Consider the following 57,671-nt stretch of genomic DNA (forward strand, 5'->3'; position numbering starts at 1 on the left):
TTATAGAGTTAATAATGTTTTTAATCTCCTTTTCACTTTTATCTTGATCCGATTTTGAAAAATTTGGACCCCAGTACTCTTTTCCATTCAACCATTCTGCGTTACCTGTAATATACTTATTAGGACATATCATGCATTGATCTTCTCTATCCTTATATCCTTTCTCATGCTTTTGACATTCACTTTGATTTAAAACATGTGCAAAATACTCAATCTCTCCTTCACTGCAACTTTCGTCAATTTTTTTATAGGTGATCGTACCATTATCGTTTTCACACATTTTACTCCCAATGACACTAAAGCTTATCGAATCACCCTCTTTAAGCGCAAATGGCAGCTGCACAGAATTTTCCCCAGGTCGAATTGCAAAATCTTGATACTGCTTAGAACAAAAATTAACCTTGTCCTGCACTATATTAATTTCTGTTACTTTTGTTTTATCTGAGATATAGATACCAGAATCAACCCACTTCTGCTCTGTCGACACTACATCTAGTTTCTCGCGCAAGCCTGATAAATCTTCTGGCTTAATACAGTGATGGCACCCAGATAATAAAAAGAGTATCACAAGACTTATGCATAGCTTACCCAAGTTTTGGTTGCTCAAAAGTTCAAACATTTGTTACTCACCTGCTCTCACTTTCCACCTTTTATAGTTTCACTAGAAGAAGATCCCGATCCCTTATTATCATCTCCACCTCCTCCAATAGCCCCTCTTGCCTTATTTACAGCCGCAGCAGCAACTTGACCAGCACCTCCAGCAGCAGCTTTGGCAGCAGATAAAGCTTTATTCACCATTTGTGCAGGAGTGCTACCTGAACCAAGTGCTGCTCTGTGATTACCAGCAAGTTCAGCAGCCATGCCAGGAAGAACGTTTAAAAAGTGGTAAAAGAGGAATAATACTAAACACAATTTTAATAATTCTCCGATTAGAGAGCTGCCAAACTCCATGTATGTAAAGTCGAATAGACCAAGTATGCTGCTCTTTTTAAAGCTATAATTTTGCATCATACATGCGAGAGTAGTTTGATTTTTACCACATTCCCCATCTTGCAATTTAAACCACTGTTTTTTCTTGCTATATGAGATTTCTGCTTGTTTCTTTTCATATGACTTGTCCGGTTGTTCATTTTTATATAACTCGTCCGGTTTAAAATTTAAATTTTTAAAATAGATTTTATCACATGCTATGAACATAAAAGATAGAAATGCAAAGAGGATAACTGGGTATAAACTGTAGGTAATTAACTCTTTTAGCCAACCATCAAAATATCCTTTAGTATGTTGAAACAAAACCATAGGAATGAATAAAGGCGATAAGATGATAATTACACTAAGCGCAACTAAAGATAAGATAAATACATAGCACATCCATAAAATAACCATCATCATCAAAATGGCCATAAATATACAGACAAGAGCTACTAAGATCTGTCCACCAGCGAAAATAATACCAATCACCGAACCTGCAACTAACAAGACAGGAGCAGCGCCAAGCAAAACCGCTAAAGTTGCAACACCTCCAGTACCAATTTTGCCACCAATTCCATCTAAAGGGGCACCTAAATAAAATAAAATTCTGCAATCAAGCCTATCCCAAGGTGCAAGATAACTGTAGGATACCTTCTGCCCTGCACGATCGTATTCATAATCTTTACCTTCCTCATAATTACATATATCTTTACTCTCAGATGAAGCTTTAATCACTATTTCTGATAAGCCGTTCGAAAGTTTTGTTAATTCCCCGTAATAATGAGACATAGTGCTACCTGTCGTAAAGTAAATCACTAAAGCGAATTTAATGATCAACATGTACATTTCTTGCGGACTACGCACTCCACCAGACATAACTTTTATAGAGAACAATATCAAAGCTAAAATTAAGATAGCAGTAACAGTGTTCTTCAGTCTTTTTTGTGCTACAGACAAAAAACTACCCTTAGCATGTCCATTTTTGTCTGTAAGTAAGTTACCACTTGAATCAATACCTGCCACTAAATTATCTAACGACTCCTTAATACATTGCACTATCATAGAAGTTATAGGAATAGGAGATAATGACTTACTTCCCGCTTGATTGTAACAAGCTTCAGAGACATACGAGCTAAAACAGCTTTTATTGTCATAACCTACAAAAATTTTTCCCTCTCCTTTCTTTTCCCTTATAATAGTTTTGTAATCTTTGTCCTTATTTTTAGAATTATTAAGATCTTCCTTATATTCACCTGTACCATCTTTATTTTTGAATATCATCACAGATTTTTCACACATAGGAGCAAGTGGGTAAGGTGGCAATTCTGTGCATCCTATATCAATTCCTTGCGGCCAAGCAGTTCCAGCTGCCCTAACTTCAGCCAATTCCACACATAATCTGCCCATTTTTTTCACTGCTTTGAACGTTGATCCATGTATAGTTTCGCTCTGTCCAGATTTAAGCACTTTACATTCTAGATCGCCATCAACCTTCGGAGACCATGAACCACTTTCATATCCAGTGTCTTTCTCTCTGATATCAAAGTCTATGTATCCATCTTCCCCTCTGAAATTAAAGTCATTCGTCTTGAAAAGATTGCCAAATGTTAAAGGATTGCGATGACATACTTCTATGTATTCACTATATTGCACCCCATTTTTTGGCCAGTAGTAGTGTTCCCTATCAACATTAACAACATCCCAATCAGTAAAGTTTAAAATATCTTTCTCTGTTTGTTTTCCATCTTTTTCTGATCTTTTCTGTAACGCAGAAAAATATTCATCTTCTGTTCGATAATTTTTATCTGTATCACCACTATAACCTGTATCTTTTAGTTTAAAATTTTTATATCTCCCATCATTATCGTATGCAACTGGATGCCTAACAAAACTATGCTGACAAACAATAAGTCCCCCAACTGCCTTCCAGACTCCAACAATTGCACCTATCACTCCAACGATAACAAGAGCAGTAAATAAACCAGCAGAAGAGACAATCAAAACAATACCAGTAGATATTGCACCAATAGCAATTGCTAGCCCAGCAACTGCTGCAGATGTTTCAAACTCCTTACAGTCAGGATTAGAGGCGCGGCTAAAGCTACCAGTAGAATTAAATCTGCTAACAAATTCCGTTTTGTCAGTACCACTTACTGTATCTGCAAACACTGGATACGAGAGCAAAAAATCTATATTTAACAAAAATATCGCAACTAACAGTAATGACAGTTTAGTTTTAAACATTTTTCACCTTTTGATAAAACACAGGCAACCACATCTTTGGATCATCTCCGACTTCTTTCAGTATATCATATAACAATAGAACACTTTCCGCACGTCCAGATAACACGTTGACCACATCATCCAAATCTTTCAGATCTATTCTAGCTACTACAGCATTAACTCCCTGCTTTACTAAAAAGAATCTAGTACTTGGATCTGTGTGTTTGATCAGTATGTACTCACGTTCAGTTAACATAAAAACATCTCGATAGACACTAGTAGCTTTCAGATTTGGCAAAAAAATTTGTGTTGCTGTCTGCTGTACAAGCGTATCACTAATAGCACTTTTACTTGCATCTTCAACACTCTGAGTAGCAAAAACTACAAAAGCATTTAACTTTCTCAGCACTTTCAACCAGTCTTTTATCTTAGGTGCAAAAACTGGATTATCTATTAACGCCCATGCTTCATCAAGAACAATAATAGATGGAGTGCCATCAAGCGATATACTAATCCTATGAAACAAATAAATCAAGACCGGCCCAAGAGCAATAGGATCTTTTAGCAAGCTAGCCATTTCAAAGCCAAACACTCTTGCTTTTGAAAAATCTAGCAAATCTTCTTTATTGTCAAATATTGCAGCATGAGAGCCATCATCATGCCACATAGATATTGCTCCAGCTAGAGTATCAGGGCCCGCAAGTCCTAAAAATGGTACAAGATTTCTCAAAAATCTGTCTTCTTTTTTTAATTTAAAATTTCCCTCAATTGCATCATTAATTCTAGCAATATCTTCTGAAGTGAATTTATCGTTGTACACTAAAATTAAAGATTTTATCCATTCCATCAAAAATGTTTTATTATCAGGAGTATCGTCAAGTTGCAGAGGATTAAAATTTGTCTTAGTTCTTGGTTCTATTATAGTATAGATACCACCAAGTGCTCTTAAAAAAATTTCTGCACCGCGATCTTTATCAAAAAAGAATATTCTTGGAGAAAATTTCATTGCTTGAGCACATAAAAAATTCATTAAAACAGTTTTGCCAGCACCTGTTGGCCCAATTATCATAGTATGTCCAACATCCCTTATATGAAAGTTGAAGAAAAATGGAGTGCCAGATGTTGTATCAAAAACTGTAACAGCATCTCCCCAGTGGTTATTGAATTTTTTACCAGTAGGATAATTATGTTGAGATGCAAAACCGGCCAAATTAAGACTACTTATTGTACCTTTTCTTACTATATAATCAAAATTACCAGGAATTTGCGCCCAAAATGCTGGTTCTAGATTAACCCTCTCACGAACAGGATAAACACCACAATTAGAAAGCTCCGATTCAACCAATGATAAAGCATTGTCCAATGATTTAGGGCTTTTTTCTATACATAAGATAGTTAAATGGTGTTCACCAAACGCAATTTTACCACTCATTGCATCATCAAGCGCATGAGAAATTTCTGCTATTTGAGAAATAGCTTTATCTGCAGATTGTATCATACGATTTTGCTGTATCTGCATTTTCGCAATTGCCATTTGCCTATTTGTAAATTGAAAAGACTGCGTGATAATAAATTCATAAGGAAGTTGTAAAAAAGAATCAAGCATTCCTGCGGAAGTATTATTTCCATATTCTTTGATACTAACTATTCCAGCATATTTACTTTCATTATGAGTCACAACCTGTATCATCTTATGGCCAAAAAATAACCTATGAACTGGTAAGTATCTTGATATTTCAGTTTTTAGTGGAAAAAGCGTATTTGTAACAAAGCCACAATTTACAATTCTAGACAGAAACTCCATTATTTCACAAAACAGCCCGTTCGGAGTTTCTTTTACTCCAAGGACTTTAGGCGAATAATTCCTAAGGCTTGTTACTATACGATTTGTCGTTTCCTCTAAATCTTCATAGGTATCACGCATATCACTTTCCCAAGCATGTTTTGAAGTTACATGCCCAAATTTTTTCAGTAGATGTGATAAAAATTCTACTCCCTTTGTATCTGCCCTACGAATAATCGTAATGTATAAATCATTAATAAAAGATTGCCTAGTTGCGTGTTTTTCTCTCCATTTTAGATTTACATGGTTAGCAAAAAAATTTGGTAAACTCTGGTTTGCAAATTCATCAGAAAAAATATTTTTCTTACGCCTGATAGTATGGAAATATAAACTAAATGCTGGAGATGAAATGCTTCTTAGCATCTGATTTCTGATATTATTTTGTATCACCAAGTCTTCATCATCGGCCGTTTCAAACGCAAAGCCATTTAATTTTATAAATTTAACTAACCAATTCTGCTTTGTTATCAAGGTTGTACTATTCCAATAGCAAGAATAAGGTATAAATTCGGCAGCGTGAACCTCTCTACTTAGAATAGATTTATTCTTTGATTGAATAGCTCTAAATCTCAACATTGCATAACATCAAGTAATGTCATAAGAATTGGCTCCATGATAAAACCGATTTAAACATTTGGAACATTTTCCCAACTTTACCATAAATAACTCAATAAACAACGGTTCCTTTGCAGAAGCTATATAACCAAGTCCATGTACCCCACATAACATCAAGAAAGTTCTAAGATCATTTGTATTAATGAAAATTAGCATGCAAATCAGAACATTTAATATTGCAAACATATAACTCACACCAAAAAGCATCGCAGGTCTTGTAAGACCTTTAAATAATTGATCCGTTTGTATATTACCTGTGGACATACCCTTGATCTTCTAATTAATAGCTCTAACACTAATACTACATCATTAATTAAAAATCTATTGAAATGAATAGCACTTTAGGTAAGATAACCAATTTAACTCTAACGATGACAAACTGGCCATTTCAAGAAGCAGAAAAAATACTACAAGAATTCCCTAATAAAAAAGAGATAATATTTGAGACTGGTTATGGTCCCTCAGGTTTGCCACATATTGGTACTTTTGGGGAAGTTTTTCGTACCACAGTTATTGCAAACGCTCTAAAAAAAATAGCTCCTAGTATAAAAACCAAAATCATTACAGTTTCCGACGATATGGATGGTTTGCGAAAAATACCAGATAATGTACCAAATCAGGAAATGCTAAGAGAGAATCTTAACAAGCCATTAACCATGATACCTGACCCATTTGGCACTCATGAGAGTTATGGTCATCACATGAATTCGTTGTTGTGTAAATTTCTTGATTTGTTTGGATTTGAATACGAATTTAGGAGTGCTACAGAGTGTTATAAATCTGGCGTTTACGATGAAAAACTTTTACTCTTGCTGAAAAATTATGATAAAGTGATGGAAGTAATGCTTCCATCATTTCGGGAAGAAAGGCAGCAGACTTACAGTCCATTCTTGCCGATATGCCCAAAAACTTCCCAAGTTTTACAAGTTCCAGTAATTGAAACAAATACAGATAAAGGAACAATCACGTATGAAGACCCAAACGGGGAAAAAATAGAAGTTCCAGTGACTAAAGGAAAATGTAAACTGCAATGGAAACCTGATTGGGGAATGAGATGGGCTGCATTCGGAGTTAATTATGAAGCTCATGGAAAGGATTTGACTCCATCTGCTGTGCTTTCAAGTCAAATATGTAAAATACTTGGAGAAAAGCCACCGCTTTTGTTTTGCTATGAGTTATTTCTTGATAAAGAAGGAAAGAAGATATCAAAATCAAAAGGAAATGGTATTTCAATTGAGGAGTGGCTAACTTACGCACCCACAGAGAGTTTAGCGTTATACATCTTTCAGAGCCCTAGAAAAGCTAAACGTTTATATTTTGATGTGATACCAAAATCAACTGATGAATATTTGGAGTTTGTTAAGCGTTATAATGATAGTGAAGAAAAGGATGTAAATAGCCCTGTATGGCACATCCACCAGGGTAAAGTTCCAAACGTAGAAACTTCAGGCATAAATTTTTCGTTACTTTTAAACCTGGCAGCAGCTTGTAATGCTGAAAATAAAGAGATTCTTTGGGGTTTTATATCAACTTATGCACCAAACGTTACACCAGAAAGCAACAAAATGCTAGATAGGCTTTCGGATTTTGCAGTTAGGTATTATCACGACTTTATCAAGCCAACAAAAGCGTATAAAGCTTCAAACGAAAAAGAGAAAGAAGCGTTACTAGATTTAAAGAACAACCTACATTCCCTGCCTATTACAGCCACTGCTGAAGAGATTCAATCTCAGGTTTTCTCCATCGGAAAAAAACATAATTACAATAACTTACGCGATTGGTTTCAGTTGCTATATGAAACGCTGCTTGGCCAAAAAACTGGTCCAAGAATGGGATCTTTTATCAAGCTTTATGGGATAGATAATACAATCTCTCTTATAGAAAGTGCTACTGAACGTACACTTTAGGGTTTACCTTCTTCCATTTGAGCTCTCTAGTTTTATTACTTGACAAACCTTCCCACTTTTCTTATTATACTAATAAAGGTATTTATCCTTGTTTTTGGGCTCAACGACAAAATTCAGATGTTTATTGGCAAATTACATAAAATTTTTATTGGCAAATTACATAAAATCATAGCGGCTCCATGTCTTTTTTATTTTTTCTACATTCAGCCAAATCGCGCTTTAAATAAGCGTTAGCATATTATTACAACGCCAATTTACATTATTATAGGGTCAAAACTCGTTACACGGGAATTTTTTTGTCTTTTTTTTATTTAGTAAATTTCTTAATATTTATAACTAAAGTAATTTTAGAGAGCCAGCGCGTGACCGATCTGGTCAGTTTTCTGAATCCCAGTACTGGGATGACAAGAAGAGAGCTGACTTGAATGACACCAAATGGACACTGAGACAGAGGCTACTTGAATAATATTTCACCATGTCATTCCAGCACTTGATGCTGGAATCCAGAAGTTTTTTTGAGCACAAAAGTTATGCTAAGTTTTTCTTGGCAAGAAACCAGTGTCAGCTACTTGAATGAAACTATTTTGGATGAAAATCAGTGTCAGCTACTTGAAAAGGAAGAAGAGACTTCTTCCTTCTACTTAACTACACTGTTGCGCCTAACTCTGAAGAAACTTCTGATTGTACATCAACTCCATTTAGCTGATTACCAGGACTTGACTTTGCTTGTGCAATAGCCTCCTTTAACTCATCACAAGGCTTATACACTTCATATATAATACCACCAGCAACAAGTCCTGTGAGTACAGAAGCAGCCACAGCTATCCCAGCCATAGCACCTACTGATAATGACACACCAATAAAATATGCAGAAGTAACTACTATAGCAGCTACAATAGATGTAATAATAAATATACCAACACCACAGACTATTCCTCTCATAATCGCGTCTTCAGTAGCCATTTCTGCTAGATTTTTGTTACAACGACCTTTTACTAAAGGATCAGCACCTGCTTTTAATAGAGCTCTTACTATCTTGTGATGACTCTCATCAGCAGCAACGTACAAAGGAGTCCGTCCAAGAAATTTATCTGGCAAATTAATATCGTTAGGCCCCTTAGCTAATATAGCCTCTACTATCCCAATTTTGCCTTTCTCAGCAGCAAGATATAACGGAGTTTTTTCACTTTTATCTCGCAAATTAACATCTATACCTTGTGCTGCTAATAGAGCGTTTACTATATTTTCGTTACCTTTTTCAACAGCCAAATGTAAAGGAGTTTTTTCACTTTTATATCGCAAGTTAACATCTATACCTTGTGCTGCTAATAGAGCGTTTACTATATTTTCGTTACCTTTTTCAATAGCCACATGTAAAGGGGTTTTGTCAAATAGATCTCGCGAACTAACATCTATACCTTTTACTGCTAATAGAGCTTTTACTACATTTTCTTGATTATCTATAAGTGCTGTATGTAATAATGTTAATTCTTTTTTGTTATAATCATTATTTTTACTAAATTCATAATTTATATTAAATTTTCCCCCTTCCATTCTTCATAAGTAGATAAGCTTCTTTTTTTTATTTGCTCTTTTATTTTTTCAACTATGTTATTACCATTCAAATCATTTTCACGATTTACTATACTTAATATCTGTTTCAACAATTCTAAATACATATCAAACTCTCCTATAAAAATAATAATATACTTTAATTATTATATACTTAAGTAATAAAGTCAAGGATTTAATTAATTATCATAAATATTTAAATAAGAAACAGGGGCTTTTGTGCGAGCGTTATTAATCTTCAGTTTAATAGGATAAGATTCGTCAACGTTTCTGTAAGTATCTTCTATATAGAAGAGTTGCTACCAATAAATCCTAAGCTGACCAAATACATTTCTGTAGATTCAGATCTACTTGACTTTGGTTTGAAGTATCTTACTGTTTTGAACATTTTTTTTAGCTCATTGCAGAAATCTTTATCAGACTCTCCTTGAAAAATTTTTACTACAAATTTGCCATCATGATTCAAAAAATGCTTTGCAAAATTGAGCGCTGCTTCGCATAAAAGCATAATTCTGATATGATCTAACGATTTTAAACCGCAAGATTCTGGTGCCATATCAGATAAAATTACATCAAATTTGTGATCCTTGAATTTTTCTCTTAAAATTTCAAGTTCGCTGATAATATCACACTGTATACACTCTACTCCACTAATTGCATTTATTGGTTTTATGTCAACAGCAATCACATTCGCTCCTTTCTTAGATGCAACTTGTGACCATCCACCAGGAAAAGCGCCAAGATCAATAATTTTTTGCCCTTGTTGGAGTAGTTTAAATTTATCGTCTATTTCTATTAACTTATATGCCGAGCGCGATCTATAACCGTCCTTATTGGTTTTTTGCACATACTGATCATTCAAATGGCGATGTAGCCACCTTGTTGAAGATAATTTTCTACCTCTAGCTGTTTTTACTCTGGTCTTTATACTAATAACCTACTTATTATTGATTATATCTTTGAGCTCTTTTTCAACTACTTCTTTTACCAATGCATGTAGATATTTATTCAGCCACTCTGAAAGCTGAGGTTTTAAAAGAGATGTAAGTAATTCTTCAACAGTAAGATCTGCTCTTTTTTGTTGTTTATGCCGTAGTTCGCTTTGCATCTTTTCAAGCAATGTTTTAATTTCCTCCATATTTTCTTTTAAAACTAAATGCTCGTTACTTTGTACTTGATGGCTCGCTTTGCTATTATTAATTTGTATATCGTTGTACAAATTTTTCTCTTCTGAGTTGTAACTATGGCTATTAAATAGGTTATTCATTTTCTCACTTTGGCAATTATTCTCTTCTTCACTATTTTCTTTTTCTTCGATGTCTTCTGGGTACTCCTCTTCAAGGCATAATACTTCATCATCTTCATCTATTATTTCTGCTCTATCGCCACTTGGATTTTTACCCGATATAGCTTTTTTTATATCTTCTAGTATATCTTTTACAGATTGATTATCGCTCATACCATTAAATTTAAAGGTTTATACTATTTATCATAAAAAGCAAGTTGTAAACACTAATTACATAATTGCTTTTTGCCTGAATTAGATCGGAACGTGCTTTAAATAGTTCATCTTCAGTATTCAAAAGATCAATTGTGCTCTTTAAATTTAAGTTTACTTCTTGCTTAACTCCTTCCAATGCTAAAGCTGCTGCTTTTTCTGCTTCTTGACTTGCTTTAATAATAGCTTTTGCTGTCAGCACGTTATTCCAAGCATTTATAACTGCTTGTTCTATATTTTTTACTGCTTCGTAATAATCATAAGTGGACTGTTTCGCATCCATTTTAGCTCTACTGACACCAAAGGTATTAACTCCTCTTTTAAAGATCGGAATATCAAGAGTAAAGACAACACTCGCATTCTCTAGTAACGTGTCTAATTTTATATTGTCCTTTCCAAAATTTTTACTTGCGCTTAGATTCAAAGAAGGAAGCCATTTGGAACTTTCAGCAATCACTTCCATTCCAGCAGCCCTTTTTTTATAAATTGCTGCTTTTAGGGATAAGTTATTGGTTTTTGCTAACTGTAAACATTCATTTAATTCTGGTATAGAAGGTAGTTTACCATTAGTCTCATAAAGATTATCGGCATCTTCACCAATTAAATGATAGTAAGCAATATTAGCCAGCTTCAACTCACCTTCAGCATCAACTCTTTTGGATATAGAAGATGAAAATTTTGCTTTTGCGAATAAAACTTCAGCATTAGTAACTTCTCCAAGGGAAAAGCGTTTTTTCATAGCTGACAAATGCTCTAAAGAAACACGCTCTTTATGTTCTCTCAGTTTTAATATTTCTGCCCTTTGTAAAACATTAACATATGCTTTCACAGCGCTGAGTGCAACTTCTTGCTTAGATTGCTGAAATCTAATTTTTGCTGCTTTAAGAAGGTGATTTGATCGGCTGAGTGTAGCAAAAGTGCCGCCACCGTCTATTATTCTTTGACTTAATGTTAGACGTTTTCCAGAGTTTTGTAGATTGTTAATAATATTAAAATTACTATCGAAATTATATTGTAAATTAATGTCAGGTAAAAACCCAGCCAATCCGGAAGACTTAAGCTGCTTTTCAGCGCTCTTATATTGGTAAAATTGAGACTTTATTTTTGAGCTGTTTTTGATAGCTTTGCTTATAGCTTCTTCCAAATCGATTGCACAGCAACCTATGGTACCAAAAGCAATTACAAATATAATAATCAATCGAAACATTTTGCTTTCTAGCATGTTATTTAAGTTATTAGCATAAATTACTTTAATAATCAATAACTAATGTTGTTGACACTATCAGGCAACTTAGTATATCATAATCTACTGTTATGTATTGATATATGAAAACTTTTTTCTTAAAAGAGAAACAAATTGATAAAAAATGGCTTGTTATAGATGCAGAAGGGTTAGTAGTAGGAAGGCTTGCAGCATTTGTAGCAATGCTATTGCGTGGAAAACATAAACCTGAATATACACCTCATATGGACTGTGGTGATAATGTAATCATTGTCAATGCAGAAAAGGTACATTTTACCGGAAAGAAACTTAAAGATAAAATCTATTACAGGCATACAGGTTATTCTGGTGGTTTAAAGAAAACTACTCCAGATAATATTTTAAATGGCAAATTCCCTGAGCGTGTGATAAAAATGGCAGTAAAAAGAATGCTTGATGATGGTCCTATGGCACGTAGACGGTTTGAAAATTTGTATGTTTATTCTGGTTCAGAACATAAGCATCAAGGACAGCAACCTGAAAAAATAGATTTTGCCTCTTTAAATCGTAAAAATAAGAAATAATGGAGCAAAGAGTGAAAATAAATAATAATGATCAGCCAAAAAAGGCAATGATTGACTCACTTGGTCGTTCATATGCCACAGGTCGAAGGAAAGAATCTGTAGCAAGAGTATGGATAAAGCCAGGAAGTGGAAAATTCAGTGTTAATAAAAAAGATGATTTAATTTCTTATTTTAAAAGAGAATCAGTGTGTCAAATGATTAAAGCGCCATTCATAGTAACTTCTATGTTAGATAGGTATGATGTGTTTGCAACTGTAAAAGGTGGAGGACTATCTGGCCAAGCAGGTGCCTTAGCTCATGGAATAAGCAGAGCTTTAAGTAGTATAAGTCAAGATCTACACTCTATATTACGTAAGGGTGGATTCCTAACTAGAGATTCACGTGTTGTTGAGCGTAAGAAATATGGTCAACATAAAGCTCGGAAAAAATGTCAGTTTTCTAAGAGATAATTGTTTCATAATGGTATTTTTTTGTAAATATTATACAAGTTCTTACAAGGGTTCATGACATTTTCTCTTTTTATGACGAATTTAGTTGACTATTGGCATTAGCGTAATATGCTGTTTATGTAATTTTTCAATATTAAGGTAATTTATGAGTAAAGAAGATATAGTAAACCAACTGAGTCAAGAGTGCTCTAGTCAAGGTATAGATATAACAAAAGCTAGTTTGAGTAAGATTCATGATATTTTTATGGAAACAATCAAGGACGATCTAAATCGTAAAGGTGAAATACGTTTGCATGGAATAGGGACATTCTCTACTGCTATAAGTAAGGAAAGACAATGCCGTAATCCTCAAAATGGTGAGATTATGACCGTTCCTGAAAAGAAAAGAGTAAAGTTTAAAGCAAGTCAAACTCTTTTAAGTACTTTAAATGACAAAAAGAAAGTATCAGCTACTTAGATATAGTTATTTTCATCTTTTTAGTTACACTGTGTAAACCATGAAATATAGCCTCACTGATTAAAGAATGGCCTATATTAAGAGCTGAGATGTGAGGTATCTCTTTTATTCTTTTAGCATGTTTATAATTTATGCCATGCCCTACGTGGCATTCTATTCCTAGCTTATTAATGTATTCTGCAGAGTTAGTAATAAGTTTTAATTCTTCTTCTGATGGATTATCACAGTAATCCCCCGTGTGAATTTCTATTATGTCAGGCTTTCTTTCTAGCTTCTCAAGATATTTTAGTTGATTAATATTTGGATCGATAAACAGTGAGACTTTTATGTCAAAGCTGTGCATTTCCTCTATTATACCAGAAAGTTTACTGTGCATATTCAAGATATCCAAGCCACCTTCGGTTGTTAATTCCTCTCTTTTTTCTGGTACTATACAAATCGAATAGGGTTTTACTTCTTTTGCTATTTTGAGCATTTCTTCCGTAGCTGCAATTTCAAGATTCAACTCAGTGCTAATGTTTTGTTTTAGATTGAATACATCCTCATCTCTGATATGCCTTCTGTCTTCTCGTAAGTGTACGGTGATAAAATCTGCTCCAGCATCAATAGCTATTATTGCTGCTTTTAATGGATCTGGATAAGAAGCTCCACGTGCGTTGCGAAGGGTTGCAACGTGATCAATATTAACGCCCAATTTCACAATTTACCTCAAAAATTATTTATAAATTATACATATTATTAGATCTTATGCATGTCATTGTTTAATGCCATAGCTGAAAGACGGAGCTAGCAGTTATACCAATTCTCATTGTTGGCAAGTCAAATAAGAAACATTCAAAATTATTTGATTGTGGAAGTGGAAAGAGAAGTATTCAACCACTATGGATTGAAATCCAAAGATTGAGAGAGAGCATAGAATGCTAACATTCGACTTGAAAGTCACCAAATTTATCTTCTTTTTTAGAGTGATTTTCAATATAATTTTTTATCATTTCGTCAGTTACGTTTCCGCTAATCCTGACAAAGTAGCCTACTACCCATAACCCAGTATCTTTTTCTCAGCTCTGGAAAGTTTTGTTGGATTTTTCTGGAACTTTTTCCTTTTATTAACTGCACTAACTTACTAATACTTAAGTATGGGGGTATAGAAACGTATACATGTTGACGCAACTCTACCTCTCTACTTGATTATCTCTACATACTTCTTGTACAACTTCTTTAGTTTTCTGCCCAATATCTCCAACTAATACTGGATATCGATATTTTGTTATCCACACTATGTGATATATATACAGAGTGACTACTTTTTCTATAATATTCCACATTCTTTCAAATTTTTCACCTTAAAATTATATTCTTGAAAGGATGGTCCAGGGTTTTTCTCCCAAATTTGGGACAATAAAAAAAGGCAAAAAAAGCCCGTATTAACTTTAACAATTTAAAATGATTTTATGTGAAAACCATAGGCACCAATTGTTTTTTTAACTTAAAAATAAAAGTCAAGTATCAGGAATTCTAGACATAAACCCTCCTATGTGAATAAAGAGCTAGCAAAAATAAACTTATGTATTTTTTGCTGAAATTTGATTATTTGGTGAAAAAACCTGCAGGTGAAGATAGATTTTGGATCCTAAAAAACCTTCATTTTCCACTATAATGAAGCTACCAGAGTCTGTCAAGCAATTTTTTATTTAAATTGCTTGCAATCTTTTTATACACTCATCTTTACCAAGAATTACCATGATATCAATGATTCCAGGCGCATCCATTATTCCAGTTATTGGGGCGCGTAATGAGTGGTATATATCGCTCATTTTTATATTATGTAATTTTGAAAATTCCTTAATCTGAGAAGATAAAAAATTCTTATTCCAATCTTCACTACCTACACTCGAAAGAAATGATGCAAGTAATTTAATTACATTGAGGTTAGATTTCACAATTTGCTGAGCTTCTTCACTAAAATCAACTTGAATATAAAATTTTGCTAAGTCCAATAATTCGGTCAGACAGTTTGCTCTTTTTTTCAGCTCTGTCAGTCCCTGCAGTAAATAGCCCTTTTTTTTGTCAGTTAGAGTATTTTCTCTAAGTATTAGAGTCAGAATATCTTCATTGCTCATATTACTAATATAAAAACCATAGGCGCCAGTTGGTTTTTAACTTAAAAATAAAAGTCAAGTATCAGGAATTCTAGACATAAACCCTCCTATGTGAATAAAGAGCTAGCAAAAATAAACTTATGTATTTTTTGCTGAAATTTGATTATTTGGTGAAAAAACCTGCAGGTGAAGATAGATTTTGGATCCTAAAAAACCTTCATTTTCCACTATAATGAAGCTACCAGAGTCTGTCAAGCAATTTTTTATTTAAATTGCTTGCAATCTTTTTATACACTCATCTTTACCAAGAATTACCATGATATCAATGATTCCAGGCGCATCCATTATTCCAGTTATTGGGGCGCGTAATGAGTGGTATATATCGCTCATTTTTATATTATGTAATTTTGAAAATTCCTTAATCTGAGAAGATAAAAAATTCTTATTCCAATCTTCACTACCTACACTCGAAAGAAATGATGCAAGTAATTTAATTACATTGAGGTTAGATTTCACAATTTGCTGAGCTTCTTCACTAAAATCAACTTGAATATAAAATTTTGCTAAGTCCAATAATTCGGTCAGACAGTTTGCTCTTTTTTTCAGCTCTGTCAGTCCCTGCAGTAAATAGCCCTTTTTTTTGTCAGTTAGAGTATTTTCTCTAAGTATTAGAGTCAGAATATCTTCATTGCTCATATTACTAATATAGTGGTTATTCAAATGCTCCAGTTTTTTGAAATCGAGCCGTGCAGGTGAACGACCGATGCTTTCTAAATTAAACCACTCTATTGCTTGCTCATCGCTAATAATCTCATCGTTGCCATGACTCCAGCCAAGTCTTAGCAAGTAATTACGCATTGCCTGTGGCAATATTCCCATCTTTTCATAATCGCAAACACTTGTAGCCCCATGCCTTTTAGATAGCTTATTCCCGTCTTCTCCATGAATTAGCGGTACATGTGCAAAGCGTGGAACATCAAAATCAAGAGCTTGGTATATTAGTAATTGCTTGAAGGTATTAGTGAGATGATCAGAGCCACGTATAATATCGGTTATTCCAGCATCATGATCATCAACCACTACAGCAAAAATATATGTTGGAGTATTGTCAGAGCGCAAGATTACTATTTCATCAAGCTGATCGCTACTTATTGTAACTTGGCCGTATATTTTATCGTCAACAACAATATCTTCTGAGTCTGGCACTTTGAAACGGACAACAGGGTTTGCGCTTGATGTCGAATGAGTACACTTATGCTTATATATTTTTCCTTCTTCTCTTGCTCTTGCCTTCTTTTCTGCAACTTCATCTTCAGGGCAGTAACAGTGATACGCCCTACCCTTTTCAACTAAAAGATTTGCAACTTCAATATGTCTAGCTATTCTTCTCGATTGGTATATTATTTCTCCATCATAGTTTATTCCAAGCCATTTTAACCCATCTATTATTGCATCAATTGCTTCCTGTGTTGAACGTTTTCTGTCGGTATCCTCAATCCTTAGTAAAAACTGGCCACCATGACGCTGCGCATAGAGCCAATTAAACAAAGCTGTGCGAGCTCCTCCAATATGTAAAAATCCTGTTGGTGATGGAGCGAATCTAGTAACTATACCTGGCATATTTGTCTATTGTGATAACATAACCGATGATAACTAAAATTTGTACTTGCAACAACGTGGAACTATAGTAAATTTGAAAGATTAATTTACATTTATTTTTAATAAACTGCATTGTATAATTTAACATTAGTGAATGCAGTGAGGTGTGTATATGGATAATTTATTTGAAATTGCAAGAGGAGTTATAACAAAAGAGGATGAAAATAAATTTATTGAAGCTTGCAAGAAAAGAGTTGCTTGTGTAGCTAAGCATAGAATTGATGAAAATGGAAACCCATTTCATATAGCAGCAAGTAAAGGAATTCTGTTACCTGCGTTAAAAGAGATTATAGAGTATTTAGAAGAAGATACTGAGAGCAGAGTCAAGAAAGCAAAAGAAGCTAAAGATTGGGAGAAAGTAAAAAGCTTAAAAAAGGAATTTGAGAACAATAAGAAATATATTAAGGAAGCACTCCTCGATAAAAGCTATATTAAGGATGACGGGAAGAAGGTAGTATCACCCCTTTATTTCTTGGACCCTGCAGAGCGGAAGGAAGTTAAGCAAATTGCAGGCATAAAATGCAGCTTTATATGTAGTAAAAAGTTTCATCTATGCTTATACATAGTAGGGGCTATAGTGTGTGCTATCGCTATGTGTATATCTTTGTATCTTCTATTTTCGGCTTCTCAATCTCTTGCATTGGCTTCAATAGCAACAATAGCTTCTGGAGGATCTTCATATCTGTTATTTAAGGCATGTAACGAGATATATAGCTTGAATAACGAAAGTACTACATTGACAGATCCTGATGTTATGCAACTTGTAGATAGTGGTTTAGCCCCAACATGAAGTACTTGCAAGGAATAATATAGAAATTTACTTTCTTAACTTAAGGAAGTATACTTATAAGATGATAAGAAAGAAGTATAGTAAAATTTTAATAGCAAATAGAGGAGAGATTGCTTGCAGGATAATCAAAACTGCGCGCAAGATGGGTATATCTTGTGTATGCGTATATTCAGATGCAGATGTAAATTCTGTGCATGTAAGGCAAGCAGATGAGTCGAAGTACATTGGTCCTTCACCTTCTTGCCTGAGTTATTTAAATATTGAAAAAATATGCGAGGTGGCAGTTGAAACAGGTGCTGAAGCGGTTCATCCTGGCTATGGGTTTTTAGCAGAAAATCCAGGTTTTCCCCGTGCTCTGGAAAAACATAACATAGATTTCATTGGTCCAAGTGCAGAAACAATAGAAGTTACAGCCAATAAAATAACGGCAAAAGAAGAGGCAAGAAAAGCTGGAGTAAATGTAGTGCCAGGATATATGGGTAAGATCGAAGATGCTGCCCACGCAGACATCGTTGCTGAAGAGATTGGTTTTCCCGTTATGCTCAAAGCTGCATCAGGTGGTGGTGGCAAAGGAATGCGAATTGTATATTCCAAAAAAGAAATTGAACTAGCATTTACATCAGCAACAAACGAAGCAGAGAAAAGTTTTAAAGATGGTAGTATTTTTATAGAGAAATATATAGAGCTGCCAAGACACATTGAAATACAAATCATAGCAGATAAATATGGCAATATAGTGTGTCTTGGAGAGAGGGAATGCTCGATACAAAGGAATAACCAGAAAATAATGGAAGAAACTCCAAGTCCATTTATTAGTGAAGAAGTAAGACAAAAGATGTATGCCCAATGTGTTTCTTTGGCAAAGCAAGTTGGTTATTTTTCAGCAGGTACTGTCGAGTTTGTTGTAGATAAAGACCAAAACTTCTATTTTCTTGAGGTAAATACGAGATTACAAGTTGAGCATCCAGTAACAGAATTTATAACTGGAATAGACATAGTAGAAGAAATGATTAGAACTTCCTGTGGAGAAAAATTGAGATTCAATCAGGATGATATTAAACTTACTGGTTCTGCAATAGAAAGTAGAATTTGTGCTGAAGACCCATCAAAGAAATTTTTTCCTTCCAGCGGAAGAATCAAATATTACGACAAACCGGATGATGTAAGAATAGATGATGGAGTAGCTAGCGGTTCAGAAATCAGCATGTTCTACGACTCAATGATTGCAAAAGTTATAACCTATGGAAAAGATAGAATAAAGGCAATCAGCAGAATGCAAAAAGCATTGTCTGAATGTTATATAGAAGGAGTAACAAATAATATAGAATTTCTAGAATCCATTTTCCATCATCCAAACTTTATTGCAGCAAAACTCCACACGAGATTCATTCCAGATCATTACCCTAGTGGATTTCACGGCGATTTTATTACAGAAGAATATATTAAAATATTTATCTTTACTGCACTGTATGCTCACTTAGAAAATGAGGGAAGGTATTACAGTAAGTCAATAGAAGAAGTATTCACAGTGAAAATAGATGACAATGAGTACTCCGCAAATGCAAAGTATCAAGATAACACATTAACAACAGTATATAACCACAATAAATACTCCGTGGTGGGTAAGTGGAAATCAAGTTACAGATTACTATATATCACAATTAATGATGATACCAATATAGCACTTAAAATAGAAAGACAAGACAGCAAATATTTCATAAGACACGCAGGTATGAGAGCTGAATGTTGTGTATTGAAACCTCATATAGCTAAACTAAGCAAATTAATGCTAAACAACAAAACTGAAGGGATTTCAGTAGATACTGTGAAATCTCCAATATCTGGTTTATTGGTTAAATTACATGTCAATGCTGGAGATCAGGTAGAGGTAGGACAACCTCTATTTGTTGTGGAAGCAATGAAAATGGAAAATATTATATGTGCTGAATCAGAAATGGTAATAAAAAATATCTCTGTTAAAGAAGGGAAAAATGTACAGGCTGGTGATTTAGTATTAGATCTGATTTCTTAAATAACGCAAGCAGTATAAACCTGATCCAAATAAGATAAATGAAAACATTTGATGGGCTATAGCAATAGCCATTGGTATATGCAGCAACAAAGTGACTATTCCTAGAATTACCTGAATGATGACAGAGAATAGCATAACATATAATGGTCTTATACTGGCATTTTTTATTGTGAGTATTGCTACCAGAACTAATATCAGCAATGCCAGTACTCTATGCACAAATTGCACTGTTGCTCTATTTTCAAAGATATTGAGCCATGTAGGCTGTAAGAAAAATAAATCTTCTGGAACGATTTGTCCGTCCATTAGTGGAAAGGTATTGTAAATTAGACCAGCATTTAATCCTGCAACAAATGCGCCGAAAATTATTTGTATCATGATCAGAACTAAAATAATTCCTACGTAGTACTTGGTGTTACAACTAATCTTAAGTTTAGTTTGCTTTGGCCTGATTTGGTAATCAAAAAATTGATATGACAATAATGCAAAGATACCCAATGCAAGCAGTAAGTGAAGTGCGAGCTTATAGTGACTAACATGAGGATTGACTACCAAACCGCTTTTTACCATATACCAACCAGCAAAAGCTTGTAAAATTCCAAATAATAGTGCTGTAGATAACCTTATTACTGCATTTTTAGGTATTCTTTTTTTTAGTGTAAAGTATATAAATGGTAAGATAAAAACTAAACCTGTCAGCCTTGCAATTAACCTGTGCACATATTCTATTAAGTATATGGTGCGAAACTCTTCCATACTCATACCATAATTAAATGCTTTATATTCAGGTGTAGCTTCATATTTTGATTTTTCTTTTAGCCAGTCTTGTTCACTCAGCGGTGGCAATGTTCCGGTAATTGGTTTCCATTCCGTGATTGACAATCCTGCTTTTGAAAGTCTGGTAAATCCACCAATTCCCACCATGCAAATCACCATGAGAGAGCAGAGAAAAAGCCAAATAGCTACAGGTTTTGCTTCCATAATCCATGCTGAGTTTTATTCCATTGCTGAGGGTGAATAACAAATTCCCACAAAGCGAGAAAAGCTGCAACGCTATGTAGTAGACTATAGACGGGAAAAAATATTGATACTATATAAAAATAAAAAGGCATTTTTTGTTGTCTGATAGCTATTATCAAAAAAATCAAGTTAATACCGTATACTATTATAAAATAATATAAGAATAATTCATTCAAAATTTGAGTCAGCACCAATGAAAGCAACAAAAAAGGAGTCATAAAAAACATCAAAGCTGAGGAACCAACAAAAAAGTTTAATAGCAAAATTCCTTTGAGTCCAGTGTGCTTAAAAAGTAATTTTATATTTTTTAAGTGAACAATGTAAGTTTGCATATAACCTTTAATCCAGCGTGCTCTTTGTTTGATCCAAGCAAACACAGTAGTTGGTGATTCTTCCAATGTTTCTGAATCAATAATCCTGGTTTTATATCCCATTTGCGCAAGTCTCAAACCAAGGTCAGCGTCTTCAGTGACATTGTAAGCATCCCAAAAAAGCACTTTCTTTAAAATTTCCACTGAAAAATGGTTACTGCTACCACCCAAAGGTATTGGCATGTTCATTTTTTGAAATCCAGGCAAAAAATATTGAAACCAGTTCATATACTCGAGAGAAAAGAATTTTGTAAGAAAATTGCAACCAAAGTTATAGTAATTTAATTTCGCCTGTACACAAGCCAACTTTTCGTCGCCCTTATTAAATTCAATTAGTGCTTTTTTTAACTGCAACGGATCTGGCTTGTCATCTGCATCATATATTACCACATACCTTCCTCTAGCAAAACTCATAGCATAATTGCATGACTTAGCTTTTGTTTTAGGCAGAGAATGAGGCACTTTTATTACTTCAAAATACTGTGGTAAAGTGCATTTTTCTATAGCTGCCAACATTTCTTGATCATCTCTCTCTATCACAAGCTTTACATCTAATTTTGATTTTGGATAATCCAAACTTTCAATGCTCTTAATCAATTGCTTTATAACCGCATTCTCTTTAAAAGCAGGCAATAAAATAGTATATATAGGTTCATTCATCTTATCATAATCTGCTTTTTGGTTAGAAATTTTACGCAAGCCAAAAATTTTAGTTACAAATTTGAATAAAGAACTAGAACATCCGATTATAAATATCAACACCAAAGCAAAATATGCATATTTTTTTGTCAGTGTTAAAGTCGAAATCATAACAAAGAAAGAGGAAAAAAAGATTGAACTGAGCCTAATGCTTTTAGCTGAAAAATTAGGATTCTTATAATATAAGTAGTTACTTGCGAATTCTGAAATACCAAAGTGTGAGTTAAGAAGATTTAAAATCTGTTTGCTATCTACTTTTATCAATACATATTCAATACCGTAATGAGATTCGACCCAAAGGTTGATATCTTGGCTTATGTCTTCAACCATAAAAAAAGTAGTATCATTTAATTTTTGCCAAGGAATTATATTAAACCTATAGTAGAAAAGTTTCTCTTATTCTTTGCATAAACTAGAATCAAATTTAATTTTTTCTACATTATCAGTTTGAAGTACAGGCATTAAACTTAATGCAACTTTTTGCTCAAGTCACGTGAAAACGAAGATATAACCTCACTACTACGCTTATCATCTTTACGTTCATGCATTATTTTTTTTACAGCATCAGCAGCTATACTCGCTGTGTTAGCTTGTAAATCCCCAAGAGCTTTTTCAACTTGGTCAGTAACTTTCTTCAAATTAGAATGGGAATTTTCATCTAACGTTTGATCGAGTTGCTGTCTATTATGCTTAATAATACTATTAGCCTTATCAAGTGCTTCATTCATCATTTTGTTAACTTCTGCATCTAATTTTTTGTATTTTTCAGAAGATTTTTTGTAATACTCCAACATATCTTTTCTGAATTTTTCAGTTTCTTCACTTGAAAACTTGCTTTTGTTACGTTTATTGTTAAGCGCGTTTTTTATTATCTTCCTTAGCAATTTATATGAGAGGATAAAACCTACTAAAAAAGCAAGGCTTATAACTAGTAATGTAGACATAAAAACCCTAAAATTCTTTGGATACCAAATCAGCAACAAATTCCTCTTCAATCTCAGAATTAGCTAACTTAGTATAGTAAATCAAAGCAATACTAGTAGCCATTTGTTTTAATTCACTAATATACTTAGATTTAAATTGTACTACCTTTTCTTCAACAAGTTTAATCATCTTCTTGTCTTCCTCTTCCAATATATCCTTAACATTCGCTCTCATTTCTTCTACTTGAGCAAATGCATCATCTATGATTTTTTTTGCCCGTACTCTAGCTTGATTTAAAGCTGCATTATACTTGGCAATTTGCTCTTCTGTAAGTCTTAAAAGGTGAATAGAACTATTAAATGAATCTAACACTTCTTTACTTCTAGTGCTTATTATTTCATCTAACTTCGGTAAAAACAAACAACTCACTATAAAAAAAAGTGAAGAGAAAAAAATTAAAAACCAGAAAATTTGAGAAGAGAAAGTTGAAATATCAAGCTGTGGCATCTGTTAAGCAGCAAATATTAATAACATTGCAAGTACAAACGCAAGCAACCCCATGATTTCAACCATGGCAGCACCAATATAAACGTAACTTTTCATTTTACCTTCTGACTCAGGATTTCTCGCAATCCCATTTAACATAGCAGAGAAGATATTAGCTATACCTAAACCAGCACCGAGCATTCCAAATACAGCCAAACCAATTGCTATAAATTTTAAAGCCACTAAATCCATATATTACCTTTAACTATTTCTTTATAATATAATTGTAAAATATTCTGCAAGGAAGTCAATTACTTTACTGCATCTGACAAATATACACATGTTAATATAGTAAATATATAAGCTTGCAAAACTGCAACAAATACTTCAAATCCTATTAGTGCAATTATAAACAAAAAAGGTGCAGGTGTAAAAAATATGTTCATATTTACGACGAATCCTGCTATCACTTTGATGATTGTATGACCCGCAATCATATTTGCTGCAAGCCTTATTGATAAACTAATCGGTCTTACTAAATAAGCAAATAATTTAATAATGATGATTATAGGTGCAAGCCACGAAGGAGTTCCTTTTGGTAGCAATATACGTAAAAATTCTACTCCTCTTTCTTTAAACCCAACAATCGTTATATAAGTAAAAACCACCATTGATAAAGCGAAGGTAACTATCACATGACTTGTAACTGTGAAACTATAAGGAAGAACACCAACTAAATTACACGATAAAATGAAAATAAATACTGTAAATATCAAAGGAATGTGCTCCAAACCTTTGCTTCCAGTGTTACTTTCTATTATTGAAACAATAAAATCATATACATATTCAACTGCAGCTTGCAAATATCCTGGTATTACTGCACCTTTTCTTATTCCAAGGAGCAAAAACAGTACCATTAATATCACCGAGATCATCATAAAAAGAGATGAGTTGGTAAAGTTTATGTCATACCCAAATAATTTTGGTAGTTCTATTATTGTATATACTTTAAATTGTTCTAGCGGATTTAACGCCATTTTGACCCTGTATACTTAAACTGCAGCAGTAAATAAAGTATAAATTTTATAGAATAAAGTCAAGAATTAATATAAGGAGCTCTGTATTATTATAGCATTAACATATTAACAAAATATACAATTAAAATGCAAATTATAGTCAGCTACCAATCTTATTCTAAATTCTTGACTTAACATCTTATTTTAACTATAATTTAATTTTAATATGAGGCAATTATGAACGAAATAGATTTTACTAATCCACCTTTAAATTTAGAACAGGAATGTGGTAACGGGTACATCAAGTTTACAGATTATTCTTCTAACTCAGACACTGGTCTTTTCCACATGGCAGGTGAAATGCTAAATGAAAGCCATGATGTTATAGGAAATTTCACTGGTGATGCTTACATTTATAATTTCCATATAGATGATCACAATATGAACATTCAACTCTGCATGGAAATGGACTGCAAAGGTGATATAAAGAAAATTCTTTCTTTGTAGAAAGAGTAGGCTTCTCTGTTGTTTCTTGCAATATAGAAGCCACTTATTACAACAAACTTTAAAAACATCACATTTTACATTACAATGAATTTTTGTTTCTTGTTAGATAAATGAAGTTCACATTATCTTGGTTATTAGAGTACTTAGAAACCAATGCTAATTTAGAGGAAATTACTGATAAATTAACTCACATAGGGTTGGAAGTAGAGAATGTGATCGACAATTCCAGATTGGCCGGGTTTGTTGTTGCAGAAGTATTAGAAGTTGCACCTCATCCAAATGCTGATAAATTAAAATTATGTAGAGTAAATGATAGAAGTAAAGTTCTGCAGATAGTCTGCGGAGCAAAAAATGTTAAAGAAGGCATGAAGACTGTACTTGCATCTCTTGGTAGCACATTGCCAGAAAGCAACTTTACAATTAAGCCTACAAAAATAAGAGGAGTGCTAAGTGAAGGGATGCTCTGCTCTGCCTCTGAGCTTTCGCTGACTCAAGATGAAAGTGAAGGAATAATCGAGCTTTCTGATGATTATAAAACAGGAGATAAATTTTTCAATTGCGATCCTGTAATTGACATAAACATCACTCCAAACCGTGGAGATTGCTTAGGTGTTTATGGAATAGCACGTGATCTAGCAGCAACTGGAATTGGAACGTTAAAGACTTTAACCATTCCACAACTTACCGCTTCTATGAACTCACTAATAAACGTCAAAGTCATCGATGGGGAGAGTTTTATTAGTGGAGCATATATCACTAATGTAAAAAATAAAGAGAGTCCAAAATGGCTAAAAGATAGTCTGGAATCGATAGGAATGCGCTCCATTTCTGCAATAGTTGATATTACTAATTACATTATGATATCTTTCGGGCGCCCGATGCACGCGTATGATGCAAAAAAAATAGAAGGAGAGCTCATAGTACGCAAAGCAAATGACGAAGAAAAATTTATTGGTTTAAATGATAAAGAGTACTTATTAAACAAAGACATAAGAGTTATTTCTGATAATAAAAATGTTCATGCAATTGCTGGAATTATGGGCAGTAAGTACAGTGAATGCACTCTTGAGACTACTGATATCTTTTTAGAGTCTGCTTGGTTTGACCCCATCTCTATCACTAAATCTTCAAGGCAGCTAGGCATCTCCACAGACTCAAGTTACAGATTTGCACGTTCAATTGACCCTGAATTTACCCTTGATGGACTCAATCTTGCAGCCAAAATGATTTTGGATTTATGTGGCGGAGAAGTGTCAAGTGTAGTGTCTGCTGGCAATCTGAACAAGGCTGATACCAAGATAAATTTCGATTATCAAGATGTAAACAAACTTGGAAGTGTATCTGCATCACCTGATGAAGTATTCAATATTTTAACAAAATTAGGGTTTAGTATCGATAAAAAAACCGAAGGTAATTGGAATATACAAGTACCAAGCTGGAGACCAGACATAAAAATACCTGCTGACCTAGTTGAAGAGGCAGTAAGAATATACGGCTATGATAAAATAAAGGAAGAGCAACTAGCAGAAGACGTTACAGTAGAAGAAGAGACACAAGATGATTTGCGCATTTTAATGACAAGCAGAGGATTTCATGAAGTGATAACTTGGTCTTTTATGAGTGAATCAATAGCTGAAAAGTTTGGTTACTTGAATAAGTTATTCATTATCGATAATCCATTTAATAATAACTTCAATATAATGAGGCCAAGTGTCATACCAAATTTGTTGCAAGTCACTGCAGATAATATTGCTCACGGGATATCTGATCTCGCAATTTTTGAAATTGGACCAATTTATAATGGTGAGGCTCAGTTTAAGTACGTTTTAAGTGGAATTAGATCAGGAAATAATTCGCCGAAAAACCACTATAACACTGATAGAAAAGTAGATATTTTTGATGCAAAGGCTGACCTCATAACAGCTTTGGAACTTTTTAATGTCAATTGTGATAATTTAGCAATAGAGAGAGCAGAAAAAGAATATTATCACCCAGGAAAATCAGGCTCCTTATCTTTTAGAAGTAAAATAGTTGGTTATTTTGGAGAATTGCATCCGAGTATATTGGATTTTTTTAACATCAAACAAAAAATTGTAGGCTTTGAGTTGATATTAGAAAATATCGAAAATTTACCTATAAGTAGAAAAAAATTTATCGATTATAAATATCAAAGTGTAAAACGCGACTTTGCATTTATTGTAAATAAAGATGTAGCAGCAGGCAGTATAATCAATATGGTGAAAAAAAGCTCAGAGCTCATCACAGAAGTTTTGATATTTGATGTATATCATGGAAACAATATAGAATCGAATAAGATGTCTATAGCATTTTCAGTTACTTTCTGCTCTCCAACTCACACTTTAACTGAAGAGGAAATCCAAAAAGAATCAAATATGATAGTCAACTTAGTGTGTGAAAATACTGAAGGAACTTTGAGAGCTCATTATTAAGCCGTAATCGCCGTTTCCTGATTTTGCTGTGTCACGTTTACTTCATCCAATTTATTTCCTATCTTGAATTCAATATCTTTGAAAAATCTATCCCACATTCCATGCAAATGCTCTTCTATTTGAGGCCACACATCATTTTTAAATGTTTCTCCATCATCAGAAAATAAATTACCAAAAAAAACTCCTACTTCCTCATAACTTGATTGAAAATGTTGAAGAAATGTTTCTACTTCCTTATGAGTATCATGTGCCACACTCAACGCTTTTCCTTCTGCGCTCTTATCCCCACGCATTGCAACGGCAAGACCTGTTTGAATATATCCCAAGCCTGTCCTAATAGCTTTTATAGGCTGCAGCCATGAACTCTTATCGCTTTTTGGCACATTATTTACTATATTTTCCACCAACCTATTTATTAAAGGAGACAATAAATCTTGACAAAAGTGTTTGATATTATCTTTCATTTTAATTACAGGACTTTTTATGCACTTTTCTGCCAAGTAGTACTCAAGTTCCGCTTCCTCTAATAACTTCTTAATTGCTTCTTCATCAAAAATTTCATGCTCGAATGCTTTAAGTAAAGCATCTTCTATTATTGCAAACTTTATTTTTTCGCGAGATTCCAGTTCTTCTCTATAATCATTTTTTGTTTCTTCATTTATCAATAATCCTTTTTCTTCTAATTCTAACTGTTTTAATGCTTTCAGAATTTCTTGGTTATTTTTCAAGTGCTTCTCTATTAATTTCGTATTTGGATGCTTTTCTCCTTTTCTATTCCACTCATCTTCTAAGTACTTATTTAAGTCCTTATTCCCTTCTATTATTTTTCTTAATAGTATAGGTTGTTCAGGTCTTTTTAAGTATTTTTCAATTCTCACTCGATGTGAATTAATCTTTTCTACTAGATCTGGTGCCCCCCTTTCTAATAACTTACATGAATTCTCTATACCCTTTGCTTGACTTTTAAACAAATCTTGTGTTTTACGTTTCGTTATTTCTAAATACATCTTTGCTATAAAATCATTCACTTTACCTGAAGCTTCTTCTAAACTTTCCCCATTCAAAGGACCTTTTATCTCCTCTTCTAAATCTCGAAACTGGTCTATTAAGCTTAGCATGACTAATAGGCCTAACTCACCCTTTGCTTTTTTCATTACTGATTTTACTAGCCTTCGCTCAACTTCTTGATCACCATACTCGAACTTAAAAAGACCTTCTAATTTCCTTTTTAAATCATCGTTTGTTAAGTTGTTTTTTCCTTCATTATACACTGCTTTCAGCTTTTCATGTATCCCAGTATATCTTACTTGTCCTTGTTTTTTTAAATCTTTAATTATTTCTTTAGCATCATTCAGAACTTCCTCTGTTTTTCCAAGATCTGTATTCTTATAAACATCAATTATTGTTTTCCTAGTTATTTTCCCTTCTTGTATAAGTCGCTCCCATTCTGCTTTAAATACAGGAAGCTCACTATCGTCTAGGGCATTTGGCACTTTTGCTCCTGCTTCTTTTAGATCCTTTATTATCATCTCTTTCTCATTTGGTAATTCCTTACCTTGACTTTCTAACTTCTGCTTCACTAAAGTATTTTTTAGCTCATCTTCCAGCGAAAAATCTTCTCCCCGTCTATTCTGCTGAAACTTAATTGCTTGTATAAAGGCAACTTGATAAGCATTTTCTATTAAGTGAGTTGTCAACTTAGAACCTATACTACTCACCACTTTCAACCTGAATTCGTTCAATAATTCCTTCAATTTATCACGTGTAATCTCTTCTTTTTCTAGCTTCACCAGCTCTTCCATACTTTTTGCAAATTCTTGAATTGAAGTTGCAATCACATTCTTAATTTCATTATGCAAGGGCTTAAGACCATTGTTTAAATTGATACTAGCTGATAATTTCAGTATGATATTATGCTCTAAACCCCGCTTCACACTAAACCATTTATCATTTCCATTTTCACATAAATCTCTAAGCAGTTGTTTAAATTGCGGTGGAAATTTTATTTCCATATCCCATGTAATGTTTGGTTCAGGAAACTCCGTTTCATGAAAAGATATCTCAATATTTTGGTGCTTATTAGAATATCGCCCCATACTTATTTTAAGAACAGCAACTAAAGAGTGAGATAACTCTCTATTTAAAAGATAAAAAGTAGCCAAAGCAATTGTTGCAGGAACAATTAAGGCTACAAGCACAGTCACATTAACAAAAATTGCTATTGCAGCAAGAGCACCGTATGCAAATCTTCTCGATACACTTGTTTCACTCTTTTTTGCCTTATCTTCCACTACACCTTCTTGTGTTTTGCTGCCTGCTTTAAATCTACTGTATATGACTAACCCCATTGCAACAAAAGCAATATAAGGAAGTATTAAAACTGACAGAGCTAAATTTAATACTTTTTTCTCCGGGCAAGCTCTGTTTATCTCTTTAAATATTCTACTTGATATATTATACCAGGAAGTAAAAAAGTCAGAGTTGTAATCTTTATAATGAAATATACTGAGTGGAACATTAAAAGCAGCTACCTGTTTAGTTAACCAATCTTGCTGACTTATAGCATCAAAAAATTCTTCTCCCTCTTCTGAATTAGCAAGACCTAAATCATTCTCTTCTTCTACATTAGAAACATCTTCCATAGCATCAAAAAACTCTTCTTCCTCTTCCAAAGCAACATTAAAAATAGATTCTACTTTACCTAAACCATCACTGTTGTTATTTAAATCAATAACTTCTCTATGACCATCTGCAACAACTTGATTCATATCACCACCCTACTTAAAGCAATTTAAGTATAGCATAAATATTACTAATTTTGCAACTTTATTAACTTAATACTAACTGTCAAACCTTGGTATTCCTTAGAATAGAAATCGGCCTCGATCTCTTTATTAGTGTCCAAAGATAAGGCAAGGGTCTGCTCTTTTATATATTTATTCCATGTAGTTATTGCTTCCTTAATTTTCTCATCTTCTGCTTTAATTATTACTCTGATTCTATCTGATATATGGAAATCAGCTTGTTTTCTAGTTTCTTGAATAAGCCTCACAACATCTCTCGCGAGTCCTTCTAGAATTAGTTCATCATTGAGCTCAGTACTCAGAACAACAATCCCTTTATTGTTATCAAATACAGAAGAATATTCACTATTTGCTTTTAATAATAGTTCATACTCACCTTTTTCTATAGTATAGCTCTCTGTTTCATCTCCCAGAAATATTTGCTCATTCTCAATTTGTCTCCACTTTTCTTCTTTGACATATTGAACTAGTTTCTTGATTTTATCTGCAACCTTCTTACCAAGTAGCGGAAAATTTAGTTTTAGCTCTAGTGACGCAACTTCTTTCAACTCACTTACTATTTCTAGTTCTTTTACATTCACCTCATCTCTTATTATCTCTTGATATTCATTTTTAAGGAAATCGCAGGAAGACCTATGATAAATGGTCATACTGCCAAGTGGCTGCCTGATGCGCATGTTAAACGTATTTCTGATGGATAATGCAGAGTTACATATCTCTCTTACCAAATCCATCTTGGCAATGAGTTCACTGTCATATCTATCTGATTGTGGAAAATCAGCCAAATGAACAGATGTTTCTTTGTACTCAAGCCCTTGCCATATAGTCTCTGTTATGAGTGGCAACAAAGGAGCTGCAGCTCGAAGCATGTAATAAAAAACTGTGTATAGAACATTATAAGCATCAGTTTTGTCTTGATCTAAATCATTTTTCCAAAAACGCTCACGACTACGACGAATATACCAATTATTTAACACTTCAAAGAAATTCATCAGGGTTTTACAAGCCTCTTGGGAATTATAGTTGTTCATAGAAGCTTGTATACTTTCCACAGCTTCAAAACATTTGGAAATCATGTAGCGATCAATGGTACTTTGATAATCTTTACAAACCTCAGCTCTAATTCCATCTACATTTGCATACATGGTAAAAAAGTGATAACTATTCCAAATAGGTTTTATTACGTCCTTCAGAATATCTCGTATCGATTTTCCTTCTTTGTCGAGTAGTAAATTACCACCGCAAACAATGGAACCAGATAGCATAAGAAAACGCAGCGCATCAGAACCATATTTGTCAAAAACCTCCATTGGATCTGCATAATTATTCAAACGTTTGGATAATTTCTGACCTTTCACATCAAGAACCACACCGTGGCATATGCAATTCTTAAATGGCTCACTATCAAATAAAGCAGTGGAAAGCACAAAAAGCGTATAAAACCATCCTCTTGTTTGTGCTATATATTCAGTGATAAAATCCGCAGGGAAATTACTCTCAAACCACTCTTTATTTTCAAACGGATAGTGAACTTGCGCGAACGGCATCGAGCCAGACTCAAACCAACAATCAAACACATCAGGCACACGACGCATAACTGATTTTCCTGTTGGATCATCAGGATTTGGTCTTATCAAAGTATCGATAAATGGTCTGTGCAAGTCATCTATTTTAACATTAAAATCTCGCTCTAGTTCTTCTATCGAACCATATACATCCACTCTTGGATATTTTGCATCATCTGATTTCCACACAGGAATTGGCGTACCCCAAAATCGATTGCGTGAAATAGACCAGTCGTGCGCTCCTTCAAGCCATTTTCCAAATTGACCATCTCTTATATGATTTGGCATCCAATTAACTCTCTTATTTAGCTCTACCATTCTGCTTTTAAACTTTGTCACAGCAACGTACCAAGAAGGCATAGTGCGATAGATCAAGGGAGTATCAGTTCTCCAGCAGTGAGGATAATTATGAATATGTTGCTCAGTCTTAAACCAACTCCCCTGCTCTTTTAATTTTTTTATTACTGTATCATTGGCATCAAAAACATGAACTCCTGTTAAATCTGAAACTTCTGCAGTAAATTTCCCACCGTTATCAATTGGACAAACAGCTCGAATATCATGGCTTTGGCAAAGGTAAAAATCTTCTTCACCAAATCCAGGAGCAGTGTGCACGACACCAGTGCCGTCTTCTGCTGTAACATAATCAGCACTGAAAACACGGAACGCATTTTTTGTATCTTTAAAGTAATCAAACAGTGGTTTATAGGAAAGACCTGCAAGATCACTCGCTTTAAGTTTTGTATTACAGTTTTCATATTGAATATTGCTTTGTTCACAGTGGCCGACAAATTTCTCTAAATAACTTTCAGCAAAGATGCAGACTTCACCATTTACTAACATTGCACAATACTCAATATCTTTTCCTATTGCCAGTGCAAGGTTACTCGGCAATGTCCAAGGCGTTGTAGTCCAAGCAAGTAATCTACATTTTTGTTTAAATTGCTTTGGATTTTCTAAAAGTTCAAAAGCAACAGTTACAGCTTTGCTAATTTTTTCTCTATATGCATTATCAAGCCTTGTTTCAAAATTAGAGAGTGGAGTTTCGCACGCCCAGCTATAGGGAACAACGCGTATTGATTCATATACCAGACCTTTATCATAAAGCTGCTTAAATGCCCACATGACCGACTCCATGAATGACTTATCCATAGTCTTATAGTCATTATGAAAATCTACCCATCTTGCTTGTCTATTTACATACTTCTCCCATTCTGATGAAAATTTCATTACAGAAGTACGGCAATGATTATTGAATTTTTCAATGCCAAACTTCTCTATCTCAGTTCTGCCAGATATTCTAAGTTCTTTTTCCGCGCCCATCTCAGCCGGTAGCCCATGGCAATCCCAACCAAATCTACGTTCAACTCTTTTTTGCAGCATAGTTTGATATCTTGCAAATGCATCTTTTATAAAACCAGTAAGCAAGTGTCCGTAATGCGGAAGTCCATTTGCAAACGGAGGCCCATCATAAAATACAAAACAATGATCCTTGGAACGTTTCTCAACTGACTGCTCAAAAATTTTATTTTCCTGCCAAAATTTTATGATTTCCTTTTCTAGCAATGAAAAATCAGGACTGCTGCTTGTATCAGGATAATACTTCATATTCATTTTAACTGGATAAAATCAAAGAATATAGAGCTTTCTGGAAAATTACAAATTCAAAAACTCTGTTTCTACAAACATAGATAGGTATTGACATCATTATACAACATATTAATTCATTAGACTTATTTACTTAAGTTAAAGATGAATAAAGACAATAACAGTTGGCCTTATCAGAAATTTCATGATGCTAACAAAAATAATAGTAAAAGCAGCTTTGTTTGGGGATCACTTTCTTATGAATATAATAATTCTGGAAAGATTGAAAAATTACACTATCAGTGGGAAAAGAAAAAAAATCCCGCGAATCTATTTATCAAGTCTCATATGATTGCGTAACAGAGAGCTGTAGTCCTTTAAGGATTAAATCTAGATAGCTTATAAACTTATAAAACACACAAAGTGCTTCTAAATGAGACCATGGGAGTGCTTTTTTCTAATTGACAAACATCACTATTAGTAAGCACATCCCAACAAACTATTTTGCCGAGCTTCCAATATCCTTACATTTACTATTTTATCTTTGTATTTATCGTCAGGATCATCAACGCATACTGATTGCATATATGGGCTTTTACCAATAATTTGATTTTGGTGTTTACCTTTTTTATCACTGAATAGAACAGGAATAGTTTTTCCTATCATACTCTGATTAAATTCAAGTTGTTGCTTGCTAATTAATTCCTGTAAAAAAAGAAGACGCTCTGTTTTAACCTCTTCTGGTACTTGATCTTTTCTTTCCGCCCCTGGCGTTCCTGGCCTTGGGCTATATTTAAAACTATAAGCCTGAGCGTACTTTACTTTTTCTACTAACTTCATAGTTTCCTCAAAATCTTTTTCAGTTTCTCCAGGAAAACCAACAATAAAATCAGAAGAAAATTCGATTTCAGGTTTCAATTTGCGAAATCTGTCTATTATTTCCAAATACTCCTCTGCAGTGTGTTTCCTGTTCATTGCATGCAATATTTTATTTGAACCTGACTGCACAGGTAGGTGAACAAACGGCATGAGTTTTGATTCCTCCGCATGTACCAAGTAGAGAGATTCGTGCATATCTCTTGGATGAGAAGTTGTGTAGCGGATTCTTTCTAGCTTTTCAATTTTAGCAATGTGACTAATTAATTTTCCTAAATCCCACACTTCTCCTTCACACTCCCCATGATAAGCATTGACATTCTGACCAAGCAAAGTAATTTCCCTTGCTCCACTTGCAACTAACTTTAATGTTTCACGGAATATTTCATTTACTGATCGTGAATACTCAGCCCCGCGAGTGTAAGGCACCACACAAAACGTACAAAATTTATCACAACCTTCTTGTATAGCAAGAAACGCAGAAGACCCTTGATTACTACCATAACATTCATCCGGCAATTTATCGAATTTTGCAACTTCTGGAAAATCAGTGTTTATTACATGACCTTTACTTCTACTTGCTTTGACTATCAGCTCCGGTAAAGCAGCGACACTCTGTGGACCAACAACAATATCAACAAAAGGAGCTCTTTTGAACACTTCTTCTCCCTCTGCTTGCGCTACACATCCAGCCACCACTATGGTCATTTCTTTATTTTTTTGTGATGAATGAATCCTTCCAAGCTCTGAGTAAAGCTTTTCTGCTGCCTTCTCTCTAATATGACAAGTATTTAATATCACCAAATCAGCTTTTTCTGCATCACTTACAACACTGAACCCTAGAGGCTTAACTATATTCTCCATTAAAACAGAGTCATAAACGTTCATCTGACAGCCGTAAGTTTTAATGTATAGGCCTTTCATATTTAAAATTCTTCACACAAATTCTAGCAAATTATACGAAAAACTGGATTCTAGTACAACAGCCAATAAAGATTGCTTGACAAACCTTCTCGCTTTCCTTATTATAACAGCAGAGATATTTTAAGAGCTCAAAATCTATCTTCGTCTGCAGACTTTTCAGTCAATTTTTCAACAAAAAACGTATTCTTCAGCACACGTTCAAATTCTGTTGTATGTGCGCTGCATTTTTTTCTAATCTTCAGGAGGATTTTATGTCTAGAATTCCAGATACTTAACTTTTATTTTTAAGTTAAAAAAAACAATAGGCGCCTATTGTTTTTATAAAAAAGTGTAAAAAATAGAAATACTTTAAAGAATATAAAATAAAGGTAGAAAAGGTTCGAGTAATTAAAAACCATTTCCAGGCATAAATTTGCCATGCATACCTAAAAAGTAATTACACTAATATAATATTCACACTTATATGCTAATATAGATATAATACTAATTAAAGAGCACGTTATACAAGAAGAAGTATCAGATTTTGTAGATGCTCTTTGTCAAAATAAATGTGATTTCTTTCAGGTAACACCTCCTATATCTTTCTTTAGGTTATACAGAAGTCTAACACAATTATAGAACAAGCTTAAAAGTTCTGGTAAAGTAGTTTTATTTATAAAGAGTATGCTACTTGATATTGAAAAACGCAGCATAACAAATGCACTGTGGAAGTTACAAGAAGCAGATCAAAGGGAGATTTTAACTCTTATACAGAGATTTGAGTTGCCAGAAATATTAGCAAGAATATTAGTTAGTCGTGGTGTTAACATAGAAAATGCACATGACTTCTTACATCCACTAATCAGATCACTATTACCAGATCCCTTTCACCTCCTTGATATGGACAAAGCTGTTTCTCGCATAATAAAAGCAATAAACAATAATGAAAATATTGCAATATTTGGTGACTATGATGTTGATGGCGCAACGTCATCAGCATTGATTAATAGGTATTTAAGAACGATTGGAACACACTCTATAATCTATATTCCAGATCGTGTTGATGAGGGCTATGGATTAAACGTAGATGCTTTATTACAACTTAAAAAGAACGGAATTGATTTATGTATTTCTGTTGATTGTGGTACGCTTGCATATCAACCAATAGAAGAGGCAAGGGTTTTTGGACTTGATATTATAGTTGTCGATCATCACCTTGGTACAGAAAAGTTACCAAACGCTGTAGCAGTTGTTAATCCCAACCGCCTTGATGAAAGCTCTCCTTATACTAACCTTGCAGCAGTTGGAGTGTCATTTCTGCTAATTGTTGCCCTTAACAGAAGCTTACGTGAGCAAGGATTTTTTACCTACAAAAAAGAACCAGATTTATTTGATCTACTGGATTTGGTTGCTCTTGGAACTGTTTGCGATGTTATGCAAATTATAGGCCTAAATAGAGCATTTGTTTTGCAAGGATTAAAAGTTATGTCAGCAAGGAAAAACGTTGGCTTGCGTGTTTTGTTTGATGCTTTGGGAATCCTTGAAAAACCAAGTGTTTCAAGATTAGGGTTTAGTATTGGGCCATGTATAAATGCCGGAGGAAGAATTGGAGAAGCATCGCTCGGTGCAAGGTTGCTTTCCACTGATAATGAAGAAGAGGCGCATTCAATCGCGCTAAAATTAATAGATTTGAATAATGCAAGAAAAATGCTAGAAAATGAGGCTATTTTGGAAGCTACAACACAAGCGGAAAATTTTGCCCACTTAGGTGTAAATTTTATAATGGTAAGTGGTAATTGGCACCAGGGAATAATTGGTATCATTGCATCAAGACTAAAAGAGCAGTTTCACTTACCAACAATAGTGATATCTTTAAACAATGGAATAGGAAAAGCAAGCTGCAGGTCAATTTCTGGAGTAGATATTGGTGCCGCGGTTCTTTATGCAAAATTCACCAACCTAATCATTGAAGGTGGTGGTCACAGTATGGCAGCGGGATTTTCGATTAAGGAAGACAAAATAAGTGATCTACATGATTTTTTTACTGAAAGATTTGTAAACTCTACAAATGACAAAATCATAAAAGCCGATGGCATAGTAACAGCTAAAGCAATAAACTTATCCCTGTGGAATCAATTGCAACGCTTAGAGCCATTTGGTGTTGGCAATCCTGAACCGAGATTCATCATTCAGGGGACAAAGATAAGAAAGCCGGAAGTTATAGGAGTTGATCATATAAAATGTTTTATTGCTGATGATAATGCTATGGTAAAAGCTATTGCGTTTCGCTCTGCAAATACTGAGCTTGGCTCTGCTATCATGCAGGGTAATGTTAAAGCCATTTTGGGTAAAATCTCTATGAATTACTGGAATGGCAATGAATTTGTGCAGTTTTTAATAGAAGATGTGCTAACACGTAATTAACATATCTCACAAGCAAATCCTGTTACTAAGCATCTTAACGTCCAAGGTGTTCATCGTAAAAGCTAAAAATCATGGACGATGAATTCATAGGAAAAATTAGTGAAAATGGACCTATCTTAGCTTTTTTTTGATAAGCTCCTATGAGCAGAGCTAACATAAAAAATGCTTGTCAGCTTTGCTCATTTTTTCTATCCTTTAACCTTTTGTAAATCTATAAAGTTTAACTCAAGGTAACATCAAGTTTAGAAGTCTTTCTATTAAATGAAATAAGTTTCAAGGATCTGTTCTGCCCACTCTAATGTTTCATGAGTTCCGCTATACATTTTAGAAAATTTATCCACTATATTTTTAAATTCAGGATTTTGTGTACAAGAATGCTCTTCAATATCACGAAGTATTTCTTTTTCTAGATCATAGTTTATTTTATCTTGAATAACAGTCACCATTTTGACCGATAGGTATATCAAAATCTAGCTGATCATATATCTCATATGGCTGGCTTTTTCGCAAGTCCCAAGCAAGACCAGCAGCACGCAGCATTGGTCCACTAAAGCCCCAATCAAGCGTCTGTTTTATTGATATTTCACTAATTCCTACAGTTCGTTGCTTCCATATCCTATTTTCTGTCAGAAGACCATCAACATCATCTATATACTTTGGAAATTGCTCTATAAATTTTGCAATATCCTCAATCAAACCTTCTGGAATATCTGCTGCAACTCCACCTGGCCTTATATAAGCTGCGTGAAATCTTGCACCTGAGGCCCTTTCATAGAACTCGAGTATTTTTTCTCTCTCTTCAAAAAGCCATAAAAGAGGAGTCATTGCCCCAACATCAAGCGCTTGGGAAGATATATTGAGTAAATGATTTAGTATTCTTGTCAGCTCACAAAATAGAACACGCAAATATTTTGCCCTAATCGGAACTTCGCACTGCAATAATTTCTCTACACATAACGAATATGCATGCTCTTGTGACATTGGTGACACATAATCAAGGCGGTCAAAGTAAGGCAGAGCTTGAAGATAAGTTTTATGTTCTATCAATTTTTCAGTGCCGCGATGCAAAAGCCCAATATGAGGATCTGCCCTCTCGATCACCTCACCATCCATCTCTAAAACAAGACGTAATACCCCATGTGCAGCTGGATGCTGCGGTCCAAAGTTTAACATCATTGTCTTTAGATCAGGCATGCTTGGTAGTTTAAGGTATTGGAACTTTATAGGGTAAAATGTGCTTAAAGTCAATAGGCTTCTTGTACAAGCTATAACTCATCGTTACAATAGAAAAAACTCTCAAAAACTTCACCACTTCTTCATAATCTGATAGACAATGTTTATGTGTCACATACAATTATTGCACTTATGTTGATCAAGGCAGCGAAATTATGTATAGATAATTTTGATTGAGAAATAGTTTTTCTACTATATAAATTCTACTTTAGAGTAATCAAAATTAATGAAAAACAATAAATATAATTTAGGCTTAAGGATCATTCATTGGTTAATGTCTGCTCTTATTATTGGTATGCTTTATTCTGGCATGTATATGAAAAGTTTGCCAATTAGCAATGAAATTAAATTCAGTATATACGCTATTCATAAGGCTTGCGGTATCACCGTTCTTGGATTAATTATAGTACGCATATTTTTTCGTGTCTTTACTTACATTCCGCCATTACCAGCCAATTTTTCTCGGTTCGTAATCAATGCGAGCAAAACGATACACTTTTGTTTATATGCTTTGATGGTGCTAATACCGCTATCTGGTTATGTCATGTCTTCTGCTTCTAGTAAAGAGATCAAATATTTTGTTCATATCCCTCCTTTATTAATTAACCATAATGAAGATCTAGCTAGTGCAGCTAATCAGTTACACTCGATACTTGCGTATTTTATGGTACTCTTTATAATCTTACATATAATTGGCGCTTTGAAACATACATTCATAGATAAACAAAATATTTTTAAACGTATGATATAGGTTATATGTTGAGCAGGCTTTGGAAGAAAGGAACGAATTTTCTCGGTAGTGAGTTTGCAATAATGGGTGGTGCTATGAGCTGGGTTTCGGAAAGAAATTTGGTTTCAGCAATCTCAAATGCTGGTGGATTTGGCGTAATTGCATGTGGTGCAATGTCTCCAGACTTACTGAAGAAAGAAATCATAGAAACACAAAAATTAACTCATAAGCCATTTGGTGTAAACCTAATCACTATGCACCCAAATTTGAGTGAGTTAATAGATATATGCATTGAAACAAAAGTAAGCCACATAGTTCTCGCTGGCGGGTTACCAAAAAAGCCTAATATAGAAAAAATCAAGAATGCGGGTATTAAAGTTATGTGCTTTACACCAGCATTAAGCCTTGCGGAAAGGTTAGTAAAAATGGGAGTAGATGCATTAATAATAGAAGGAATGGAAGCAGGTGGGCACATAGGTCCAGTTAGCACTTCTGTTCTCGCACAAGAGATATTGCCTCATTTTAAAAATGAACAAATACCAGTGTTTGTCGCAGGTGGAATAGGAAGAGGCGAAATGATAGTGAAATATCTAGAAATGGGAGCAAGTGGCTGTCAAATAGGTACATTATTTGTCTGCACAAATGAGTCAATTGCCCACAAAAATTTTAAAGAAGTGTTTATCAAATCAGCTGCGCGTAATGCAGTATCTTCTGTGCAGATCAGTGCTGATTTTCCTGTAATTCCAGTAAGAGCTATAGCTAACAAAGCAAATGACGACTTTATGAAGCATCAAAGAGACATTATCGATAAATATCAAAATGGACAGATCTCAAAAGAAAATGGGCAGCTTGAAATAGAAAAGTTCTGGGCTGGAGCTTTAAGAAGGGCAGTAATTGATGGAGATGTTGAAACAGGATCTTTAATGGCTGGTCAAAGTGTTGGCATGGTTGATAGAGAAAAGCCTGTAAAAGAAGTAATAGATATGCTAGTTCAACAGGCAAGCAATTATGTTGAAATGTAAAATCAGTAATCAGCAAAGAAAATAGTTAGCAAATTGCTATAATTATCCGTAATAAGGCATAACTGCCCAGTTTTAATGTAAAATTAACGCTAAAGAGGTATTCATACATTTTATTTGTATGAGAGGAATGTTATGCTTTATTCATCATATGAGGAAAGAGTGCTATTTGATAGCGCAGTAGGAAACAATACTTACTCATCTACTAGCGATCCTATCAGAAGTTCACAAATCTCAGATAAGAGAAAGGAGAAAACAGGGAATTCTTCAGCATCAGAAACGAAAGAGTTGTACGAAATTATACACAAAAAGGTCACAAAAAAAAACATAATCATGAAAATCTAAAAAAGGGAGATGGAACTATCACAAAATGCATAGAGTTGTTCAACAAAGGAGCTGATCCTAAAGTATTAATTAAATTAGAAAAATTACTGAGAGAGCAAGAAGAATATCAAAAATACTATAATTATTACACCGAGAAATTTCTTCTAGCATTGGAAAAAGAAGTAATGGGATCAGAGGTCGGACTTCCAGTATTTAAGAATGAAATAGAACAATCACAAGGATCACCAACAAGAAGAGAAAAAATATTAGGAATAATTTCAAGGATTATTAATAAAAGTAGTGACAAAAATCATTCTAGTAGCGTTATTCAAAATCAAAAAGATAGACAAGGTAATGCTATGGAACTATTTAACAAACAAAGTCTTTCTGGTGAAGTTGAAATTCCCAAAAATTCAGGTATTAATCCTCTGGAAAAGGATTCTTTAGCTAAGGGTGTAAGTGGAAAAGGAACCCCTGGAATATATAATACCTTGAGAAGTTCAGGTCATTATAATGCTTCAACAATTCTTACATCAAAACAATCGCAAGAAAGAAAGAAGATCACACAATCACAATTGAATAGTCAATCTGATCTTTCGATTGATAGTAAAGATTTAAAAAGTGAAAAGCCTAATATAACTGTGAATGCTGTAGAAGTGCCAAGCGATGAAAATACTTCTAAACTCAGTAGTAGTAGTGATTTAGATAGTGGAATAAATTCATCTGGCTTGGCATCAAGTAGCAGAAGGAGCAGCTTAACTTCAGTAACAAGCATTTCATCTGAGGAAAGTGTACACTTAAAATTAAACCCTGCTGAGGAAGATAATGGTTTGCAACTAGAAGATGAAGGAAAAACAAAATTAGCACATCCGAACAAAACAAGGCCCAAAGGACCAAGCGGAAGAAGATCCCCTTCTAAATATTATAAGAAGATTGAAGAAGGGCTAGCACCTCATTGTGTGATCTCAGTGACAGGCAATAAGGTAAAAGATACAATGCAATCCAATAATTATGAAAATAATAGTAAAATCAAAAACAAAAATCTTCACGTCGTACTTGTAACAAGTTCTGCTCTCTTAGCAATAGGGTGCATTGTTGCAGGAGTAATGACATCAGGATTAGTAGGAGCAGGACTGTTTGTGGTGGCTGCAGTGTTTGCTACAGCAGCTGCTGCTGAATTGTGTTCAAACTTTCTGTCAAGTAAATTGATATCCATTAGTGTGAGTCCTCTTGTTGATAATAAAGGGCTAACACAGTGATAAAAATTAAATATGAGTTACTTATGGTGAGCAAGTGAATTCGGTTCTTGCCTATTGATGTAAAAATTGTTACAGTTAAGGAGTATCTTAAAGGTATTTAGCTGATGATGCATATTCAATTGGGTAGAGTTTTTGCTATTGTAGCTCTGTTAAGTTTTATCTTCATGTCATGTTCTAGCAAAGCAAGTGATGAATTGAAAAATATACCAGGAACGTTGAAAGAACTTATTTCTTCATTTTCAGTTAAAGATACTGTAGAAAATATAAGTCCCTCAACAATTATAGGTTTATGTATAGTAGCTACAGTGATATTTGCAGTAGTGTTCAGAGGTCTAATTTTCTTCATGATGCTGTTTGGTGTACTGATCATGATGTATGGAAGCATAGAAAAGGCAACAGACTACCTGAAAGAAAAATTCAACTTTGCAAAGGACATACAGTTACAATCCAATAACAAAAAAGAAGATAAGGATTAAGTAAGATAGATGATTCTTTATTATCTTTTTATTGAATACGCATGATATTGTATGCAACCAAAAGTACCAGCCACTAGCTCTAATTCTGAAAAAAAGAACAATTTAGCGTTACTAGAAAGTATTAATTTAGATTTTATCCCTTATGCTTGCCACTACGATGAAGAAACTATACTAACAAAACAGGGGGAATTGTTAAAAATAATCAAGTTAGAAGACTATTCTTCAGTTGATAACTATGGTGATCTTAGAACTGAAATTAGAAAAAGTATATCAAAAAATATCCAGAGTTTATATTTTACAGTTTGGATTTACACTGTCCGTAAGCGCAATAAACTGAGCTTACAGTGGAATAAAACTGCAGACTTTTCCGATCAGCTACACTCAACGTGGTTTAATAAACTAGTTGATAGTAAACTACAGTATATAAATGAGCTGTACATTGTGGTGTTACTCAGTGATTTTGGCAAACATATTAATAATGCATTTTTTTTTGGCAGGATAAAGAGTAGGCACAAGTTGTTTTTACAAAAAAATCATCAAGAATTGCAAAAAATAACTGACCTGATTCAAAAAGATTTAGAACCTTTTGGAGCTAAAAAACTGGGCCTTAGGTCTAGTGAAGGCAAAATATATTCTCAAATGATGGAATTTCTCCATTACATTATTACATTAACGCACAAAGATTATCCAATATGTGAAAGGGATCTATCGCAGCATGTTAAAAATTTAAAAGTAGCTTTTGGTTTCAATAAATTTCAAACATCGTTTGAAGGTCAACAGAAGTTTGGTTCTATTTTTTGCATAAAGGAATATCGAGAAATCCCCTTAGAAAATATAGATAGGTGTTTGCAACTTGACTCTGAGCTTATCATCACAGAGATAATAATATTTACTAGTAATAATAAAGCAGTAAAAGAATTTAAAAAACAAATTAATATACTGCAAATCAGTGAGGACAATAGCTTACTTCAAAACTCAGGAATAAATGAAATAATAGAGCTTGAAAAAATTTCTGCTATGGATTTTTGTCAACAGAAAATTATTGTTACAATCTTTGCAGATGATAAGAATAGGTTAGCTAAAAATATCAGCGATTTATCCTCTGTAATGTCGTTAATCGGGTTGATGATGTTTAGAACTGATCTGCACATGGAAAATCATTTTTGGGCACAGCTTCCTGGAAACTTTGCTTTTGTTACACAACCAAAAAATATATTAGAAAAATATGCTTGCAGCTTTGCTATGTTGCATGATTTTACATCAGGTACGTTAAAAGGAGGAAGATGGAAAGAAGCAGTAACAGTTTTTTTTTCAAAAAAAGGCAGTCCTTACTTTTTTAACTTTCATGGAAAGAAAAATAATGGTCATACCACAATACTTGGAGCTCCAAATTCAGGTAGAACCTCACTGATCAATTTCTTACTTTCGGAATCAAGAAAATTTAACCCTAGGATTGTTATATTGGATAATACTGGAAAATCAATAATATTTACTAAAGCAGTAAGCGGCCAATATTACATAATTGATCCAAAATATAAAGATAAAAGTCTAAAGTTTAACCCACTGAACATTGAAGATAGTGCTTCTAATCGCAATATGCTTGTTGAATTGATCAAAAGGATGGTTGCAGATGCAAGTTTGGTAGACGTAGAAGAAAAGACAAAAAAAATTGTAGATTCTATATTTGCTATACCAAGAGAATCGCGATCTATTTCTCAAATTTCTGAAGTGCTTTTACTCCTTGGAGGCAAAATAAGTAAATGGTGTGGTGAAGGTGAATTTGCTTACTTATTCCAAGATGGTGATGAGTCAGATATTGACTGGGAAACAAAAATCATATCTCTCAATACTGCAAACCTCACTAAGCAAAAAGAATGTATGTCCGTGATACTTTGCTATTTCTTATACTCTTTCGAAGCAAAATGTGATGGCTCACCTGCAATACTTGTTTTGGATGAAGCATGGGAGATAAGTAATATTTTTCCTACAGAGGGAGAGTTTGACAACTGGATGCAAAGAATGACAAAGTTAAATGTTGTAGTAATTCTAAGTACTGAAAACTTAAACCTAGCATTTGCTAGCAAGTTTACTCAATATTTAGATAAGCATGTCGATACCAGGATTCTGATGCCGAACATCAATGCAAACAGATTATACATGAAGGCATTTTCTCTGTCGAAAGAGGAACTGAATGTCATTTTGCAAACACCAACACAGGAAGGTTTATTTTTGATCAAGCAATACAAAGGTTTAGTAACTTTAAATCTAGATTTGAAAAATATGAAAGAAATACATGTACTTTCAGCTAATAAAGAGACTATAAAGTATATGTATGAGGCGATGAAGGAAAAAGGCGAAAAAGTGAGTAAGTGGTTACCGGTGTTCTATGAAAAATGTAAAGCTTAATTTTTTATTGATATTCTCCTTGATATTTTGTCTTTCTTACCAAGGATATGCTGATTGTCCAACATTTGTAAAAAGTAATACTGAAATTGAAGCTGCAGGAAGTAAAGCAGGAAAAGGTATTGCAAATTTTTTTAAAGGCAAGTGGAGCGATTTAGACTTTGACGAAAAATTATTGCAATTTATTAAAGTTACAGCAGTAAATAATCAGGGACCAGAAGGTTACTTCGATCCAAAGATTAAGGTCTGCGATTACGAAGGAAACGACAACTGTTATATATTATCCAGTGGAACATCCTGCCGCCAGATATATGGAACGCAGAGTACAGGAGCTGGAGTTTCTGCAGCAGCTTTTATCGATTGGGAAGGGGATAAAATTCTGAATGATGGAAAGATTCATGGACAGATGACACAGGGTCTTGAGTGGGAATGGGCAGATGGTGTTACTGATGAAGAAAAAGTAAAATTTGCTAATTCTCCTAAGATATGTGCTTGTAGCCAAAAGGGTGCTTGCATGTCAGGAATTTCTTCATGGGGTTCTAGAGTTTTTTCAGGAGAAAATATTTTCCGTCCAGGGAATATGGAAAACGTTTGCGACACTTGTTCATGGAACGGAAGGAAACAAAAGGTAAAATGTGCCCCTGTGCAACTTGCACCTGGCCCACCTCCATTTTGTGAACAACTTGCAATGTCACCACCGCAAGTTAGAATTGTTCCTATAAGAAACCAAGATAATGATTACTTTCATCCAAGAGTTGGAGTCATTATTGGTGAGCTGAAGAAAAGAAGGGAGATATATGTTCCATCTGCTGTTTCAAATCACAAGAATATTCCAAGTTGGACATATCCTATTCCAGATAAAGATACTACCCATTATTTCAAAACCTATAGAAAGAAAGATCAGCTCTGCGCTGAATATTATGGTACTGAAAAAGAAGAATCAAAAAGAAAATTACAATTTCCTGCCCGTTGTTTTCCATCACCAACTGCTCCAAAGCCTGAGGAAATAAAGGTAGTAAATGAAAATACGCTAGAGGTAAAAATGAAGATGAGTGAGAACGCTTGTACTTATGACGCACGTGGAACTCACAGTAATGGCATCTGTACTTTTTATGTTAATAAAAATTCTCCTACATACATTGGCCATCTGCCTTTAATAGTAGTAAAGCCAGCAATAGTAGAAAAAACAACTAATAGCGGTAATAGAAAAAGTGATATCGATAACATAATAGAAGGTGTATTAAAAAATAATTCGCAATTTGAAGTTCTAGAAAAATATGGGTGTGTTCCCGATATCGAAGCAGAATGTAAAGAGCTTCAGAATGGTAAGTGCAAACTAGATGACTCAAGATATCCAAAAGTAGAAGTAAAATATAAAGAAAATCCTAAAAGTAAAATGTTATGCCTTTCTGGTTGGCAGCCAGAACCGGAGGAATTCGTTCTTGAAAAAGGAAGTGAGCTAATATCGCTAAAATCAATGGGGGCAAGATACAATAAATACAATACTGTTTATTCAAAGGAGTCTAATCAGCTTTATTATTTTCCCTGTAACGAAACAATTGAGGTTTTAGCAAAGCCACAAGATGCACTGAATGAAATAATATTCAATAAAAAAGGATATATTTCCATTCCTGCTGAAAATAAGTCTAGAGATAATTGCACGACGAAAGAGGATAAAGAGATAGACACAAAACAAAATTGTAACACATGCAAGATAGTATATAAATTGATAGATGGGGAACATAAAGAAAAATGTAAGCAAGGTGATGATGGTTGTCTCTGCTTTGATGGAGTATGTAGTCGCTCAACACAGTATGAAGATAAGAATGATAAACTATTTTACTTAAGATATGAGGAAGTGGATTGCAAGGATAAAGATGGTAAAACAGTAAAAAACGAGAAAGGTGAAATACAAAAGTGCACACAATTAAAAAATCAACCGATTAAAGCAAATAGAACAGAAGTCTTTTATGCTGATAAATTGTGTAGATTCGATTTAGAGGGTTTAAAAAAGAGATTGCGTGAAATAATAGTAACGCAATTGAGAAATAAGAAGCAGGAGTTTGAAAGGAGTAATAAAGAGTCTTATGAGCTTGGAGATGGCTACACAGATGACTTATCGATGTATGATTACGTTGAAATAGAAGCATGGGGAGGTGGTGAAGCTGGTCATATAGATGGTAAAGCTCAGTCTACAGAAAATAGACCAGGAATGCCAGGTGATTACATTAAAGCTAAACTAAAAATCAACCCCGATTATCCCTACATTAAAGTAAAAGTAACAGAAGGTGGTGGTGGGCAAGAAGATTATAAATCTAACAAAGATGGGGGACCAACTTTAATAAAAATGTGCAGAGACCTTTCAGAAACAATTTGTAAAGATTTAATTACTGTTGCAGGTGGAGGTACATACAGAACCTATGGGGGAAAGAATTACAAAGATACAATAATTCATGAGCAAAATTTAAAGCTAGAAGAAGAAGTTGTAAAAGGAGATAAGTTAGACTCTAGAGAGGATAATGAAATAGCATACATAAGGAATGGTAAGATTGGGTATGAAAATGTAAAAAAATGTAGTAGAAGCCATGTGAATAAAAAATACGGTGCTGGCGGTTGTATCAATCAAAACACAGGGACTTATAGTAAAGGTGCTCCTGGTTATGTGAAGATTAAACCTATGTTTGAGAAAATTAATAAAGGAAGAGTAAAAAAAATAGATGATGCTATTGAAAAAATGATACAAAATCCAGATGACATCACAGGTATTGATGATTCCTTAATAAATAAACTTGATCAAAAGATTATTGATACAATTAAAGAAGAAATTAGAAAAGAATTGCTAGGGTTATAGTCAAGGGACCTTGAGGGTTGCAAATGGGGTAAAGTTGAATTTACATCACTGAGAGTATCTGTTCAGATGCATGTGAAAACAGTGTTGTTTCTTTTCTTGTATCTCAGTTCCCATAATTTCATCCCAGTGCATAACGCACAGCTGTACAGAACATTGAAGATGTCATTACAGTGCGTGACACTGGAATCCATGTAAATTTAACTGGACGCCAATGTCACAAACTAGTTTTCTCATCTATCTTATTTTGCTACTCTGCTGAACAGATACGTCAATTTTATCTACTGATGAGCTAGGTTTGTTGTTCTTCACATGTTGTGACAAAAGCTCCTTAACTCCTTTTTTCACAAGAAGTACTGAATTTGTATACTTTTTCAAGCATAAAAACTGTAGAGTTTTCAATTATCTCAGCTATTTGTAAAGGAGTATCTCCTGAATGGTTTTTAATATTAGCATCAGCTCCTTTTGCTAATAGTAATCTTGCTATTTCTTTGCGGCCTGTTATAGCTGCTATATGTAGAGGTGTATTGCCAATCTTATCGCCAATATTGACATTTATTATACTAAGTAATAACTCAACTATTTTCTTATGGCCATTCTTGATAGCTACACTTAAAGGATCTCTATCGACATTACAGCCATTGACCTTAGCACCATTATCAAGAAGCAACTTGACTACTGCTTCATGCCCATTCTGAGCAGCTAGATACAAGGGTGTGACATTATTTTTTTTATCTACTATGTTAACATCAGCATTTTTTGTGCTAATTAATAGTTCAACTATTTCAGTATGTCCGTTCTGAGAGGCTAAGTACAGAGCTGTTATACCAAATTCATTGTCTTTATAGCATCAATCTCAATTTCTTGAGTATTAAGTAACACCTTTACAACTTCTACAAGTCCATTTTGATCAGCAATATGTAAAGGTGTCTTACCATCAGTACAGTCTTTTATATTGGGATCAGCTCCCGCTTTAATTAACTCCTCTACTATAGCTTTGCTTTTAGCTACAACAGCAAAGTGTAAAACTGTACTGCCTTTAGTAGTTCTTGCATGAATATTAGCTTCTTTACTGATTAGTAACTTTACTACGTCTAAATGTCCTGAATAAACAGCAAAATGCAAGGCTGTAAATCCTTTTTTACCTTGATATTGATATCAGTTTTTACATCAAGTAATAACCTAACTTCATTTATGTTACCATTATAAGCGGCTTGATGTAATAGAATATTTTCAACCGGGAGCGATTGAGTGCTGAACATATTTACCTCTATATAATAGTATGCCTAGTGGTATTACATCAAAACAAGGAACATTCAAGAAAAATTTTTTGCATCTGGCAATCTATTTTCTCTATTCTAATATATACAAACTCTTTAAACCCAACTTGTAATTAGGATAAACTAGAGAGACACCAAGATCTTTTTTAATTTTAGTATTGCTTACTTTTTTTGACCCTAAATAAAAACCCCGTGCGTAATTTGGTACGGAAGAAATCTCAACTGGCTCTGGAGGACTAATATTGAGAAGTTCGGCTGCATACGTGACCACTTCAGATTGCGTAGCAGGTAAATCATCTGCACAATTGTATATCTCATAAGGCTTTATATTTTGCATGGAAGAAAATAAAATATTCGATATATCTTCAACATGAACACGAGAAAAAATTTTTTTCACATTTCTTGCTTTGCCAAGCTGCAGGTCAATTAGCGCATTTCTACCAGGACCATATATCCCAGCCAAACGAAAAATATGTACAGGCAATTTGCTACTTAGCCACTTCTTTTCAGACTCAAGGCGCTTTTCTCCTCTAATTTCTATAGGCTTTGTTTCAGATTCCTCATTCACCCAATTACCACAGTGGTCACCATAAACATTAGTTGCAGACAGATAACCAAGCCATTCAATATTCTCCAGACAATGACCGTATCTCTCCATAACATCATCACCGTCTGGAGGAATAGAAATTAAAACATGTGTTACGCTTTTAAGCAGATCTTGATCAACCTTTTCATAATCAAAAAGTTGTATATCTTTATTTCTTGATGTACCGTTAACTTTCCAGCCTAAATTTAGCAATTTTTTCGATAGAAATTTAGCTACATATCCGTAACCAAAGCAAAACAAGTGCATGGAAATTAATTTCCAAAATTCTTCTTGATAAACTCAACCCCTAACCTTATTCCTTCTTCATTAATAATATGGCCTAATCCATGAATTGGGTATCCTTGAGCGTTTACTCCATTTTCTTTCAGAGCTTTAACCGCTAAATCAAGGGAAGAAAAAGGTACCACATCATCAGCGTCACCATGAATAACACATATGCTGGGTTTTGATTTGATCTCCGGTGCAATTTTTGAAGGTGAAAGAAACCTACCAGAATATGCAACAACCGATGCACAAGACTGAAGCCGGGTAAGAGCCACATGTATTGCAAGCATTGCTCCTTGAGAAAATCCAACTAAAGAAAGCTGAGTATCTTTTAAATTAAGCTCCTTTAATTTTGTATCAATAAAATGATTTACAATTGATGCAGCATTTTTCACCCCATTATATAGTGCTTTTTCACTACGATCCTCTAAACTAAACCACTGATAACCATCACCTATTTCTCTCTCAAATGGAGCATTCGGTACCACAAAACATGAATCGGGTAAAAATTTGCTCATAACTTTAGCAAGATGAACGAAATTATCGCCACTTGAACCCCAACCATGAAAAAAAATAATCAAATTTTTCTTATTTCCATTTGGACAAATTTCTTGGCTTTTAAGTTCAATCATCTCTTCATCCCTTTATGTTTATATTTAACTCTATGGTAATACTAAATTTGAGCCTCACTACTGCTATAGCTCTTTGATATGAATAAATACTACTTAGCTTCAACTTTCTCTATCAATTTCTTGACCAAGCCTCTCAATCTTCTGCTGGAATCATCAAGCTCTTGAATTTGTGAAGGATCTTTTCCCATGAGCTCTTTGTGATTACTCTTTATGTAATCATACATTTCCTTCATCTGAGCAATCATCTTATTGATATCCATACCACCCATATCAGGTATCATGCTAGGCATATTTCCTTCTAGCATACCGCCAGCCATAAGTTGCTGAGACATTTGCATGAATGGCTTTAAGGTCTGTTGAACCAAATTAGGGTCGCTTGCCAATTTTTCTATTTGCTCTTTGCAAGTATCCATGTACTGCTTCATAAATTCATCATTTTGCACTTTATCTGTCATAATTACACCTATTTGAAACTAATATTATATATTGTTTTTAATTAAAAACAATACAAGAACAACTATATTAATACTTAATTAAATGACAAATTAACTATTTTAAAGGTTCACATACTCTCTTTAACCATTCCTTATCTTTTATGCCATTTTCTATATTTTTATAAACAAATTGGTGATAGCTATTTATCCATTTAATTTCATCTTCAGTAAGCATTTGTATATCTATTAGCTTTTTATCATAAGGAACAGAGGTCAATTGTTTAAAGATTAAGAAGCTATTTTCTTGCTTTTCAACATACATAAGATTTTCAATCCTTATTCCATACTTTCCTGGAATATAATAACCAGGCTCGTTAGAAAGTATCATGCCTGGAATGAGTTCCACTTTATTTCCTCTTGATATTGCTTGCGGTCCTTCGTGTACCGAAAGGTAACTTCCTACTCCATGTCCTGTACCGTGCATGTAATCCATTCCAAATTTCCATAAATGTATACGCGCTAATATGTCCAATTCTCCACCAGTAGTGCCAGAAGGAAAGACCGCACTTGCTATCGCAATGTGAGCTTTTAATACTATTGTGTAGTGAGCTCGTTGCTCATTGGTTGGACTACCAATTGCTATAGTTCTTGTAACATCGGTTGTGCCATCAAGGTACTGACCACCAGAGTCAATTAAATACAGTCCATCTTCTTGAATGACTTTATTTGTCTTATTGCTTGCACGGTAATGAATGATTGCTCCATTCTCGTTGAATGCTGAAATTGTTGGAAAACTCGGTTGCTTAAACAAATTCTGCTCTTTTCTGTATTCTAAAATTTTTGCTTCAGCTTCAAGCTCAGTAATTTCACTGTCAATAAGCCAATATAGAAAATTTATAACTGCTACTCCATCTTTGATGTGCGCACTTATAGCTCCAGTTATTTCAGTTTGATTTTTTACTGCTTTGTGAATCAAACAAGGATCCTCCTTCTCAATTATCTGCTTATTTTCTATTAGACCTCTTTCATTACTTATTGTCATCCCAGTTCTTGACACCGGGATCCATGCTTTTTTATTTCTGGTCAAGCACTGGAATGACACCGAAGCTGATTTTTCATTTAAATAATGGTTATACAAGGGATCTATTGCATTCATAATGCTCATTGGAGTTGTGCTTGGATCTATCACCACCAAATTTAACTTATGTAGTGAATTTTCTAGCTCACTAATATCAAAAACATTTATATGGTTATCAAAATTTGCTTCTATAGTTGAATGTTCTTTATCTTGAATAAATAAATCAACATTGGCATTTTTATACAATATAGCACGACCCAATATACAAGGAGTATATTCAGCACTTTCATTTCTTAAATTTAGCAGCCATGAAATTGAATTTGGATCAGTCAGAATCACTGCTTCAGCCTCTATGTTTTTAGCTACTCTTTCACATTTATCCTTACCACTCTCACCAGATACATGTGAAACTATTGTTTGTGCTTTATGACTACTATCTTTTTTAATTAAGTATGGTACTAGTTTACAAATGCCTTCATATTTTCTTATGTCCTTCATAGTAAAATATTGCGGATAGTAACCCAGTGAGGTAGTCAATGTTAAGTTTGCTTTTACCCATTTGTGTGGATCCTCTTCTTGTATATTATATACTCGAAAACTGCCCTGATCGAGCTGACTGCGAGCTTGTGTGATATAGCGTCCATCTGTAAAAAATGGGCACTTATTACTCTTTGTAACGATAAGTAGCCCATTTGTTCCCGTGAAGCCACATAACTCTGCTAACTCTTTTGAATATTCATTTAAATACTCGTCTTTAGTATGCAACATAAATGCATCAACATTTATTTCGTGCATAAAAGAGCGAAATTCTTCGATTTTTGACATGTTACGCAGAATTAGCAGCTATTTTCGTTTTCTTATTCCTAAGGTACACTAATATGCTAACTATCGCTGCTGGAGTTATGCCTTGTATTTGCTTCGCAATACCAATTGTTGCTGGCTTTATTGACTGCAACTTTTCTATCACTTCAGTTGACAAGCCTTTAATCTGTGAGTAGTTGAAATTAGTTGGAATTTGAGTATTAACTTCCTCTTGTAGAAACTTCATATCTGCTTCTTGTCTTACTAAATAAGGCTTGTATTTTGCTTCAATTGCAACTGCTTCATATATTTCATTCTTGGCTATGCTATCAGTTATAGTGTTATTCCAGCACATGACGCTGGAATCTACATTTTTTTCAGTGTCAACTGCATCCATTCTATCATCATTCAAGTACTGGATTCCAGTGTCAGCTACTTGGATGACAGGAAGAGGTGCTTTGGTGTTATGCAAGTAGCTGACACTGGAACCCATGTTTAACTCTGGCCATATTTCTCGTAATTTATTCCAGTCAATATTTGGATAACCGAGCAAATCTAATGCTGTTTTTCTTATTCCATCATAAGATATTTTAATGCCATAGGACCTGAGCTGCTCAGGAGTAATTGTTAGGCTCTCTAATTTCTCCTCAAGTTGCTTAATGGATTTAAGTTTACCCTGCAAAACAGAGTATCTCTCATGCGATACAAGGGAAATATCATAACCTTTTTGTGTCAATCTTCTATCTGCATTATCTGACCTGATTGCCAGTCTATATTCTGCACGCGAGGTAAATAATCTGTAAGGCTCGGCAATTCCCTTAGTGACCAAGTCGTCTATCATTACACCGATATATGAGTCTGTACGATGAAGAACAAAACTTTTTTGAGATAAAGAGAGTGCTGCATTGATTCCGGCAATAATTCCCTGCCCGGCTGCTTCTTCATATCCAGTGGTACCATTAATTTGACCAGCAAAATATAGTCCTTTAATTTTCTTAGTTTCGAGAGTATGAAATAGCTTTCGTGGATCGATATAATCGTATTCAACTGCATATCCAGGTCTTAATATTTCTGCATTTTCAAGCCCTTTTATACTCTTTATCATTTCATACTGCACTTCGATGGGCAATGAATTTGAAATTCCATTTGGATATATAGTGTTATCATCAATCCCTTCTGGTTCTAGAAATATTTGGTGATTATTTTTTTCTGCAAATTTTTTAACTTTAGTTTCAATTGATGGGCAGTATCTTGGTGCAATAACGTTATCTAAATATGAAGAAGCTGATCTGTGAAGATTCTCTCGAATTACTCTGTGTGTATGTTCATTAGTATGAGTAATAAAACATGAAACCTGAGGCTGGTTAATTTTCTCTGTAAGATAAGAAAATGGTGTAGGTGGATTGTCACCCACTTGTTCTTGTAATACCGACCAGTTTATAGTGCCACGATCAAGCCTCGGTGGAGTTCCGGTACGTAATCTGCCCAGTTTAAAATCATACTTCTTTAGCGTGTTTGCAAGCTCTATTGCAGGTTTATCTCCCATTCTTCCAGAAGGAGTTGTTTGCTCTCCTATATGAATCACACCACGTAAAAAAGTCCCTGTAGTCAAAACAACTCTGCTTGTCAGTATACGTTCACCTGAGTCTGTTATTACAGCTTTTATATAAGATTCTCCATTGCTATCACTTTCGATAAGAAAATCGTCAACTGACTCTTCTTTTACTGTCAAGTTGTTATAATTTAGAATAATTTCCTGTATTGCTTTTTTGTATAATTTTCGGTCTGCCTGTGCACGTGGGCCCCATACCGCTGCGCCTCTGCTGCCATTTAAAACGACCGAGTGTATGCTTGCTCGGTCGATAGCTCTCCCCATTATTCCATCAAGGGCGTCTACTTCTCTAACTACAACACCCTTTGCAACTCCTCCAATTGCTGGATTACAAGACATCTCTCCTATAGTTGAAATTTTGTGAGTTATAAGTAGTGTGTTTGCACCAAGGCGAGCTGCAGCTGTAGCTGCTTCACACCCGGCATGACCGCCACCTACTACCACTACATCGTACTTATGCATCTTCTTGAGTAATTCCTACTCTATAATATTCCAACTATCAGTGATTGATGTCAAATTTTACAGATTACAACATTGCACACTAACTTAGCTCAAACTGTCGTCTCTCTCGCAGAAAAAACTTTTTCAACTTTGGGAAAGATGATACTTTTATTAACTTCTTCTTCCGGAAAGGTAATACATTCATACACTTCTTCTTCCTGAGATATTTTGACATATGTAGAATCTGTAATCGAAATTGCACTTACTGCAGATTTAATTGGTGTTTCATCTACACAATGCACTATAGCTACAGTTGCAAAAAGCCCTAAAATCGGTGCTATCAGCCCTATCATTCCACTTATTAATGTAAATCCTATTTTTGGATTAGGAAAAATAGCAGCTATGCTTCCAGCAAGTATAACTCCAATTATAGCACTTGCAGATATAGTAATACTCAAAAGAATTGCTGCTTTTTCATGCTTTTCCCCAACAGGATCTCTTTTGCAAAACTTATATAGCAAACATGCTACGTGAAAAACCGCAATCAATGCTGGAGCTATACAACCAGCAATTCCACCTATGGCTAAAGGTGATGAAGTGTCAAAATTTAACCACCAAGCTAATATTCCTAGTGCTGACACTATACTATAAGTTAACAAACAAATATACATACAATCCCCTCGCTAATTAAGAAAATGCCATTTTACTCTGAATCATAAACTACTCTCTTCACTCTCAGCCATCTAAGCAGCACATTGGAGTGACAAAAAATGCTACCGGCAAATAATGACTTTGCAAAAATAGAGAATGTTTATATTTATGTAAAGTGGAAATTTTTAGTGGGGCGAGCGACCAGGATTGAACTGGCGACATTCAGTACCACAAACTGACGCTCTACCAACTGAGCTACGCCCGCCAAGATATAAGATTTCTAACACACAAGCATAAATAGTCAATTAATTATTTAAGCTACCTACTTTTGCATAGAGTTTTAAGTTTAGCGAATAAACATTTTCATTTATGCTTTTAGCATTATAGTTAATCGTATTGACACCGTGATATGTTTAAAAGTATTTTCACATTTAGTTTTTTTACAGCTATTTCAAGAATTTTAGGGCTAATAAGAGATGTATTGATTGCTACGGTTATTGGTGCAACCTCTCTTGCAGATATATTCTTTTCCTCGTTTCGCTTTGCTAATTTATTTCGATCGTTTTTTGCAGAGGGAGCATTTACTACCTCATTCATACCATTATACTCTGCAGAGTCATATGATAATAAAAAGGCATTTAATTTCGCAAGTAGTGTAATATCCATTACGTTTATTATTCTAGTAATTTTTTGCCTTATCACACAAACCTTCTTCCCTTACATGATCAAAATCTTCACTCCTGGATTTGACCAAAATAAATTTACCTTTACTGTAACTTTGTCGAAAATTATGATGCCCTACATAATCTTCGTGTCAATCGCATCACTTATTGGTGGAATGTTGCAAGTAAAACAGCATTTTGCTTCAACAGCTATTTCACCAATCATTTTGAACCTCTGTTTAATCATCAGTTTGTTTTTACCTTACATTGAAACACCGGCTCATAACCTTTCTATAGCTGTCCTGATTGGAGGGATTTTGCAGCTACTTTTAATAATATTTACTGCATACAAATTAAAGGCTTTCTTTTCTTTTAGTTTAGAATTAAGTAACAAAGTAAAGTTATTTTTTAAACGTGTGATACCTGCAATTATCAACAATTGTGTAATACAAATAAGTGTATGGATTGACACAATCATGGCGAGTTTTATACCAAATGCAGTTTCTTATATATATTATGCCGATAGACTAAATCAACTACCGCAAGGAGTAATTGGCACTGCAATTGGTACAGTACTTCTTCCTCTGATTTCAAAACGAATAAATGATACTGAGAATATAGTCAAAATACAGAACAAGGCCCTTAATATAGGGTTAATATTAATTATGCCAATAACTGCTGCTTTTATCATTATTCCTGACATAATTTTACTTACGCTTTTTTCTTACGGCCGATTTGATTATTATGCAGTGCAGCAAACTGTTCCTACATTAGTAGCATTTTCTCTTTCTTTACCCGCATTTATTATAAATAAAGTATTGCTACCCACATTCTTTGCTAGGGGAAAGCTAAAAATACCAACTATGTTCTCATTAACGTGCCTTGGAATTAATGTAATACTAAATCTAATATTAATGAACAAATACCAACATATAGGAATTGCTATTGCTACTTCCATTTCCACTTGGATAAATTCTATTTTATTGATTAATTATTTAACAATAAATAAGATGTATAAGATTAGCCAAGCATTATTACTAAATATTGTAAAAATTCTCACTGCAACATTGGTTATGTCAATAGTTCTTTATCTCTCTAATTACTTATCAGCAGGGTTGTTTTTCGATAGAGGGCTAGCTCGTATTGTTTATTTAGTAACTTTAATAGCTTTGAGTGTTATTATTTATTCTAGCACTCTTTACCTAATTTTTAGAGGAAATTTGAATAATTTGAAGTATGTATAAATTACACCCTTTGTATTGCTATATGTCATTTCAGCTACTATTCCAATATCCACTCCTTTCATCCCATAACCTATTCCTGTCATCCCAGTGCTCGACACTGGGATCCAGAAATTTTGTTGATTATATAATCTGGAAAACCT

General features: G+C 34.1%; 47 protein-coding genes, 1 tRNA gene and 4 pseudogenes. 18 read left to right on the forward strand and 34 right to left on the reverse strand.

The features are described from left to right. From BBB02_RS01585 to BBB02_RS01600, 4 genes and pseudogenes are all read right to left on the reverse strand, one after another. Positions 1-619, reverse strand: a pseudogene (locus BBB02_RS01585) (type IV secretion system protein); the annotation flags it as partial. A 17-nt stretch (positions 620-636) separates the two neighbouring features. Continuing rightward, a complete protein-coding gene (locus BBB02_RS01590; protein ID WP_127463753.1) occupies positions 637-3,216 on the reverse strand; it encodes a TrbL/VirB6 family protein in 2,580 nt (859 codons plus the stop codon). Next, the gene (locus BBB02_RS01595; protein WP_127463754.1) at positions 3,209-5,614 is read right to left on the reverse strand and encodes a VirB4 family type IV secretion/conjugal transfer ATPase; all 2,406 of its coding nucleotides are present in this window, start codon (positions 5,612-5,614) and stop codon (positions 3,209-3,211) included. Before BBB02_RS01595 ends, BBB02_RS01590 begins: the two co-directional genes overlap by 8 nt. A 9-nt stretch (positions 5,615-5,623) precedes the next feature. Continuing rightward, positions 5,624-5,917, reverse strand: a complete 294-nt coding sequence (locus BBB02_RS01600) for a type IV secretion system protein VirB3 (RefSeq protein WP_127463755.1) — start codon at positions 5,915-5,917, stop codon at positions 5,624-5,626. A 65-nt stretch (positions 5,918-5,982) separates the two neighbouring features. Here BBB02_RS01600 and BBB02_RS01605 point away from each other — a divergent pair, with 65 nt between their 5' ends. After that, complete coding sequence (locus tag BBB02_RS01605; RefSeq protein WP_127463756.1) at positions 5,983-7,560, forward strand: lysine--tRNA ligase; 1,578 nt, start codon at positions 5,983-5,985, stop codon at positions 7,558-7,560. Between the two features lie 645 nt (positions 7,561-8,205). Here the strand turns inward: BBB02_RS01605 and BBB02_RS01610 are convergent. From BBB02_RS01610 to BBB02_RS01625, 5 genes are all read right to left on the reverse strand, one after another. Next, positions 8,206-9,114 carry an ankyrin repeat domain-containing protein gene (locus BBB02_RS01610; RefSeq protein ID WP_127463757.1) on the reverse strand — a complete coding sequence of 303 codons (909 nt, stop codon included), beginning with the start codon at positions 9,112-9,114 and terminating at the stop codon, positions 8,206-8,208. Beyond that, on the reverse strand, positions 9,090-9,239 hold the full coding sequence (locus BBB02_RS06095; RefSeq protein WP_164741537.1) for a hypothetical protein: 150 nt from the start codon (positions 9,237-9,239) through the stop codon (positions 9,090-9,092). The genes BBB02_RS01610 and BBB02_RS06095 overlap by 25 nt, the downstream gene beginning before the upstream one ends. 176 nt (positions 9,240-9,415) lie before the next feature. Beyond that, a complete protein-coding gene (locus BBB02_RS01615; RefSeq protein WP_127463758.1) occupies positions 9,416-9,994 on the reverse strand; it encodes an RlmE family RNA methyltransferase in 579 nt (192 codons plus the stop codon). A gap of 75 nt (positions 9,995-10,069) precedes the next feature. After that, a complete protein-coding gene (locus BBB02_RS01620) occupies positions 10,070-10,591 on the reverse strand; it encodes a PopZ family protein (RefSeq protein WP_127463759.1) in 522 nt (173 codons plus the stop codon). A gap of 10 nt (positions 10,592-10,601) precedes the next feature. Next, entirely contained in the window at positions 10,602-11,852 is a 1,251-nt protein-coding gene (locus tag BBB02_RS01625; protein ID WP_179948512.1) for a TolC family protein, read from the reverse strand. A gap of 104 nt (positions 11,853-11,956) precedes the next feature. Here BBB02_RS01625 and rplM point away from each other — a divergent pair, with 104 nt between their 5' ends. The 3 genes from rplM (at position 11,957) to BBB02_RS01640 (ending at position 13,321) form a co-directional block, all read left to right on the forward strand. Then, positions 11,957-12,415 carry a 50S ribosomal protein L13 gene (rplM, locus tag BBB02_RS01630; protein WP_017532138.1) on the forward strand — a complete coding sequence of 153 codons (459 nt, stop codon included), beginning with the start codon at positions 11,957-11,959 and terminating at the stop codon, positions 12,413-12,415. Next, positions 12,415-12,864, forward strand: coding sequence for a 30S ribosomal protein S9 (rpsI, locus tag BBB02_RS01635; RefSeq protein ID WP_127463760.1), 450 nt, complete (start codon positions 12,415-12,417; stop codon positions 12,862-12,864). The genes rplM and rpsI overlap by 1 nt, the downstream gene beginning before the upstream one ends. A 145-nt stretch (positions 12,865-13,009) precedes the next feature. Beyond that, positions 13,010-13,321, forward strand: a complete 312-nt coding sequence (locus BBB02_RS01640; RefSeq protein ID WP_127463761.1) for an HU family DNA-binding protein — start codon at positions 13,010-13,012, stop codon at positions 13,319-13,321. Here the strand turns inward: BBB02_RS01640 and BBB02_RS01645 are convergent. From BBB02_RS01645 to gltX, 4 genes and pseudogenes are all read right to left on the reverse strand, one after another. Further along, on the reverse strand, positions 13,314-14,021 hold the full coding sequence (locus BBB02_RS01645; protein ID WP_127463762.1) for a pyridoxine 5'-phosphate synthase: 708 nt from the start codon (positions 14,019-14,021) through the stop codon (positions 13,314-13,316). The genes BBB02_RS01640 and BBB02_RS01645 overlap by 8 nt on opposite strands. A gap of 220 nt (positions 14,022-14,241) precedes the next feature. After that, positions 14,242-14,644 (reverse strand): annotated as a pseudogene (gene tnpA, locus BBB02_RS01650) (IS200/IS605 family transposase). Positions 14,645-15,012: 368 nt separating this feature from the next. Next, a pseudogene (locus tag BBB02_RS01655) lies at positions 15,013-15,453 on the reverse strand (glutamate--tRNA ligase); the annotation flags it as partial. A 234-nt stretch (positions 15,454-15,687) separates the two neighbouring features. Beyond that, on the reverse strand, positions 15,688-17,040 hold the full coding sequence (gene gltX / locus BBB02_RS01660; protein ID WP_127463763.1) for a glutamate--tRNA ligase: 1,353 nt from the start codon (positions 17,038-17,040) through the stop codon (positions 15,688-15,690). A gap of 151 nt (positions 17,041-17,191) precedes the next feature. Here gltX and BBB02_RS01665 point away from each other — a divergent pair, with 151 nt between their 5' ends. Then, positions 17,192-17,869, forward strand: coding sequence for a hypothetical protein (locus BBB02_RS01665; protein WP_063630675.1), 678 nt, complete (start codon positions 17,192-17,194; stop codon positions 17,867-17,869). A gap of 61 nt (positions 17,870-17,930) precedes the next feature. Further along, entirely contained in the window at positions 17,931-19,901 is a 1,971-nt protein-coding gene (locus BBB02_RS01670) for an acetyl-CoA carboxylase biotin carboxylase subunit (RefSeq protein WP_127463764.1), read from the forward strand. Here the strand turns inward: BBB02_RS01670 and BBB02_RS01675 are convergent. The 6 genes from BBB02_RS01675 to BBB02_RS01700 all read right to left on the reverse strand — a co-directional run bounded on the left by BBB02_RS01675 (position 19,884) and on the right by BBB02_RS01700 (position 24,438). Beyond that, on the reverse strand, positions 19,884-20,882 hold the full coding sequence (locus tag BBB02_RS01675; protein ID WP_127463765.1) for a COX15/CtaA family protein: 999 nt from the start codon (positions 20,880-20,882) through the stop codon (positions 19,884-19,886). The genes BBB02_RS01670 and BBB02_RS01675 overlap by 18 nt on opposite strands. Next, positions 20,864-22,321: a glycosyltransferase family 2 protein gene (locus BBB02_RS01680; RefSeq protein ID WP_245970157.1), complete on the reverse strand. Its 1,458-nt coding sequence runs from the start codon at positions 22,319-22,321 to the stop codon at positions 20,864-20,866. Before BBB02_RS01680 ends, BBB02_RS01675 begins: the two co-directional genes overlap by 19 nt. 137 nt (positions 22,322-22,458) lie before the next feature. Then, a complete protein-coding gene (locus tag BBB02_RS01685) occupies positions 22,459-22,935 on the reverse strand; it encodes a F0F1 ATP synthase subunit B family protein (RefSeq protein ID WP_127463766.1) in 477 nt (158 codons plus the stop codon). A 7-nt stretch (positions 22,936-22,942) separates the two neighbouring features. Further along, positions 22,943-23,422 carry a F0F1 ATP synthase subunit B family protein gene (locus BBB02_RS01690; protein WP_108783993.1) on the reverse strand — a complete coding sequence of 160 codons (480 nt, stop codon included), beginning with the start codon at positions 23,420-23,422 and terminating at the stop codon, positions 22,943-22,945. 3 nt (positions 23,423-23,425) lie between these two features. Beyond that, entirely contained in the window at positions 23,426-23,653 is a 228-nt protein-coding gene (locus tag BBB02_RS01695; protein WP_006014985.1) for a F0F1 ATP synthase subunit C, read from the reverse strand. A gap of 59 nt (positions 23,654-23,712) precedes the next feature. Beyond that, positions 23,713-24,438, reverse strand: a complete 726-nt coding sequence (locus BBB02_RS01700) for a F0F1 ATP synthase subunit A (RefSeq protein WP_015587920.1) — start codon at positions 24,436-24,438, stop codon at positions 23,713-23,715. 216 nt (positions 24,439-24,654) lie between these two features. On the opposite strand from BBB02_RS01700, the gene BBB02_RS01705 reads away from it, so the two are divergent. Both BBB02_RS01705 and pheT read left to right on the forward strand, forming a co-directional pair. Next, positions 24,655-24,924, forward strand: a complete 270-nt coding sequence (locus tag BBB02_RS01705) for a hypothetical protein (RefSeq protein ID WP_010402566.1) — start codon at positions 24,655-24,657, stop codon at positions 24,922-24,924. 110 nt (positions 24,925-25,034) lie between these two features. After that, complete coding sequence (gene pheT, locus BBB02_RS01710; protein WP_127463767.1) at positions 25,035-27,374, forward strand: phenylalanine--tRNA ligase subunit beta; 2,340 nt, start codon at positions 25,035-25,037, stop codon at positions 27,372-27,374. On the opposite strand, the gene BBB02_RS01715 is transcribed toward pheT, so the two are convergent. Beyond that, positions 27,371-30,142 (reverse strand): hypothetical protein, encoded by a 2,772-nt coding sequence (locus BBB02_RS01715; RefSeq protein ID WP_127463768.1) that lies wholly within the window; start codon positions 30,140-30,142, stop codon positions 27,371-27,373. The two genes, pheT and BBB02_RS01715, sit on opposite strands and share 4 nt — an antisense overlap. A 44-nt stretch (positions 30,143-30,186) precedes the next feature. Then, positions 30,187-33,357 (reverse strand): isoleucine--tRNA ligase, encoded by a 3,171-nt coding sequence (ileS, locus tag BBB02_RS01720; RefSeq protein WP_127463769.1) that lies wholly within the window; start codon positions 33,355-33,357, stop codon positions 30,187-30,189. A gap of 138 nt (positions 33,358-33,495) precedes the next feature. Between ileS and BBB02_RS01725 the strand changes: the two genes are divergently transcribed. Beyond that, the gene (locus BBB02_RS01725; protein ID WP_127463770.1) at positions 33,496-33,690 is read left to right on the forward strand and encodes a hypothetical protein; all 195 of its coding nucleotides are present in this window, start codon (positions 33,496-33,498) and stop codon (positions 33,688-33,690) included. Between the two features lie 117 nt (positions 33,691-33,807). Here BBB02_RS01725 and miaB read toward each other — a convergent pair whose 3' ends face one another. Then, on the reverse strand, positions 33,808-35,130 hold the full coding sequence (gene miaB, locus BBB02_RS01730) for a tRNA (N6-isopentenyl adenosine(37)-C2)-methylthiotransferase MiaB (protein WP_127463771.1): 1,323 nt from the start codon (positions 35,128-35,130) through the stop codon (positions 33,808-33,810). 663 nt (positions 35,131-35,793) lie between these two features. Between miaB and recJ the strand changes: the two genes are divergently transcribed. After that, a complete protein-coding gene (gene recJ, locus BBB02_RS01740) occupies positions 35,794-37,533 on the forward strand; it encodes a single-stranded-DNA-specific exonuclease RecJ (protein WP_127463772.1) in 1,740 nt (579 codons plus the stop codon). Between the two features lie 257 nt (positions 37,534-37,790). Here the strand turns inward: recJ and BBB02_RS01745 are convergent, their stop codons facing one another. Both BBB02_RS01745 and BBB02_RS01750 read right to left on the reverse strand, forming a co-directional pair. Next, a complete protein-coding gene (locus BBB02_RS01745) occupies positions 37,791-37,979 on the reverse strand; it encodes a hypothetical protein (RefSeq protein WP_127463773.1) in 189 nt (62 codons plus the stop codon). Beyond that, positions 37,960-38,727, reverse strand: a pseudogene (locus BBB02_RS01750) (NADH-quinone oxidoreductase subunit D); the annotation flags it as partial. The pseudogene BBB02_RS01750 and the gene BBB02_RS01745, both read right to left, overlap by 20 nt. A gap of 265 nt (positions 38,728-38,992) precedes the next feature. Here BBB02_RS01750 and BBB02_RS01755 point away from each other — a divergent pair. The 7 genes from BBB02_RS01755 to BBB02_RS01780 all read left to right on the forward strand — a co-directional run bounded on the left by BBB02_RS01755 (position 38,993) and on the right by BBB02_RS01780 (position 47,828). Further along, the gene (locus BBB02_RS01755; RefSeq protein ID WP_127463774.1) at positions 38,993-39,517 is read left to right on the forward strand and encodes a cytochrome b; all 525 of its coding nucleotides are present in this window, start codon (positions 38,993-38,995) and stop codon (positions 39,515-39,517) included. 5 nt (positions 39,518-39,522) lie between these two features. After that, entirely contained in the window at positions 39,523-40,518 is a 996-nt protein-coding gene (locus BBB02_RS01760; RefSeq protein WP_127463775.1) for an NAD(P)H-dependent flavin oxidoreductase, read from the forward strand. 132 nt (positions 40,519-40,650) lie between these two features. Further along, positions 40,651-40,860, forward strand: a complete 210-nt coding sequence (locus tag BBB02_RS06330; RefSeq protein ID WP_245970158.1) for a hypothetical protein — start codon at positions 40,651-40,653, stop codon at positions 40,858-40,860. Between the two features lie 35 nt (positions 40,861-40,895). Continuing rightward, a complete protein-coding gene (locus BBB02_RS01765) occupies positions 40,896-42,098 on the forward strand; it encodes a DUF350 domain-containing protein (protein ID WP_245970159.1) in 1,203 nt (400 codons plus the stop codon). A gap of 107 nt (positions 42,099-42,205) precedes the next feature. After that, positions 42,206-42,574, forward strand: coding sequence for a hypothetical protein (locus tag BBB02_RS01770; protein WP_127464289.1), 369 nt, complete (start codon positions 42,206-42,208; stop codon positions 42,572-42,574). 51 nt (positions 42,575-42,625) lie between these two features. Continuing rightward, on the forward strand, positions 42,626-44,980 hold the full coding sequence (locus tag BBB02_RS01775; protein ID WP_127463776.1) for a VirB4 family type IV secretion/conjugal transfer ATPase: 2,355 nt from the start codon (positions 42,626-42,628) through the stop codon (positions 44,978-44,980). Continuing rightward, positions 44,961-47,828 (forward strand): hypothetical protein, encoded by a 2,868-nt coding sequence (locus BBB02_RS01780; protein ID WP_127463777.1) that lies wholly within the window; start codon positions 44,961-44,963, stop codon positions 47,826-47,828. The genes BBB02_RS01775 and BBB02_RS01780 overlap by 20 nt, the downstream gene beginning before the upstream one ends. 328 nt (positions 47,829-48,156) lie before the next feature. Here the strand turns inward: BBB02_RS01780 and BBB02_RS06335 are convergent, their stop codons facing one another. The 10 genes from BBB02_RS06335 to BBB02_RS01820 form a co-directional block, all read right to left on the reverse strand. Further along, positions 48,157-48,651 (reverse strand): ankyrin repeat domain-containing protein, encoded by a 495-nt coding sequence (locus BBB02_RS06335; RefSeq protein ID WP_369689452.1) that lies wholly within the window; start codon positions 48,649-48,651, stop codon positions 48,157-48,159. Next, on the reverse strand, positions 48,648-48,950 hold the full coding sequence (locus tag BBB02_RS06340; protein WP_245970160.1) for an ankyrin repeat domain-containing protein: 303 nt from the start codon (positions 48,948-48,950) through the stop codon (positions 48,648-48,650). The genes BBB02_RS06335 and BBB02_RS06340 overlap by 4 nt, the downstream gene beginning before the upstream one ends. After that, entirely contained in the window at positions 48,920-49,087 is a 168-nt protein-coding gene (locus BBB02_RS06345) for an ankyrin repeat domain-containing protein (RefSeq protein ID WP_245970161.1), read from the reverse strand. The genes BBB02_RS06340 and BBB02_RS06345 overlap by 31 nt, the downstream gene beginning before the upstream one ends. Before the next feature lie 91 nt (positions 49,088-49,178). Continuing rightward, positions 49,179-49,958 carry an SDR family oxidoreductase gene (locus tag BBB02_RS01790; RefSeq protein WP_127463778.1) on the reverse strand — a complete coding sequence of 260 codons (780 nt, stop codon included), beginning with the start codon at positions 49,956-49,958 and terminating at the stop codon, positions 49,179-49,181. Positions 49,959-49,963: 5 nt separating this feature from the next. Then, positions 49,964-50,608, reverse strand: a complete 645-nt coding sequence (locus BBB02_RS01795) for an alpha/beta hydrolase (protein ID WP_127463779.1) — start codon at positions 50,606-50,608, stop codon at positions 49,964-49,966. 89 nt (positions 50,609-50,697) lie between these two features. Next, positions 50,698-51,063, reverse strand: coding sequence for a hypothetical protein (locus tag BBB02_RS01800; RefSeq protein ID WP_127463780.1), 366 nt, complete (start codon positions 51,061-51,063; stop codon positions 50,698-50,700). Positions 51,064-51,157: 94 nt separating this feature from the next. After that, positions 51,158-52,945 (reverse strand): aminopeptidase P family protein, encoded by a 1,788-nt coding sequence (locus tag BBB02_RS01805; protein WP_127463781.1) that lies wholly within the window; start codon positions 52,943-52,945, stop codon positions 51,158-51,160. Between the two features lies 1 nt (position 52,946). Beyond that, positions 52,947-54,995 (reverse strand): tRNA uridine-5-carboxymethylaminomethyl(34) synthesis enzyme MnmG, encoded by a 2,049-nt coding sequence (gene mnmG, locus BBB02_RS01810; protein ID WP_127463782.1) that lies wholly within the window; start codon positions 54,993-54,995, stop codon positions 52,947-52,949. A gap of 89 nt (positions 54,996-55,084) precedes the next feature. Next, complete coding sequence (locus BBB02_RS01815; RefSeq protein WP_127463783.1) at positions 55,085-55,645, reverse strand: hypothetical protein; 561 nt, start codon at positions 55,643-55,645, stop codon at positions 55,085-55,087. 169 nt (positions 55,646-55,814) lie between these two features. Then, positions 55,815-55,890: transfer RNA gene (locus tag BBB02_RS01820), tRNA-His, on the reverse strand. 144 nt (positions 55,891-56,034) lie between these two features. Between BBB02_RS01820 and murJ the strand changes: the two genes are divergently transcribed. Next, a complete protein-coding gene (gene murJ, locus BBB02_RS01825) occupies positions 56,035-57,531 on the forward strand; it encodes a murein biosynthesis integral membrane protein MurJ (protein ID WP_127463784.1) in 1,497 nt (498 codons plus the stop codon). Positions 57,532-57,671: the final 140 nt, after the last annotated feature.

Origin of the sequence: Wolbachia endosymbiont of Bemisia tabaci, from assembly GCF_003999585.1 — a bacterium.
Taxonomy (GTDB): Bacteria; Pseudomonadota; Alphaproteobacteria; order Rickettsiales; family Anaplasmataceae; genus Wolbachia.

What these genes read in the sequence shown, in the direction of transcription:
- BBB02_RS01590 (WP_127463753.1), bottom strand. Translation starts at nt 3,216, where the DNA reads ATGTTTAAAACTAAACTGTCATTACTGTTAGTTGCGATATTTTTGTTA.
- BBB02_RS01595 (WP_127463754.1), bottom strand. Translation starts at nt 5,614, where the DNA reads ATGTTGAGATTTAGAGCTATTCAATCAAAGAATAAATCTATTCTAAGT.
- BBB02_RS01600 (WP_127463755.1), bottom strand. Translation starts at nt 5,917, where the DNA reads ATGTCCACAGGTAATATACAAACGGATCAATTATTTAAAGGTCTTACA.
- BBB02_RS01605 (WP_127463756.1), top strand. Translation starts at nt 5,983, where the DNA reads ATGAATAGCACTTTAGGTAAGATAACCAATTTAACTCTAACGATGACA.
- BBB02_RS01610 (WP_127463757.1), bottom strand. Translation starts at nt 9,114, where the DNA reads ATGGAAGGGGGAAAATTTAATATAAATTATGAATTTAGTAAAAATAAT.
- BBB02_RS06095 (WP_164741537.1), bottom strand. Translation starts at nt 9,239, where the DNA reads ATGTATTTAGAATTGTTGAAACAGATATTAAGTATAGTAAATCGTGAA.
- BBB02_RS01620 (WP_127463759.1), bottom strand. Translation starts at nt 10,591, where the DNA reads ATGAGCGATAATCAATCTGTAAAAGATATACTAGAAGATATAAAAAAA.
- BBB02_RS01625 (WP_179948512.1), bottom strand. Translation starts at nt 11,852, where the DNA reads ATGCTAGAAAGCAAAATGTTTCGATTGATTATTATATTTGTAATTGCT.
- rplM (WP_017532138.1), top strand. Translation starts at nt 11,957, where the DNA reads ATGAAAACTTTTTTCTTAAAAGAGAAACAAATTGATAAAAAATGGCTT.
- rpsI (WP_127463760.1), top strand. Translation starts at nt 12,415, where the DNA reads ATGGAGCAAAGAGTGAAAATAAATAATAATGATCAGCCAAAAAAGGCA.
- BBB02_RS01640 (WP_127463761.1), top strand. Translation starts at nt 13,010, where the DNA reads ATGAGTAAAGAAGATATAGTAAACCAACTGAGTCAAGAGTGCTCTAGT.
- gltX (WP_127463763.1), bottom strand. Translation starts at nt 17,040, where the DNA reads ATGCCAGGTATAGTTACTAGATTCGCTCCATCACCAACAGGATTTTTA.
- BBB02_RS01665 (WP_063630675.1), top strand. Translation starts at nt 17,192, where the DNA reads ATGGATAATTTATTTGAAATTGCAAGAGGAGTTATAACAAAAGAGGAT.
- BBB02_RS01670 (WP_127463764.1), top strand. Translation starts at nt 17,931, where the DNA reads ATGATAAGAAAGAAGTATAGTAAAATTTTAATAGCAAATAGAGGAGAG.
- BBB02_RS01675 (WP_127463765.1), bottom strand. Translation starts at nt 20,882, where the DNA reads ATGGAAGCAAAACCTGTAGCTATTTGGCTTTTTCTCTGCTCTCTCATG.
- BBB02_RS01680 (WP_245970157.1), bottom strand. Translation starts at nt 22,321, where the DNA reads ATGGTTGAAGACATAAGCCAAGATATCAACCTTTGGGTCGAATCTCAT.
- BBB02_RS01685 (WP_127463766.1), bottom strand. Translation starts at nt 22,935, where the DNA reads ATGTCTACATTACTAGTTATAAGCCTTGCTTTTTTAGTAGGTTTTATC.
- BBB02_RS01690 (WP_108783993.1), bottom strand. Translation starts at nt 23,422, where the DNA reads ATGCCACAGCTTGATATTTCAACTTTCTCTTCTCAAATTTTCTGGTTT.
- BBB02_RS01695 (WP_006014985.1), bottom strand. Translation starts at nt 23,653, where the DNA reads ATGGATTTAGTGGCTTTAAAATTTATAGCAATTGGTTTGGCTGTATTT.
- BBB02_RS01700 (WP_015587920.1), bottom strand. Translation starts at nt 24,438, where the DNA reads ATGGCGTTAAATCCGCTAGAACAATTTAAAGTATATACAATAATAGAA.
- BBB02_RS01705 (WP_010402566.1), top strand. Translation starts at nt 24,655, where the DNA reads ATGAACGAAATAGATTTTACTAATCCACCTTTAAATTTAGAACAGGAA.
- pheT (WP_127463767.1), top strand. Translation starts at nt 25,035, where the DNA reads ATGAAGTTCACATTATCTTGGTTATTAGAGTACTTAGAAACCAATGCT.
- BBB02_RS01715 (WP_127463768.1), bottom strand. Translation starts at nt 30,142, where the DNA reads ATGAATCAAGTTGTTGCAGATGGTCATAGAGAAGTTATTGATTTAAAT.
- ileS (WP_127463769.1), bottom strand. Translation starts at nt 33,357, where the DNA reads ATGAATATGAAGTATTATCCTGATACAAGCAGCAGTCCTGATTTTTCA.
- BBB02_RS01725 (WP_127463770.1), top strand. Translation starts at nt 33,496, where the DNA reads ATGAATAAAGACAATAACAGTTGGCCTTATCAGAAATTTCATGATGCT.
- miaB (WP_127463771.1), bottom strand. Translation starts at nt 35,130, where the DNA reads ATGAAAGGCCTATACATTAAAACTTACGGCTGTCAGATGAACGTTTAT.
- recJ (WP_127463772.1), top strand. Translation starts at nt 35,794, where the DNA reads ATGCTACTTGATATTGAAAAACGCAGCATAACAAATGCACTGTGGAAG.
- BBB02_RS01745 (WP_127463773.1), bottom strand. Translation starts at nt 37,979, where the DNA reads ATGGTGACTGTTATTCAAGATAAAATAAACTATGATCTAGAAAAAGAA.
- BBB02_RS01755 (WP_127463774.1), top strand. Translation starts at nt 38,993, where the DNA reads ATGAAAAACAATAAATATAATTTAGGCTTAAGGATCATTCATTGGTTA.
- BBB02_RS01760 (WP_127463775.1), top strand. Translation starts at nt 39,523, where the DNA reads ATGTTGAGCAGGCTTTGGAAGAAAGGAACGAATTTTCTCGGTAGTGAG.
- BBB02_RS06330 (WP_245970158.1), top strand. Translation starts at nt 40,651, where the DNA reads ATGCTTTATTCATCATATGAGGAAAGAGTGCTATTTGATAGCGCAGTA.
- BBB02_RS01770 (WP_127464289.1), top strand. Translation starts at nt 42,206, where the DNA reads ATGCATATTCAATTGGGTAGAGTTTTTGCTATTGTAGCTCTGTTAAGT.
- BBB02_RS01775 (WP_127463776.1), top strand. Translation starts at nt 42,626, where the DNA reads ATGCAACCAAAAGTACCAGCCACTAGCTCTAATTCTGAAAAAAAGAAC.
- BBB02_RS01780 (WP_127463777.1), top strand. Translation starts at nt 44,961, where the DNA reads ATGAAAAATGTAAAGCTTAATTTTTTATTGATATTCTCCTTGATATTT.
- BBB02_RS06345 (WP_245970161.1), bottom strand. Translation starts at nt 49,087, where the DNA reads ATGTTCAGCACTCAATCGCTCCCGGTTGAAAATATTCTATTACATCAA.
- BBB02_RS01790 (WP_127463778.1), bottom strand. Translation starts at nt 49,958, where the DNA reads ATGCACTTGTTTTGCTTTGGTTACGGATATGTAGCTAAATTTCTATCG.
- BBB02_RS01795 (WP_127463779.1), bottom strand. Translation starts at nt 50,608, where the DNA reads ATGATTGAACTTAAAAGCCAAGAAATTTGTCCAAATGGAAATAAGAAA.
- BBB02_RS01800 (WP_127463780.1), bottom strand. Translation starts at nt 51,063, where the DNA reads ATGACAGATAAAGTGCAAAATGATGAATTTATGAAGCAGTACATGGAT.
- BBB02_RS01805 (WP_127463781.1), bottom strand. Translation starts at nt 52,945, where the DNA reads ATGTCAAAAATCGAAGAATTTCGCTCTTTTATGCACGAAATAAATGTT.
- mnmG (WP_127463782.1), bottom strand. Translation starts at nt 54,995, where the DNA reads ATGCATAAGTACGATGTAGTGGTAGTAGGTGGCGGTCATGCCGGGTGT.
- BBB02_RS01815 (WP_127463783.1), bottom strand. Translation starts at nt 55,645, where the DNA reads ATGTATATTTGTTTGTTAACTTATAGTATAGTGTCAGCACTAGGAATA.
- murJ (WP_127463784.1), top strand. Translation starts at nt 56,035, where the DNA reads ATGTTTAAAAGTATTTTCACATTTAGTTTTTTTACAGCTATTTCAAGA.